A 41,799-nucleotide genomic window follows, 5' to 3' on the forward strand; every position below is an offset into this window, starting at 1 on the left:
CTTCTCGACCTGCTCGGTCTCGCCCTTGCGCATCAGGCCGTGGTCGACGTAGACGCAGGTGAGCTGCGAGCCGATGGCCTTCTGCACGAGGGCGGCGGCCACGGCCGAGTCGACGCCGCCGGACAGGCCGCAGATGGCGCGCTTGTCGCCGACCTGGGCGCGGATCGCGGCGACCTGCTCCTCGATGACGTTGCCCGTGGTCCAGTTGGGCTCGATGCCCGCGCCGCGGTAGAGGAAGTGCTCCAGGACCTGCTGGCCGTGGGTGGAGTGCAGCACCTCGGGGTGGTACTGGACGCCGTACAGCTTCTTCTCGTCGTTCTCGAAGGCGGCGACCGGCACCACGTCGGTGGAGGCGGTGACGGTGAAGCCCTCGGGGGCGGCGGAGCAGGCGTCGCCGTGCGACATCCACACCGACTGCTCGGCCGGGGTGCCCTCGAAGAGGGTGGAGCCGGCCTTGGAGACGGCGAGCGCGGTGCGGCCGTACTCGCGGGCGCCGTTGTCGTCGACGGTGCCGCCCAGGGTCTGGGCCATCAGCTGGAAGCCGTAGCACATGCCGAAGACGGGGACCCCGGCCTCGAAGAGCGCGCGGTCCAGGCGCGGGGCGCCCTCGGCGTAGACCGAGGAGGGCCCGCCGGAGAGGATGATCGCCTTCGGGTTCTTGGCCAGCATCTCGGCCACGGGCATCGTGGACGGGACGATCTCGCTGTAGACCCGGGCCTCGCGGACGCGGCGGGCGATGAGCTGTGCGTACTGTGCGCCGAAGTCGACGACGAGGACCACGTCCGGGGTGGCGCTGTCGGGGGCGGCGAGGGGTGCTGCTGGCACGGGCGGCGGCCTTCCGGCGGTGTCTGGGAAACCTGGGAAAAAGGGGACTGGCTCCTTCGATTCTAGCCGGGGCCGAACATCGTCCTCGTCTCACCATCCGGGCCCGGAGCCCGCGCGGTTTGGTGGCAAGCCCCAAGATGGAGCCATACTGGGGCCCATGCGCAAGTACACGACCTTCTTCTTTATCTATGGCACCCGGTCCGCCGGCTGCCGTGGTCGTGCCGCTTGAGCCACTGACAAGCGACTTCCCCAGGCGCCCCGGGCCGTGACGGCCCGGGGCGTTCTGTGTGTCCGGGCCTTGCCGCCAAGGGGCCACCACCCCATCGACAAGGAGCTCGAAGATGACCGTGACCGAGACGACCCCGACGATCGGCGCGCTCGCCACCCCCGAAAGCACCGGCGCGCGCACCGAGGAGGCCGCGGAGCTGATCGGCGGCGCGCGCAGGCGCGTCGACCTGCTCGACGCACAGATCATCGCCCTCATCCGGGAACGCGCCGCGATCTCGTCGGTGATCCAGGAGGCCCGCACGGCGTCGGGCGGCCGCCGGGTGCACCTGGCGCGCGAGATGGAGGTGCTCGGCCACTACAGCGGTGTGCTGGGCAGGCCAGGCACCGCGCTCGCGATGACGGTCCTGGAGGTGTGCAAGGGCCGCGCCTGAGAGCCTGTGTCCGCACCCGGGGAGGCGCGTCCGTGCCGTCGCGCACCGGCAGCCGCAACTGAGTTCGGTCGCCGTCTCACCCGTACGGCGCGTGACCGGCTCCCCGACGGCTTCGTTGGTCCCGTTGTCCGCGTCAGCCAGCCGCGGCCCACCTCAAGAAGAAACCACGCGTGGCTCCGCCGGGGCTTGTGACGTACCTCAAGTGCGTCGTGGGACCTCGCCCCGGTGCGCGTGACCGGACGGCAGGGGACAGCAGCCCGGTCACCCGAAAAGCGGTCGGCCCCGAGGACGCTCGGGGCCGACCGTCCGGCCCTCCCCACGGGCCTCCCGTCGAACCCCTCCCCCGCCCCCCCCTACCTCCCAGGTTCCTCCCCCGGTCCGCCCCCGTTCCGCCCCGGATACCCGTGCTCCCGCCGGGTCGGCGAAACGGTTGCGCGGGCAACCACGGATCCAGCACGATGCGAGGAGTACGTCCCGGGCCTCGCAGACCCCCGAACCAGCGGCGCTACCCCCCGGCGCCGCTCTTCGGCACCGGCGCTGCCCTGACGCTGGTGCTGACCGCCAAGGGCCCCGCAGGCCGCACGTCGCCGCGGGGCCCTTGTCCTGTCCGCAGGCCCGCACACCCGCCCGCACGCCCACACGCCCACGCCCGCACGCCCGCACGCCCGCACGCCCCGCAGAAGCATGTGACCGGCGTCACATAAATTTCCTGTGAGGAAAAGTGCAACCATCCCCGCTGGTCAGAGGTCTCCCAAGCGAACCAACGGCCACACCCGTATGTCCCCGCACGTCTCCGCACGTCCGTGACGCGGCAAGGCCCTTGAGGCGGTAACACCGCACACACGCCAGAGGGGCGCTGCTCTCGGAGGGGGGTGCAGCGCCCTTCTTGCCCCTCCGCGCCCTCCGCGCCCGGCCGCGCCACTCCGTACGCGCTACCGCTTCGGCGGCACCACCGGCATCCCCAGGAACGGCAGCCGCAGCGCGCCGAACGCGTCCGCCGGGACCGCCGGGGCCTTCGGCTCGACCGGTGCGAGCCGGACGTACGCCTCGCCGGACGCGGGCCGCTCGTCGGGCTCGCCCTTGTTCGGCCAGAACGACATCGCGCGCTCCGCCTGCGCCGTGATCGTCAGCGACGGGTTCACGCCGAGGTTCGCGGAGACGGCAGCGCCGTCCACGACCGAGACGCCCGGGTGGCCGTACATCCGGTGGTACGGGTCGATGACCCCGGTCTCCGCGCTGTCGCCGATCGCGCAGCCGCCCAGGAAGTGCGCGGTGAGCGGGGTGCCCATCAGCTCGCCCACGTTGGACCCCGCGAAGCCGTTGATCTCGGCGGCTATCTCGTTCGCGGCGCGGGTGGCGGCCTCGATCTGGGTGGGGTTGGGCGCGCCGTGCCCCTGCCGGGCCGTGAGCAGGCCCCTGCCGATGCCGCCCGGCTTGCGGTACGTGGTGAGGGAGTTGTCCAGGGACTGCATCACGAGCCCGATGATGGTCTTCTCCGACCAGCGCCGGTTGGAGAGCGAACGGGCGGCGAGCGTCGGGTGCTTGACCACGTTGGCCAGCCAGCCGCGCACCCGGTGGGCCCCGTAGGGCACCTGGAGGATGGACAGCGAGCCCATGGCGTTGGAGCCCTTGCCGTACCGCACCGGCTCGATGTGGGTGTCCTCGTCCGGGTGGATCGACGAGGTGATCGCGACGCCCCTGGTGAAGTCGGGTTTCGCGCCGTGCCGCCTGCGGTAGCGCCGGTCGCTGGTCTGGGAGCCCACCAGCGCCTCGGAGTTGGTGCGGGTCAGCTCGCCGAGCCGGGCGGACAGGCGCGGCAGCCGCCCCTCGTCCTTCATGCGGTGGAGCAGCGACTGGGTGCCGTACGTGCCGGCCGCGACGACCACCCGGCGGGCGCGCAGCACCCGCGGCGCGGCCTTGCGGCGGCGGTGGGTGGGGACGACGGAGACGGCGTACCCGGCGTCGCCCTCGTCGGTGATCGCGGTGACCGTCGTCATGGGGTGGACGACGGCGCCCGCCTTCTCCGCGAGGTACAGGTAGTTCTCGTTGAGGGTGTTCTTGGCGCCGTGGCGGCAGCCCGTCATGCACTCGCCGCACTCGGTGCAGGCCCTGCGCGCCGGGCCCGCGCCGCCGAAGTACGGGTCTTCGACGGGCCCGCCGGGCGCGGCCTTCGCCGTGCCGTCGGCGTCCGCGCCGTCGCCGAAGAAGACCCCGACGGGCGCCAGGTGGAAGCTGTCGCCGACGCCCATCGACCGCGCGGCGGCCTTCAGGTGCACGTCGGAGGGGGTCATGGTCGGGTTGAGGCGCACCCCCAGCATGCGCTTGGCCTGGTCGTAGTAGGGCGCCAGCTCGTCCTGCCAGTCCGTGATGGACGCCCACTGCCGGTCCTTGAAGAACGGCTCGGGCGGTACGTAGAGGGTGTTGGCGTAGTTGAGGGAGCCGCCGCCGACCCCGGCGCCCGCGAGGACCATCACGTTGCCGAGCAGGTGGACGCGCTGGATGCCGTAGAGGCCGAGGGCCGGGGCCCACAGGTAGCTCTTCAGGTCCCAGGAGGTCTTGGGGAGCGTGGCGCGCGTGAAGCGGCGGCCGGCCTCCAGGACCCCGACGCGGTACCCCTTCTCGGTCAGCCGCAGGGCCGAGACCGAGCCGCCGAAGCCCGAGCCGACGACGATGACGTCGTAGTCGTACGCGGAGTCGTCGGCCGAGGAGGCGTCGGGCGCGGGCTGTTTTTGGGCAGGGGGTACCTGGGGCATCGGCTCTCCTCGTTGAAGGACCTGACGGAACGGGCGGTCTCAGCGCAGGCCGAGCGCCTTCATCGCCTTCAGGCTGCGCGTCATGAACTCCGCGTACTTCTCGTCGCTCATCCCGAAGGACGGCGCGAGCGGCAGCAGCCGCTGGTGCGCGATCGTCTGGGCCTCGGTGTACTTGAGGATGCCCTCGGAGCCGTGCCGCCTGCTGAGCCCGGAGTCCTTCATGCCGCCCATGGGGGCGCGGACGCTGGCGTACGCGGGGCCGTACCCCTCGTTGATGTTGACCGTGCCGGTCCGCAGCCGGGCCGCGACCTCGTGGCCGCGCTTCGCGTCCTTGGTCCAGACGCTGGAGTTGAGGCCGTAGTCCGTGGCGTTGGCCTCCTCGATCACCGCGTCCTCGTCCCGGAAGCGGTAGACCGAGACGACGGGCCCGAAGGTCTCCTCACAGCTCACCGCCATCGGCTCCACGACGCCCTCCAGGATGGTGGGCTCGAAGAAGTAGGGGCCGATGTCGGTCCGCGGCACCCCGCCCGCGAGCACCGTCGCGCCCTTGGCGACGGCCTCGTCGACGTGCCGGGCGACCGTCTCCAGCTGGCGCGGGCCGACGAGCGAGCCCATGTCGGCGCCGTACGCGAGGGAGTTGCCGAGCCGCATCGCCCTGGTGCGCGCGGCGAAGCGGTCGAGGAAGTCGTCGGCGATCGACTCGTGGACGTACAGCCGCTCGATGGAGATGCAGAGCTGGCCCGCGGAGGCGAAGCAGGCGCGGACGGCGCCCGCCGCGGCCTTCTCGACGTCGGCGTCCTTCAGCACCAGCATGGCGTTCTTGCCGCCGAGTTCGAGGGAGACGCCGACCAGCCGCTCGCCCGCGCCCCGGGCGATCTCGCGGCCCGTGCGGGTGGAGCCGGTGAAGGAGACGTAGTCGGCGTGCCGCACGACCTCGGGGCCGACGACCGGGCCCTCGCCGAGCACGACCTGGAAGACCTCGGCCGGGAGGCCCGCCTCGATCAGCAGGTCGCGGCCCCACAGGGCGCTGAGCGCGGTCTCCGTGTCGGGCTTCATCACCAGCGCGTTGCCCGCCACGAGCGCGGGCAGGCAGTCGCCCACCGACAGCTCGAAGGGGTAGTTCCAGGGCGAGATCTGACCGACGACGCCGCGCGGCTGGCGCAGCTCGGTGACCTTCGTGAGGGTCGGTACGGCGCCCTGGTGGCGCTTGGGGCGCAGGTACCAGGCGCCCTTGCGGCCGTAGTGCCGGGCGGCCATGGCGACGGCCTGGACCTCCTCGTGGGCGTGCAGCCTGGCCTTGCCGGTCTCCAGCTGGATCAGGTCGAGTATCTCGGTCTGGCGCTGGAAGACCAGGTCGTGGAAGCGCAGCAGGACGGCGGCGCGCCGCTTGGCGGGGGTCGCGGCCCAGGCTCCCTGGGCGGCGCGGGCGCGCCGGAACGCCTCCGCGACGTCGTCGGGGGTGGACTCGGGCAGGTCGGCCAGCTTCTCACCGGTCAGCGGCGTGTGGTTGGCGGTGCGCCCCGAGCCGACCACGCCCCGGGTCAGGTGGGCGAGCACCTCCGGCGTGACGACGTCGGCGGCGGTCCGCGCGCCGCCGGGGGCGGGTGCCACGGGGTTGGTGCCGGGCGTGCTGGTGGTGACCTGCGTGTCCGTCATGGGGGTGAGGGTATTGGGCATTCCGCGCTTTGGGTACCCGCCGGTAATCCCTTTTCAGCGCCCCCTCGCCACCGCGCCAGTGATCGCTGGCACATAAGCCCTGATCAGGGGCTTCTTCATGGAACCTGGACCCGATCGAGCCCGGGTCCGAGAATTTCTCGATCCTTTCGAACAGCCGTGCGCCGCGCGGGTCGGCCGTCCGCGGCGGAGCGGGTCAGCCGTCCGCGGCAAAGGTCGTGCGGACCGCGTCGAAGTGGCGTCTCAACGCGCCGGGATCGCCGACCGGGCCCGAGACCCAGACGTCGTACATCAGCCCGTTCTCGTCCCAGCACAGGTCGAGCGTGCGCCGCGCACCGCCCGCCCCGCCTGCCCCGCCCGCACCGCCCGCACCGCCCGTGCTGTCGAACCCGTTCCAGGTGAACTCCCAGAGGGCGGCCTCGAACCCGTGGTGGAGGGCGGGCGAGACCTTGCCCGCGCGGTAGCCGGGATTGGTGTCGGGCCCGTTCGCGTCCGCGACGCGCATCGCGCCGAGCGGCCCCGACGAGACCGGGTTCCGCACGCGCACCCCGATCCGGAACTCCTTGTCGGGCGACACGTAGACGACGCGGCGGTCGTCCGTGGAGCGCTCGAAGCCCTCGGGGACGGCCAGCCGGAAGCCCCCCGGGTCCTCGACGGTCCGGTACCCGGCGGGGGCCGCGGGAGAGGACGCCCCGCCGCCCGGGGCGGCCGGGTCGGATGCCGTACGGGAGGGTACCGGCGTCGTCGGGGAGCCGGTCGTCACCGGCGCCGACGCCGTGGGCGAGCGGCCGCCGCCGCCCCCGTCGCCGTGCCCGTCGAGCACGAGCAGCGCCGTCACCGCCCCGGCCGCCGCCATCACCACCACCAGCGCCCCCGCGATCAGCACCTTGCGCGCCACGGGCCGCCGGACCGCGCCCGGCGCCGTCACCGTGCCCGACTCCAGGTAGGCCCGCAGCATCCGCTCCGCGTCCGCCGCCCCGAGCCTGCGCTCCGGGTCGCGCTCCAGCAGCCCCCGTACGACCGGCGCCAGCGGACCCGCCGACGCGGGCGGGCGGATGTCCGCGTTGACCACCGCATGAACGATTCCGCCGAGCGAGTCCCTGCGGAACGGCGAGACGCCCGCGAGCGCCGTCCAGAACAATGCCCCCAGCGACCACAGGTCGGACGCGGGCCCGGCGTCCGCGCCCGCCATCCGCTCGGGCGCGGTGTACTCGGGCGAGCCGACGAAGCTGCCCACCTCGGTGATCGTCGTCGAGTCCGCCACCTGCGCGGTCCCGAAGTCGGTGAGCACCACCCGGCCCGTACCCGCCTCCAGCAGGACGTTCGCGGGCTTCAGGTCGCGGTGCAGCACGCCGAGACGGTGCGCCGCGCGCAGCGCCCCGAGCAGCGCGAGCACGATCCCGGCGGTCTCGGCGGGGTCCAGCGGCCCCCGGTCGGCGATGCGGTCGGCCAGCGAGATGCCCTCGATCAGCTCCATCACTATGTACGGGACCTCGTCCACCACTACCACGTCGTGCACGACGATCACGTGCGGGTGCCTGATCTGCGCGACGGCCCGCGCCTCGCGGAGCAGGACCGGCTCCTGGGCGCCCTCGTCGATGTGGAGCTCCTTGACCGCGACCCGCCTGCCGAGCAGTTCGTCGTACGCCTCCCAGACCGTGCCCATTCCGCCCCGGCCGAGCCTCGGCCCGATCCGGTAGCGGCCCGCGATGAGTCGACTCTGCTCAGGCACCGCGTTCCCTCCGCTCCCCTTGAGGTCATCATGCCCCACGGGGGCAAGGGGAGGGCACGATGAGGCCATGGTTGAAAGTGGTGCCAACAGCCCTGCCCCAGAGGGCCGTTGGCGCACGTCACGGCACTTCGGCCGAACCGGGCACGGGGGTCGCTGGGCCCGGCACGCGGGTCAGCGGGCGGGCCGGTAGGAGGCCATCGCCTGCTGGTAGATCTCGGTCACCCGGTCGCGCTCGCTCTCCGGGCCGATCACCTGCACGATGTGGTACTTCCCGCCGATGATCGTGGCGGCGTTGCGCACGAACACGTCGCGGCCGTCCGCGTCGCGCCAGGTGAACTGCCCCTCGGCCATGCTCCGCCCGTTGGACGTCGTGGTGCGCAGTCCGTTCACGGTGGTCCAGGACGACTCGCGGAACGGCTGGAGCTCGGGCTCCTTGCTGCGCTGGTACACCATCGGGTCCGAGCCGTTGGCCTGGACCGTGTCCCTGCCGGGGACCACGAGCAGCGTGAACCCGCCGCCCGTGTACCTGACCTGCCGGTCGACGGTGCCGGGCCCGCGCCGGAACGTCTTGTCGACGCCGACCTCGAACCCGGCCTCGTCCTTGCGCAGCACGTAACCGGCGGCGAGGTTCGGCGCGTCGCCGGTGCGCGGCGCGGACGGCTTCGGCTCGGGCTTCGGCGTGGGGGCGGTGCTCCGCTGCGGGCCCGGCGTCGCGTCGGAGCCCGGAGTCGCGTCGGGGCCCGGCTGCGAAGGGCCCGTGCTCGGGGCGGGCCGCTGCCCCGGCCCGTCCTTCGCCGTGCCGTCGCCCGTCTCCGGCATGAAGAGCATCGCGTACGCGAAGGCCGCGCCGAGGCCCAGCAGGATCGCCACCAGCAGCAGCCGGCCCAGCGACTTGGGGCCCTTGCTCCGCGCGCCGATCCTCGGCTCCCTGGTCGTGCCGGTGCGGGGCGCGCGCGGCTCCCGCTCCGGCCGCTCCCTGCGGCGCTCCTTCTTCTGCCGGTGCCTGCCGTGCCCGCCCTGCCCCGGACGGCGCTTGCGGACCAGCTCGCCCCTGCGGCGCACGATCGGCAGCCGCGCGGCGGTGCTCTCGTCGACCGGCTCGTCCGGCGACGGCACGGACACGACCGAAACTCCCGCGTCCGGCTCGGGCGCCGAGCGCACGAGCGAGCGCAGCCAGCCGCGCAGCTCCTCGAAGTCCGGCCGCTCGTCGGGGTCCTGGCGCAGCAGGGACTCCACGACGGGGCGCAGCGGGCCGCACTCCTCGGCGTACGCCGGCGGTTCGGCGCACACCATCTGGACCAGTTCGGCGGCGTTCTCCTCGGGGTAGGGCGCATGGCCCTGTACGGCCCTGAAGAGCAGCGCGCCGAGCGCCCAGAGGTCCGTGGCGGGGCCGATGGGCGGGGCGAGCCGCCAGTTCTCGTGCACGGGGCCCGCCTGCTCGGGCGCCCAGCGCTCGGTGACCGCGCCGACCACGGCGATCCTGGTCTGCCGGGCGCGCTCGGCCGCGAGCCGGGTGGCGGGGCCGCGGTAGCGGGGGGCTTCGCCCGCGACGACCTCGTCCCAGCCCCCGGCGGCCCGGGTGGCGGGCACCGGGACCGGCTCGGGGGAGGGGGCGGGGAGGGGGACGGGAGCGGGGACCGGGAGGGCGGCGGAGGTTCCGCGCCCGTACGGCTGGTGCCGCCCCTGGTCCCGGTCCCGCCCCTGCTCCTGGTCCTGCTCCTGCCGGTACTGCTCCTGCTGCCGCTGCTGGTCGCGCTGCTGGCGCACGTACTCGGCGCGCTGAGCGTGCTGGGCGTACTGCTCGCGCTGCTGTTCGTTGCGCTGGCGCTGGGCCTCCGCGCGCAGTCCGTCCTCTGCGCTCGCGCGCGGGACCGCGCCGTGCCAGGGGTTGTCGCCGCCGCCCGAGGGGACGGGGCGCGCGCGCTCGGGCTCGTCCTGCCAGGTCCCGGCGAGCTGGACCCAGCCGCCGCTCGTGGCCTCGTCGTCGTCCTCCGCGTCGGTCTCGACGCTCTCGTCGAACCCGAAGGGCGCCGGGCCCGGGGCACGGCCGGGCGTCCACTCCGCGTCGGCCCCCTCGCCGAACGGCGAGCCGGGGCGCGGAAATCCGCCGCCCGCGCCGCCCCGGGCCGCGGCGCGGGCACCGGCCCGGTAGGCGGCTATGGCACCGGCACGCGCGGCCCGTGCGTCGTCGCCGGGCGGTGCGGGCGGTTCCGCGGGTCCGGAGGGGCCGGTTCCGGCGGGCTCGCCATACGCGCCGTCCTCAGCGGCCTCGCCGTACGCACCGTCCTCAGCCGCCTCGCCGTACGCGTCGTACTCGCCCTCGGCGGTCCCGTCGTACGCGTCGTACTCGCCGTCGGCCGTCTCGTCGTGCTCCTCGGCCCCGTAGCTCTCGTCACCGTGCCCGGCGGCACCGGATCCGCCTCCGCCCCCGTACGTCCCCGGCGGCAGCGCCCCCGCCGGGCCGCCCGCCCGCAGGCCGCGTACGGGCACTCCGTGGGTCGGCACGTCCAGTACGTCGGGCGCCCCGCTCTCCCCGGGCCCCACGGCCACGTCCAGCACGTCCGGAGCGTCCGACGCGCCCACCGCGTCCAGCACCTCCGTCTCGTCGTCCGCCCCGGGCCCGCCGAACGAGCCCACCACCCCGGGCTCACCCGGCGGTTCGACGGCGGGCACCGGCACGTACCCGCACAGCGCCTCCTCCGCCGCGCCCGCCGCGAGCCCCGTGAGGACCACGCGTCCGTCGTCGCAGACCAGCACCGTGCGCGCGGTGATGTTCCGGTGGGTCCAGCCGTGCGCGTGCAGCACGCGCAGCGCGGTGAGCACGTCGGAGGCGATCTCGGCGGCCCGGTACGGGTTGAGCGGCCGCTCGGCGAGCAGCGCCGCCAGCGGCCTGGCCGCGACCAGTTCACTCACTATCCACAGCGAGCCGTGCTCGGCGAAGACGTCGAAGACCTGGTCGAGCCGGTCGTGGTCGGGGATCTGCGCCGCCGCCTGGGCCGCCTCGATGGCCCGCCGTACGGCCGGGTCCGTGGCGCGCCGCATCGCGCGTCCCTGCGCGCGCCTGGGCACGGGGCCGGACGCGCCGTCCGCGTCCAACACCTCCGCGTCGACGACCTCGGGCAGCGGCACCTGGCGCACCAGCACCTCGTGCCCGCTGTAGGTGTCGAAGGCCCGCGTCTCGACCAGTTCGAACTCGTCCGACGGCGGCAACGGCAGGCGGTAGCGGTCGGCGAGCACCCTTCCCGCGTAGTCGTCCACGTCGTCGCCTCCCCACGAGCGCGCTGTCCCCCGGTCCCGGTGACCGAGTGGTCCCGGCGACCGAGCAAATCCCTCAATTCCGGTCGTTTACCGGCTGATTGCGGCTGCGTACGGTCTCCGCGCTCTCACGATACGTGGCCCCCTCAATCCTTGGGGCTGAACGTCTTGAACGCCGTCTCGCGCATCGTCGTGCACTGCGGCCCGTCCCACTCGCTCGACGGGCACGTGATCATGATCGCGTAGCCGTGCGTCGCGTCGGCCCTGAAGCCCCGGTTGAGCACCCGCATCGTCCGTCCGCGCTCGACGCGCTCGAAGCTCCAGTCGGCGACGGTCGGATAGCCGTTGTAGTCGACCTTGTCGATGCCCAGGTGCCGGTAGCCGTTGCTGAGGCTCTTCACCGTCGGCACGGCCATGGCCCACGCGGACACCGCGTCGTTCTTGGGGCTGTCGTTGAAGTCGACCTGGATGCGCGGGTACCCGCCGTCCCTGCTGTATATCCCGCCGGAACTGCGCCCGGCTATCTTCGTGCGGTGGAAGCCCTTGGGCATCGCCATCGTGAACTTGAAGTCCGCGTCGACGACCGGTCCGTAGCCGGCGGGCAGGGCGCTGTCCTTGCCCTTGCCCTTGTCCTTGCCCGACTTGTCGGAATCGCCGCCCGCGCCGGATGACGCGCCGTCCGAAGGGCCGCCCTTCCCGCCGCCCTCCTGGCCCTGGCCCTCTTCCTGGCCCTGTCCCTTGCCGTTGCCGTTCCCGCTGCCGGACTTGTCGCCGCCCTTGCCGCCTTCGCCGGTCCCGGCCGACGTGGAGGTGCCGTTCTTGCCCTCGCCGCTCTTGTCGTCCTTCCCGCCGCCCCAGACGACGAACGCCAGGATCGTGCCGAGCACGGCCGCCGCTGCCACGACCGCGACGACCAGCAGCGTCTGCCGGGGCACCCGCTGGAGCAGCGGCTTCTGCCGGGCCGTGACGACCGTGGGCGGCACGGCGGGCGGCGGGGGCGCGGCGGCAAAGGCCGAAGCGGCCGCCACCGGCGCGGCCTTGGCGCTCCGCACGGACTTCAGCGCGCCCCTGACCCCGTCGGGCTTGGCCGCCCCGCCCTTCGCGGCCCCGCCCGCTCCGCCCGTCGCGGGCGGAGCGGGCGCGAGCGGCGGCAGCGGTACGGCCCTGGTGGCGTCCATCGGGGGCTCGGGCTCGGCGGGCCCCGGCGCGTCCGGGGCGTCGATCACGTCCTGGAGCAGTGCCCGCGCGCCCGCGTCGTCGAGCCGCTGCGCCGGGTCCTTGGCGAGGAGCCCGTAGATGACCTCCTCCAACTGCCCCGCGTTCTTCGGCGGGTCGAGCGGTTCGGTCATCACGGCGGTCAGCGTCGCGATCGCCGAGCCCTTGTCGTACGGCGGCGTGCCCTCGACGCTCGCGTACAGCAGTCCGCCCAGCGACCACAGGTCGGCGGCGGGGCCCGGCTTGTGGCCCCGCGCGCGCTCCGGCGAGATGTACGAGGGGGCGCCGACGAGCATGCCGGTCGAGGTGATGGACGGGTCGCCCTCGACCTGGGCGATGCCGAAGTCGGTGAGGACGACGCGGCCGTCGTCGGAGATCAGCACGTTGGACGGCTTCACGTCGCGGTGCAGGATGCCCTGGCGGTGGGCGGCGCGCAGCACGTCGAGGATGGCGAGCCCGACCTCGGCGGCCCGTCGGGGCGTCAACAGCCCGTCCTCGCGCACCACCTCGGCCAGCGACTTGCCCTCGATCAGCTCCATGACGATCCAGGGGCGGTCGTCCTCGTCGACCACGTCGTAGACGGTCACGGCGCCGGTGTTGCGGATCCTGGCGATCGCCTTGGCCTCGCGCAGCGTGCGCGTGATGAGGCGGCGCTTCTCCTCCTCGTCGATCGCCGAGGGGAAGCGCAACTCCTTGACCGCGACGGTCCGCCCCAGCGTCTCGTCGACGGCGCGCCAGACCGTACCCATGCCGCCACGGCCCAGCACCTCTCCGAGCCGGTACCGCCCGGCGAGAAGGCGCCCATCGTTGGTCCCCGATGCGCCCCGCGACTGCTCCGCCTCCGACATGCGACCCCTCTGCGATCCCTGATCTTCGCCCGCGTTGGCTGCGTCCCACAGTGATGCGGTAACCCGCCCTGGCAGAGCGTCCATTGTCCCTCACGCCGGGACCGCGAACGGCCCCGGGGCCACCTTGCCAGGCGCTCGGGCGTTTGAGGAGCGGGGTCCCCCGCACCCCCGCACCTCGAACGCTCAGACGTATCCGGCACCCCATCGGTTTCAGCCGGGGTCCGTCCCCCTCCGGCCGCGCGGCCCTCAGAGCGGGACGATGTCCGGCGCGCCGAGCCGCGCGGCGTCGGCCGTCAGGTCGTCGGGCTGGCGCTGCGATTCGCGCTCCGCCTGCACCCGCTTCTCGTAGTGCTCCACCTCCTTCTCGATCTGCTCCTTGTCCCAGCCGAGGACGGGGGCCATCAACTCCGCGCACTCCCGGGCGCTGCGCGTGCCGCGGTCGAAGGTCTCGATGGAGATGCGGGTGCGCCGCGTCAGCACGTCGTCGAGGTGCCTGGCCCCTTCGTGGGACGCGGCGTAGACGATCTCGGCCCTGAGGTAGTCGTCGGCGGCCGCCAGCGGCTCGCCCAGCGCGGGATCGGCCGCGATCAGCTCCAGCACCTCCTCGACCAGCGCGCCGTACCGGTTCAACAGGTGCTCCACGCGCACCACATGCAGCCCCGTGCGCGCCGCCGTCCCGGCCCGCGCGTTCCACAGCGCCTCGTACCCCTCGGCGCCGACCAGCGGGACGTTCTCCGTGACGCAGGCGGCGACGCGCTGGTCGAGGCCGTGCACGGCCTCGTCCACGGCGTCCTTGGCCATCACGCGGTACGTCGTGTACTTGCCGCCGGCCACGACCACGAGGCCCGGCACCGGGTGGGCCACCGTGTGCTCCCTGGAGAGCTTGCTGGTGGCGTCCGACTCGCCCGCGAGCAGCGGCCGCAGGCCCGCGTACACGCCCTGCACGTCGTCGCGGGTGAGGGGCACCGCGAGCACCGAGTTGACGTGCTCCAGGAGGTAGTCGATGTCGGCGCTGGAGGCGGCGGGGTGGGCCTTGTCCAGGTCCCAGTCCGTGTCGGTGGTGCCCACGATCCAGTGCCGCCCCCAGGGGATCACGAACAGCACGGACTTCTCGGTGCGCAGGATCAGCCCGGTCGTGGAGTGGATGCGGTCCTTGGGGACCACCAGGTGGATGCCCTTGGAGGCGCGGACGTGGAACTGTCCGCGCTCGCCGATCAGCGCCTGCGTGTCGTCCGTCCACACGCCGGTGGCGTTGACCACCTGTCTGGCCCTGATCTCGTACTCGCCGCCCGCCTCGACGTCCTGCACGCGGGCGCCGACGACCCGCTCGCCCTCGCGCAGGAAGCCCACGACGCGCGCCCGGCTCGCGGCCTTCGCGCCGTAGCTCGCGGCCGTGCGCACCAGGGTCGCCACGAAACGCGCGTCGTCCATCTGCGCGTCGTAGTACTGCAACGCTCCCACCAGCGCGTCCTTGCGCAACGCGGGTGCGACCCGCAGGGCGTGGCGGCGCGTCAGGTGCCGGTGCACCGGCAGGCCGCGGCCGTGGCCGCGCGCCATGGACATCGCGTCGTAGAGCGCGACGCCCGAGCCCGCGTACCACCTCTCCCAGCCCTTGTGCTGGAGCGGGTACAGGAACGGCACCGGCTTCACCAGGTGCGGCGCGAGCCGCTCCAGCAGCAGTCCGCGCTCCTTCAGCGCCTCGCGCACCAGCGCGAAGTCGAGCATCTCCAGGTAGCGCAGCCCGCCGTGGATCAGCTTGCTCGACCTGCTCGACGTCCCCGACGCCCAGTCGCGCGCCTCGACCAGGCCGGTCGAGAGGCCGCGCGTGACCGCGTCGAGCGCGGTCCCCGCGCCGACCACGCCCGCCCCGACGACCAGCACGTCCAGCTCGCGCTCGGCCATCGCCGCGAGCGCCTCCGCGCGCTCCGTGGGTCCCAGTGTTGCCGTCCTCACCGCTGCCTCCCGTGGATCGGGGTGGTCGGGATCACATGCCCGCGGTTCCGATTCTGTCCGGGGCCACCGACATCGGCCACCGCCTACCCACGACCTGTGGACAACACCTGCCACCCCCGAAGCCTCAATTCCGGCATAACCGTCATATTTACAACTAGTCTGACATTGCGTTGTCCACAGCAGTTGCGCTCACCGCATCCACCGGTTAAGGGAAGGACGGCCACCCATGCCCGCAGACCTCGCCGTCATCGGACTCGGCCACCTCGGCCTCCCCCTCGCCCAGGCCGCCGTAGCCGCCGGCATCGAGACCATCGGGTACGACACCGACCCACGCCCACTGGCCGCCCTGGCCGCGGGCCACTCCCCCGTGGACGGCCCCCTCACCGCGGCCGACGTCCGCCGGATGCTCTCCGGCGGCTTCCGCCCCACCACCAACCCCGCCGACCTCGGGCGCGTGCGCACCGCCGTCATCTGCGCCCCCACCCCGCTCGGCCCCGACCGCGCCCAGGACCTCGGCGCCGTCGCCGAGTCCGCCCGCGCGCTCGCCGCCCGGCTGCGCCCGCACACCACCGTGCTGCTGGAGTCCGCCGCGCACCCCGGCACCACCGAGGACTTCCTGCGCCCCATCCTGGAGGCGGGCTCGGGACTGCGCGCGGGCCGCGACTTCCACCTCGCGTACTCCCCCAGCCGCCTCGACCCCGGCAGCCGCACCCACGCCTACGCCCACACCCCGCGCGTCATCGGCGGCCTCACCCCCGCCTGCACCGAGTCGGCCGCCGCCTTCTACGGCCGCCTCACCGACAAGGTCGTCCGCGCCAAGGGCCCCCGCGAGGCCGAGATGACCCAGCTCCTGGAGACCAACTTCAGGCACGTGAACATCGCCCTGGTCAACGAGATGGCCGTGCTCTGCCACGACCTGGGCGTCGACCTCTGGGACGTCATCCGCTGCGCCGAGACCAAGCCCTTCGGCTTCCAGGCGTTCCGCCCCGGACCCGGCGTCGGCGGCCACGGCGTCCCCATCGACCCCTCCTACCTCCCGCACGCCGGGCGCACCCCGGGCCACCCGCTGCGCATGGTCGGCCTCGCCCAGGAGATCAACGACCGCATGCCGCAGTACGTGATCCAGCGCTGCGCCACCCTCCTCAACGAGCACGGCAAGTCCGCCCGCGCGGCCCGCGTGCTCCTGCTCGGCGTCACGTACAAACCCGATCTCGCGGACCGCCGGAACTCCCCCGCGGCCGAGATCGCCCAGCGCCTCATGGACCTCGGCGCCTCGGTCAGCTACCACGACCCGTACGTCCCCGACTGGCGCGTGCGCGACGTCCCCGTCCCCCGCGCCGACTCCCTCTACGAGGCCGCCGCCCACGCCGACCTGACCGTCCTGCTCCAGCACCACCGCACGTACGACCTCCAAGGGCTGTCGGTGAAGGCCCAGCTCCTGCTGGACACCCGGGGCGCGACCCCGACGGGCGCCGCGCACCGGCTCTGAGAACAGCGTGCAACGACTCAGAAACGGACCGCTGCACCGTCACACCGGCCTGCTAGCCTGCGGCGTCACTTACCGCACATCCGTGCGCACGCGCTTCCAGGGGGACACCAGCATGAGCCAGCCCTACCCACCCCAGCCCGGAAACGGCCAGAACCCGTACGGGGCCCCCGGCCACGGCCAGCCCCAGGGCGGCTACGGCGCCCCGCAGGGCGGTTACGGCCAGCCCCAGGGCGGCTACCCGCCCCAGGGTGGATACGGCCCCGGCCCCGGCGGCTACGGTCCCGGCCCCTTCCCGCCCCAGCCGCAGGGCAACGTGGGCCTCGGGCTGCTCGCCGCCTTCGTGACGGCGCTCGTCGCCGGCGCGGTCTACGGCGGCATAGCCGGCGCCATCGACAAGGAGATCGGCTGGGCGGCCATCGGCGTCGGCTTCGTCACCGGCCTGGTGGCGGCCAAGGTCGGCGGCCGCAACGCGGCGCTCGGCGTCGTCAGCGCGCTGTTCTCGGCCGGCGCGGTCTACCTCGGCCAGCTGATCGCCATCGCGGTGATCATCTCCGACCGCTTCGGCGTCTCGTTCTCCAAGGTGTTCTTCGACCACTTCGACACGCTGCCGAAGGTGTGGAAGGAGGACGCCGACGCGATGACCTGGCTCTTCTTCGCCCTCGCCGCCGTCGCCGCGTTCTCCGGCTCCCGCAAGCTCAACCAGTAGCCCGCACACGCCGAAGGGCCGTACCGCGCTCGGCGCGGTACGGCCCTTCGGCGTGTGCGAGGGTCAGCGGCGGTGCTGCGAGTCCGCGACCGTCACCTCGACGCGCTGGAACTCCTTGAGCTCGCTGTAGCCCGTGGTGGCCATCGCGCGGCGCAGGGCGCCGAAGATGTTCATCGAGCCGTCGGGGGTGTGCGAGGGCCCGCACAGGACCTCCTCGGTGGTCCCGACGATGCCCAGGTCCACCAGCTTGCCGCGCGGCACGTCCTCGTGGACGGCCTCCATGCCCCAGTGGCGGCCCTTGCCGGGCGCGTCCGTGGCGCGCGCCAGCGGGGAGCCCATCATCACGGCGTCGGCGCCGCAGGCGACGGCCTTGGGCAGGTCGCCGGACCAGCCCACGCCGCCGTCCGCGATCACGTGCACGTACCGGCCGCCGGACTCGTCCATGTAGTCCCGGCGCGCGGCCGCGACGTCCGCGACGGCGGTCGCCATCGGGACCTGGATGCCCAGCACGTTGCGGGTGGTGTGCGCGGCGCCGCCGCCGAAGCCCACCAGCACGCCCGCCGCGCCCGTGCGCATCAGGTGCAGGGCCGCGGTGTACGTGGCGCAGCCGCCGACGATGACCGGCACGTCCAGCTCGTAGATGAACTGCTTCAGGTTCAGCGGCTCGGCGGCGCCCGACACGTGCTCGGCGGAGACGGTCGTGCCGCGGATCACGAAGATGTCCACGCCCGCGTCGACGACGGCCTTGGAGAACTGCGCGGTGCGCTGCGGGGAGAGCGCGGCGGCGGTGACCACGCCCGAGTCGCGCACCTCCTTGATGCGCTGCCCGATCAGCTCTTCCTTGATCGGGGCGGCGTAGATCTCCTGCAGACGGCGGGTGGCGCGCTCCTCGTCCATCCCGGTGATCTCGTCGAGCAGCGGCTGCGGGTCCTCGTAGCGGGTCCACAGTCCTTCGAGGTTGAGCACGCCGAGGCCGCCGAGCTCGCCGATGCGGATCGCGGTCGCCGGGGAGACCACCGAGTCCATCGGGGCCGCCAGGAAGGGCAGCTCGAACCGGTAGGCGTCGATCTGCCAGGCGATCGAGACCTCCTTCGGGTCCCGCGTACGGCGGCTCGGGACGACGGCGATGTCGTCGAACGCGTACGCCCTGCGGCCGCGCTTGCCGCGCCCGATCTCGATCTCAGTCACGATGTGTGGCCTTTCCCTCTATGTCTGCGCCTACCAGTATCGCCGACACACGCCGCAGGGGCGGCCCCGGGAATTCCGGGGCCGCCCCTGCTGCCGCGCGCGGACTACTTGCGGCTGTAGTTCGGTGCCTCGACCGTCATCTGGATGTCGTGCGGGTGGCTCTCCTTGAGGCCAGCCGAGGTGATCCGGACGAAGCGGCCGTTGGTCTGGAGCTCGGGGACCGTGCGCCCGCCGACGTAGAACATCGACTGGCGCAGGCCGCCGGTGAGCTGGTGGACGACCGCGGAGAGCGGGCCGCGGTAGGGCACCTGGCCCTCGATGCCCTCCGGGATGAGCTTGTCGTCCGTGCCGACGCCCTCCTGGAAGTACCGGTCCTTGGAGAAGGACTTGCGGTCGCCGCGGGACTGCATCGCGCCGAGCGAGCCCATGCCGCGGTACGACTTGAACTGCTTGCCGTTGATGAACAGCAGCTCGCCCGGCGACTCCTCGCAGCCCGCCAGGAGCGAGCCGAGCATCACCGTGTCGGCGCCCGCGACGAGCGCCTTGGCGATGTCGCCGGAGTACTGGAGGCCGCCGTCGCCGATGACCGGGACGCCCGCGGCCTTGGCGGCGAGGGACGCCTCGTAGATCGCGGTGACCTGCGGGACGCCGATGCCGGCGACGACGCGGGTGGTGCAGATGGAGCCGGGGCCCACGCCGACCTTGATGCCGTCGACGCCGGCGTCGATCAGGGCCTGGGCGCCGTCGCGGGTGGCGATGTTGCCGCCGATGACGTCCACGCCCGAGGAGTTCGACTTGATCTTGGCGACCATGTCGCCGACCAGCCGGGAGTGGCCGTGCGCGGTGTCGACGACGATGAAGTCGACGCCCGCCTCGATCAGCGCCTGGGCCCGCTCGAAGGAGTCGCCTGCGACGCCCACGGCCGCGCCGACCAGCAGCCGGCCGTCCTTGTCCTTCGCGGCGTTGGGGTACTTCTCCGCCTTGACGAAGTCCTTGACCGTGATGAGGCCCTTGAGGATGCCGCCCTCGTCGACCAGCGGCAGCTTCTCGATCTTGTGGCGGCGCAGCAACTCCATGGCGTCCACGCCGGAGATGCCGACCTTGCCGGTGACCAGCGGCATGGGGGTCATGACCTCGCGCACCCGGCGCGTGCGGTCCGACTCGAAGGCCATGTCGCGGTTGGTGACGATGCCCAGCAGTTTGCCCGCGGCGTCGGTGACCGGCACGCCGCTGATGCGGAACTTGGCGCACAGCTCGTCGGCGTCGGCCAGCGTGGCGTCCGGGCGGACGGTGATCGGGTCGGTCACCATGCCGGACTCGGAGCGCTTCACCAGGTCGACCTGGTTGGCCTGGTCGGCGATGGAGAGGTTGCGGTGGAGCACGCCCGCGCCGCCCTGGCGGGCCATGGCGATGGCCATCCGGGACTCGGTGACCTTGTCCATCGCCGCCGAGAGCAGCGGGATGTTCACCCGTACGTTCTTCGAGATGTACGAGGAGGTGTCGATCTGGTCGGGCGCCATGTCCGACGCGCCCGGCAGCAGCAGCACGTCGTCGTAGGTCAGCCCGAGTGTCGCGAATTTCTCGGGCACTCCGTCGACGTTTGTCATGACACCTTCCCCAAATGGTCTTGATCGGTGCGGATGTCCATGCTAACGGGCTCCGAGGGTGTCTCATTCCACGATGAAGATCACCATACGGTTTCGTACATTCGCACGAGTACATGCGTGTGTACGGAACGTACTGGCGCGCCGGGCCCGCACCGTCGCCGCCCGGCCCGCCCTCACTGCTCGGCCAGCGCCCTCAGCCGGCTCAGCGCGCGGTGCTGTGCGACCCGCACCGCGCCGGGAGACATGCCGAGCATCTGGCCGGTCTCTTCGGCGGTCAGTCCGACCGCGACCCGCAGCACCAGTAGTTCGCGCTGGTTCTCCGGGAGGTTGGCGAGCAGTTTCTTGGCCCATTCGGCGTCGCTGCTGAGCAGCGCGCGCTCCTCGGGGCCCAGTGAGTCGTCGGGGCGCTCCGGCATCTCGTCGGAGGGCACGGCGGTGGATCCGGGGTGCCGCATGGCGGCGCGCTGGAGGTCGGCGACCTTGTGTCCCGCGATGGCGAAGACGAACGCCTCGAAGGGGCGCCCGGTGTCCTTGTAGCGCGGCAGGGCCATGAGCACGGCGACGCAGACCTCCTGTGCGAGGTCCTCGACGAAGTGGCGGGCGTCACCCGGGAGGCGGTTCAGCCGGGTGCGGCAGTAGCGCAGGGCCAGGGGGTGGACGTGCGCGAGGAGGTCGTGGGTGGCCTGCTCGTCACCGTCGACGGCACGGTGCACGAGGGCACCGATGCCCCCGGGGGCAGCCACAGCCTCGTCGTCACGCATCGGTCCATGGTGCCCCGGCGCAGGCCGGTTCATGTCACCACGCCCACGGTTGTGCATCGAAGCGTTATGAGCGGGTGCCGCGCCGGAAGTCATGTCCTGCGCCCTCCCCTTCCGCTCGTCGTCCGAATCGTTCCCGAGGAACTCCACCCCTCAAGGATGCGGCATCGCGCGAGAAACCGTTGCCGCCACCGCGACACCGGCTGCGTCGCCCCGTCCGCCGCGGGGCGGACGGGGATGCGACAGGCCCTGGCGGACCGGGCCCTAGCGGACCAGGCCCCAGCGGAAACCGAGCGCGACGGCGTGCGCGCGGTCCGATGCGCCGAGCTTCTTGAAGAGCCTCCTGGCGTGCGTCTTCACGGTGTCCTCGGAGAGGAAGAGCTCGCGCCCGATCTCCGCGTTGGACCTGCCGTGGCTCATGCCTTCGAGGACCTGGATCTCGCGCGCGGTGAGCGTGGGCGCCGCGCCCATCTCGGCGGAGCGCAGCCGACGCGGGGCGAGCCGCCAGGTCGGGTCGGCGAGCGCCTGGGTGACCGTCGCCCGCAGTTCGGCGCGCGAGGCGTCCTTGTGCAGGTATCCGCGGGCACCGGCGGCGACGGCGAGCGCCACGCCGTCCAGGTCCTCCGCGACGGTCAGCATGATGATGCGGGCGCCGGGGTCGGCGGAGAGCAGTCGGCGGACCGTCTCCACACCGCCCAGGCCCGGCATCCGGACGTCCATCAGAATCAGGTCCGAGCGATCCGCGCCCCAGCGGCGGAGGACTTCCTCGCCGTTGGCCGCGGTGGTCACGCGCTCGACGCCGGGCACGGTCGCGACCGCACGGCGCAGCGCCTCTCGGGCGAGCGGGGAGTCGTCGCAGACGAGGACGGATGTCATGACTGACCTCCGCGGCTCTCGCAGCTGTTGCGCGTCACCTTGAGCCTCCAGGCTGGTTACGTATCGTCACCTGAGCGGTTGACGCCCTCGGACACCTGCCCGAGCGCTCTTTCTGCCAACCGCCTCCGCACTCTCAACGACGGTCACTCGAAAGAGTTACGGGTCGGACACCCACCTTCGGCACTCTACGTGAGGGGCTGCGCACGCAGGAGAGCGTCGCACCCGTACCGCCCCGGTTTAAACCTATGCCCTATTTGGCGGCTTTTCTTCCCTTTTCATGGTGTCTGTGGCTAGATTCGCAATGAGTCATATTTACATCTACTTACACAGCAGATGTACGGTCACTCTGGCACGAAGGGGCAAGCAATGGCAGATTTCTCCCGCCTTCCCGGACCCAACGCAGACCTGTGGGACTGGCAGCTCCTTGCCGCCTGCCGCGGCGTGGACAGCTCGCTCTTCTTCCACCCGGAGGGCGAGCGGGGTGCGGCACGGAGCGCGCGCGAGAACTCCGCGAAAGAGGTGTGCATGCGCTGCCCGGTCCGTGCCGAGTGCGCGGCGCACGCCCTCGCGGTGAGAGAGCCCTACGGAGTGTGGGGCGGACTGACCGAGGACGAGCGCGAGGAACTCATGGGCCGCGCGCGCAACCGACTCATCACGGCGACGGCGACGACCCCGAACGGGGCCGCGCGGGTCTCGGCGGGCCCGGCGCCCGCGGGCGCCGGACGCGCCTGACTCCGCCTCCGGCCACGATCGAAGAAACGTTCATGCGCCGTCTGGAGCACGGCGCGGCGGCGATGTCCGCACGCTGAGCCCGGCGCCGTACCGGCGCGCCCTCAGCGGGTCGCGGCCCTGGACAGCTCGTCCAGGGTCGCCGCCACCGCCGGGACCTGCGCCAGGTCAGGCAGCGTCAGCGCGACGATGCCGCGCACCACCGCCGGCTCCACGGCGACGGTGCTCACGCCCTTGGGGCGCATCGTCTCGATGGCCAGCTCGGGCAGCACGGCCACGCCCAGGCCCGCCCCGACCAGGCCCATCACGGCCGGGTAGTCGTCGGTGGCGAAGTCGATGCGCGGGGTGAACCCGGACTCCTCGCAGACCTCGACCAGTTGGCGGCGGCAGCGCGGGCAGCCCGCGATCCACGGCTCGTCGGCCAGCTCCGCGATGCCGACCGTCCCCGCCCCGGCCAGCCGGTGCCCCTCGGGGACCAGGCCGACCAGGCGGTCGTCCAGCAGCGGCCGCACCACGAGGTCCGCCCAGTCCTCCCGTTCCGCGCCCGTCGTCCCGTACCGGAAGGCGAGCGCGATGTCGCAGTCGCCCTCGCGCAGCATCTCGACCGAGCGCGGCGGCTCCGCGTCGACCAGGGACACGCGCGTGCCCGGGTGGGCGGCGCGCAGCGCGGCCAGCGCGGAGGGCACCAGCGTGGAGCTGCCGCTGGGGAACGACACCAGGCGCACCCGGCCCGCCCTGAGCCCCGCGATGGCCGCGACCTCCTCCTCGGCGGCGGTCAGCCCGGCGAGGATCCCCGCGGCGTGGCGCACCAGGGCCTCGCCCGCCTGGGTCAGCCGCATCTCGCGGCCCGTGCGGATCAGCAGGGGGGTGCCGGCCGACGTCTCCAGCGCCTTCATCTGCTGGCTGACGGCGGGCTGCGTACAGCCCAGTTCGCGCGCGGCGGCGGAGAAGGAGCCGGTGGCGGCGACGGCGCGCAGGACACGGAGGTGGCGGGCTTCGATCACCGTACGAGCATAAGCGAATCTTTGATCGACCGGGCGATATTGACGTGTGACTTTGGGGACGATCGGGTTAGCGTGCCGGTATGAAGCTTCTCAGTGTGAACGCGGGGCGACCCGCGGACGCGGATTTCACCGATGCTCCCGGCGGCCGGACCGCGATCGACAAGCGGCCCGTGGACGGGGCCGTACGGGTGACGGACCCCGGACCCGCCGGGGTGGGCGGCAGCGGGCTGGCCGGTGACGCCGTCTGCGACCTGCGGCACCACGGCGGGAGCGACCAGGCGGTGTACGCCTTCGCCCGCGAGGACCTGGACGTGTGGGAGGAGGAGCTGGGGCGGACGCTGGCCAACGGCGCCTTCGGCGAGAACCTCACCACCGTCGGCGTCGACGTGACCGGCGCGAAGCTGGGCGAGCGCTGGCGGGTCGGGGACTCCCTCGTCCTCGAAGTGACCAGCGGACGCATCCCCTGCCGGACGTTCCAGGGGCACATCGGGGAGAAGGGCTGGGTGAAGCGCTTCACCCAGCACGGCGTTTCGGGGGCGTACCTGCGCGTCGTCGAGCCGGGCGAGATCCGCGCCGGCGACCCGGTCGAGATCGTGCACCGGCCCGACCACGAGGTGACCGTCGCCGTCGCGTTCCGGGCCGCGACCGTCGAACGCGCCCTGCTGCCGCTGATGCTGACGATCGGTGAGGCGCCCCACCACAAGCTGATCGAGGACGCGAAGGCGTACGTGGCCAAGTACGGGCACTAACGTTCACGTATGACGACTGCACTGATCACGGGCTCCACGGCGGGAATCGGGGCGGCCTTCGCGCGCCGCCTGGCGAAGGACGGGCACGACCTGGTGCTGGTGGCCCGGGACACCGAGCGGCTGCGGGACCAGGCGACCGAACTCCACGACCGGCACGGCATCGAGGCCGAGGTGCTGACCGCCGACCTGTCGTCGGAGGACGGGATCGGTGCCGTCGAGGCGCGGCTCTCGGACCGCAAGAACCCCGTCGACCTGCTGGTCAACAACGCCGGGTTCGGCAACAAGGGCCGGTTCCTCGAAGTCTCCATGGCCGACGAGCTGACGATGCTGAAGGTGCACTGCGAGGCGGTGCTCAGGCTGACGAGCGCGGCGGCCTCCGTCATGGCGGAGCGCGGACGCGGCGGGGTCGTCAACGTCGCGTCCGTGGCCGCCTTCGTGCCGCGCGGCACCTACGGGGCGAGCAAGGCGTGGGTCGTGCAGTTCACCCAGGGCGCGGCCAAGGACCTGGCGGGCAGCGGGGTGCGGCTGATGGCGCTCTGCCCCGGATTCGTACGGACGGAGTTCCACCAGCGCGCCGGGATGGGCACCGACAACATCCCCGGCTGGATGTGGCTCGACGCCGACAAGCTGGTGGCCGCCGCGCTCACCGACCTGGCGCGGGGCAGGACGCTGTCGATCCCCGACCCCCGCTACAAGGCGCTGATGGGCGTCGTGAAGCTGGCCCCGCGCGGGCTGCTCGGCGGGGTCAGCTCGCGGGCGGGCCGCAAGTACGGCCCCAAGTGAGGCCGAACGTCCTGCTCGCGATGGGCTCCGGGGTCGCCGACCGGCTCTTCACCGACCGCCAGCTGGCTAGGCTCGCCGAGCTGTCGCGCACCGATCCGCGCCTGGTCGCCCACGACCTGACCGCGCCCACCCCGCCCGTCGCCGCGGCCCTCGCCGGGGCCGACGCCCTGCTCACCTGCTGGGGCGCGCCGCCGCTCACCGCCGACGTGCTCGCCGCCGCGCCCCGGCTGCGCGCCGTCGTGCACGCGGCGGGCTCGGTCAAGCAGCACGTCACGGACGCCTGTTGGGAGCGCGGCATCGCCGTGGCCTGCGCGGCGGGCGCCAACGCGCGGCCCGTCGCCGAGTACACGCTCGCCGCGATCCTCTTCGCCAACAAGCGCGTCCTGTCCTCCGCGCACCGCCACCGCGCCCTGCGCACCGCCCGCGACTGGCACGCCGAGTTCGAAGGGGCGGGCAACTACCGCCGTACGGTGGGCGTCGTCGGCGCCTCCCGCGTCGGGCGCCGGGTCATCGAGCTGCTGCGCCCCTTCGACCTGACGGCCCTGCTGTACGACCCCCACGTCACGGACGCCGAAGCCGCCGCGCTCGGCGTCGAGCGGGTGTCCCTGGACGAGCTCTGCGCGCGCGGCTCCGTGGTCTCGGTGCACGCGCCCGAGGTCCCGGAGACCCACCACATGATCGGCGCCCGGCAGTTGGCGCTGATGGCGGACGGCGCGACGCTGGTCAACACCGCGCGCGGCGCGCTGGTCGACGAGGCGGCGCTGCTGCCCGAGCTGGTCTCGGGCCGGCTGCACGCGGTCATCGACGTGACGGACCCGGAGCCGCCGGACCCCGCGTCGCCGCTGTACGACCTGCCGAACGTGCTGCTCACCCCGCACGTCGCGGGGTCGCTCGGCGGCGAGCTGCACCGCATGGCCGAGCACGCGCTGGACGAGCTGGAGCGCTTCGCGCACGGGCTGCCCTTCGCCGACCCGGTGCGGCCCCAGACGCTGGGGCACTCGGCGTAGCGGCGGGAACGCCGAGGCCCGGCGCCCCCTCGACGGGGACACCGGGCCTCGGTACCGAATCAGGCGATCAGTGCGAGTGACCGTGGCCGTGGCCGGCCTCGGCCTCGTCCTCTTCCTTCTTCTCGACGACCAGGGTCTCGGTCGTGAGCAGCAGGGAGGCGATCGACGCGGCGTTCTCCAGGGCGGAGCGCGTGACCTTGACCGGGTCGATGACGCCGGCCTTCACCAGGTCGCCGTACTCGCCGGTCGCGGCGTTGAAGCCCTGGCCCTTCTCCAGCTCCGCCACCTTCGAGGTGATGACGTAGCCCTCGAGGCCGGCGTTCTCGGCGATCCAGCGCAGCGGCTCGACGGCGGCGCGGCGGACCACGGCGACACCGGTGGCCTCGTCGCCGGTCTTGTCGAGGTTGCCCTCCAGGACCTTGACGGCGTGGACCAGCGCGGAGCCGCCACCGGAGACGATGCCCTCCTCGACCGCGGCGCGGGTCGCGGAGATGGCGTCCTCCAGACGGTGCTTCTTCTCCTTCAGCTCCACCTCGGTGGCGGCGCCGACCTTGATGACGCACACGCCGCCGGCCAGCTTCGCGAGGCGCTCCTGGAGCTTCTCGCGGTCCCAGTCGGAGTCCGTGGCGTCGATCTCGGCCTTGATCTGGTTGACGCGGCCGGCGACGTCCTCGGAGCTGCCGCCACCCTCGACGATGGTGGTGTCGTCCTTGGAGACGGTCACGCGGCGGGCGGTGCCCAGCACGTCCAGACCGGCCTGGTCGAGCTTGAGGCCGACCTCTTCGGCGATGACGGTGGCACCGGTGAGGGTGGCCATGTCCTGGAGCATCGCCTTGCGGCGGTCGCCGAAGCCGGGGGCCTTGACCGCGACGGCGTTGAACGTGCCGCGGATCTTGTTGACGACCAGGGTGGAGAGCGCCTCGCCCTCGACGTCCTCGGCGATGATCAGCAGCGGCTTGGAGCCACCGGCCTGGATGACCTTCTCCAGGAGGGGCAGCAGGTCCTGGATGGCGCCGATCTTGCCCTGGTGGATCAGGATGTACGGGTCGTCGAGGACGGCCTCCATGCGCTCCTGGTCGGTCACCATGTACGGCGAGAGGTAGCCCTTGTCGAAGGCCATGCCCTCGGTGAAGTCGAGCTCCAGGCCGAAGGTGTTGGACTCCTCGACGGTGATGACACCGTCCTTGCCGACCTTGTCCATGGCCTCGGCGATGAGCTCGCCGACCTGCTGGTCCTGGGCGGACAGCGCGGCGACGGCGGCGATGTCGGTCTTGTCCTCGATCGGGCGGGCGGTCGCGAGGAGGTCCTCGGACACGGCCTTGACCGCGGCGTCGATGCCCTTCTTCAGGGCGGCCGGGGAGGCGCCGGCGGCGACGTTGCGCAGGCCCTCGCGGACGAGCGCCTGGGCCAGGACGGTGGCGGTGGTGGTGCCGTCACCAGCGATGTCGTTGGTCTTGGTCGCCACCTCCTTCACCAGCTGGGCGCCGAGGTTCTCGTACGGGTCCTCGATCTCGACCTCGCGGGCGATCGTGACACCGTCGTTGGTGATGGTGGGGGCGCCGAACTTCTTGTCGATGACGACGTTGCGGCCCTTGGGGCCGATCGTCACCTTGACCGTGTCGGCAAGCTTGTTGACGCCGCGCTCAAGGGCGCGACGGGCGTCCTCGTCGAACTTCAGGATCTTCGCCATGGAGCTTTCTCAGTCCTCTCGAAAACGAACTGCGCCCCTGTCCGCCCGGCTGAATGGTTCGCAGGGGGCCAGGGGCGCAGATCAAAAAGCTGGGTGAAATTACTTCTCGATGATCGCGAGCACGTCGCGAGCCGAGAGGACGAGGTACTCGTCGCCGTTGTACTTCACCTCGGTGCCGCCGTACTTGCTGTAGAGCACGACATCGCCGACGGTCACGTCGAGCGGGAGGCGCTCGCCGTTCTCGAAGCGGCCCGGTCCCACGGCCAGGACGACGCCCTCCTGGGGCTTCTCCTTGGCGGTGTCCGGGATGACCAGGCCGGAGGCCGTGGTCTGCTCGGCGTCGAGCGGCTGGACCACGATGCGGTCCTCAAGCGGCTTGATGGCAACCTTGGAGCTGGCGGTCGACACGATCCGGTCTCCCCCTTCGGAGATCTCACGGGGTTAACTGTGCTGGGGTGGCGACCAGGTCGATCCGTCGTCGCGGGTGCCGGACCTGCCCGTCGCTGTGTTGGCACTCTCCAGTGGTGAGTGCCAGACCCGAGACTATGACCGCGATTAGCACTCGGTCAAGCGGAGTGCCAATCAACCACCCGTCACGGTGTCCCGGCGGGGCCTCGCGGCAGGCCCTTCCGGTACGGAGAACGCACCCGCGCACGGGCCGGTTCCACATCTGCCCCGCGAGACTCAGACGTAGTCCTCCAGACGCGCCACCGCGAAACCCTGCTCCTGGATGCGGCGCAGCATCCGGGTCGTCATCTCGGTGAGCGTCGTGCCCTTGAGCTCGGCCGGCCCCCTGAAGTGGGCCAGCACGATGTCGCCGGGGCGCAGCCGGGCGCCCTCGTCCGCGTACCGCATGTCGTGGATCTGCATCGAGGCCCGCCACAGCACCACCGCGTCGACGCCGCACGCGCGCGCCGCCCTGAGCGTGTCGCGGTCGTACGCGCCGTACGGCGGCCGGAACAGCCGGGGGCTCGTGCCGAAGCGGGCCTTCAGCCGGTCCTGCTGGCCGCAGATCTCGGCGCGCTGCCCCTCGTAGGAGAGCGTCCGCAGGTCGGGGTGGCTGACGGAGTGGTTCTGCACCGTCGCGCCCGCCGCGGACAGTCGGGCGAAGTGGTCGTAGCCGGACCTGGCCACGCTGTCCGTGAGGAACATGCTGATCGGGAGTTTCAGGTCCCCGACCATCCTGAGGAAGGCGGGATCGCGCTCCGCGCCGTCGTCGAAGGTGAGGAAGACGACCTTCTCGTCGGTCCGCACCCGGTCCAGTACGAAGGGCCCGGAGGGTTTGGCGCGCGGCGGCGCGGGGGGCGGGGCGAGCGGTTTCGCCAGCCCCCACGCGGCGTGCGCGGCGCGCCGGTCCGGTGCGCCCTGCGCCCCGGTCCCGGCCTTCCCCTCCGGGCTCACCGAGCCCTTCGGGCGGACGCTCTGCGCCGCCTTGCGGCCGATCCGTTCGATCGGGTCGACGGACTGCGCGCACCCCGAGAGGAGGAGCGCACCGGCTGCCAGCGTGCCGGCCAACAGCCGGTGCGCGCGGATCACAGATAGTCCTCCAGCTTCGCCACCGCGTAGCCCTTGTCGGTGATCGTCTTCATGACCCGGCGGATCATGTCGGGCATGGTGCCCTTCCAGTCCCCGCGGCCCCGGAAGTGCGTGAGGACGATGTCGCCGGGGTGCAGGTCCCGGTCCCACTCGCGCCACTCCATGTGGTCGGGGAACGCCTCGGCGGCCCACAGGGGCACGGCCTTCACGCCGCAGGACTGTGCGGCGCGCAGCGTGTCGGCGTTGTAGTTGCCGTAGGGCGGCCTGAAGAGGGTGGGGCGCTTGCCGTACCGCTTCTCGATGGTGTCCTGCTGTCCGCAGATCTCCCGGTGCTGCTGGGCGTAGGAGAGGGCGGGCATGTAGCGGTGGTTGAGGGTGTGGTTGTGGAGGGTGACGCCCCGGTCCTGCATCTTCTTGAAGTACGGGTAGTCCTCGCGGACCAGGTAGTCGCTGAGGAAGGCGCTGTACGGGATGGACAGCTCGGTCATCATCCGCAGCAGCTCGGGGTCCTTCTCGGCGCCGTCGTCGATCGTCAGGAAGACGACCTTGTCCTTGGTCGGGACGGTGGTGAAGACCGGCGGCAGGCCGGGGCCCGCGGAGAATCCCTCGCGCGTGGTGATGCTCGGCTTGACGGCGGGCGGCGGCGGGGCGGGCAGCGGGGTCTTGGCCAGGCCCCAGCGCCTGGCCGCGGCGACCCGCGCGGCCTGGGCGCGCGCCAGCTTCTCGGAGTAGGCGGCGAGGGCGCCCGCGGCGCCCTGCTCCGCCTGCTGTCCCGCGGCGGGCCCGGCGGGCCGCCGCTCGACGTCGCCGCCGGAGTCGCCCGACGCGCACCCGGCCGCGACGGTGGCGACGAGCAGGGCACAGAGCGCGGAGCGCAGGCCGCGGCCCCGTCCGGTGCGGGTCCGCACTGCCCCGGCGCGGCCCCGTACAGCGAGGCGCTTCGTCACAAACTGTTCCTTTTGTCGTACTAGCTGCATGGCGCCGCATCCTGTCAGCAGCAACCGCGACACCCCGGCCGACACCGCCGCCGGGCGCGGACCGTCCCCCGACTGGCTCACAATGGGTGGGGTGACCGCTCTCGACATCTTCCAGGCCCTGCTCACCGACGAGGGCCTGGAACTGCTCGCCTCGCTCCGCGACCACGACCCGTCCCAGGAGCTGGCCGTCGCCACCAGGCTCCGCCGCGAGCACTCCCCCGAGCTGGTCTCCGCGGCCATCGGACAGGCCAGGCTGCGGCAGCGGGCGGTCGCGAAGTTCGGCGCCGACGACGCGTACCGGATGTTCTTCACGCCGCACGGCGTCGAACAGTCCACCCGCGCCTCCGTCGGGGCCCACCGCGCGGCGCGCCTCAAGGAACAGGGCGTCACGAGCGTCGCCGACCTGTGCTGCGGCAACGGCGGCGACGCGATCGCGCTGGCCAGGGCCGGGATCTCGGTCCTCGCCGTGGACCGCGACCCGCTCACGGCCGAGGTGGCGCGCGCCAACGCGGCGGCGCTCGGCCTCGACGCCCTGATCGAGGTGCGCTGCGCGGACGTCACGGAGGTCGACCCCGAGCCGTACGACGCGGTGTTCGTGGACCCCGCGCGGCGCGGCGGGCGCGGCCGGATCTTCGACCCCGAGGCGTACTCACCGCCCCTTTCCTGGGCCGTGGAGACCGCTCTGGCGGCCCCGCGCGCCGCGCTGAAGATCGCGCCCGGCATCCCGCACGAGGCGGTGCCCGCGGAGGCCGAGGCGGAGTGGATCTCGGACGGCGGGGACGTCAAGGAGGCCGTGCTCTGGTTCGGCACGGCCCCGGGGCTGCGCCGCGCGACCCTGCTGCCGTCGGGCGCCGCGCTCACCGGGCGCGGACTGCCCGACCCGGAGGTCCGCGGAGTCGGGCGGTACCTGTACGAGCCCGACGGCGCCGTCATCCGGGCGCACCTGGTGGCGGAGGTCGCCGACGAACTGGACGGCGGGCTGGTCGACGAAACGATCGCGTACGTCACGGCGGACGAGCTGCGCCCCACTCCGTACGCCGCCGCCTACGAGATCACCGACGAGCTGCCGTTCAACATGAAGAAGCTCAAGGCCCTGCTGCGCGAGCGGGGCGTCGGCAACCTCACCGTGAAGAAGCGCGGCTCGGCGGTGGAGCCCGAGGAGGTCCGCCGCAAGGTCAAGCCGCAGGGCCCGGCGTCCGCGACGGTGATCCTCACGCGGGTCGCCGGAGCCCCGACGATGCTGATCGGCCGGCCGGTACGGGCCTGAGGCCCGGGGTCCCGAGGCCTGGGTCCCGGGTCCCGGGTCCCGGGTCCCGGGTCCCGGGTCCCGTCAGACGTAGTCCTCCAGGCGGGCCACCGTGAAGCCCTGTTCCTGGATGTGGCGCAGCATGTTCGCGGTCATCTCGGTCATCGAGGTGCCCTTCAGCTCGCCCGGTCCCCGGAAGTGCGCGAGCACGATGTCACCGGGGCGGAGCTTCTTGCCGGGCAGCTGGTACTGCATGTTCGTGATCTGCATGGACTCGCGCCACAGCACGATCGCCTCGATGCCGCACTGTGCGGCGGCCGCACGGGTGTCCTCGTTCCAGTTCCCGTAGGGCGGGCGGAGCAGGCGCGGGGCGGAGCCGTACTCCTTCTTCAGCTTCTCCTGCTGTCCGCAGATCTCCCGCTTCTGCGCGGCGGCGCCGAGGGTGCGGAGGTTGGGGTGGCCGACGGTGTGGTTCTGGACGCCGTTGCCGAGCTGGGCCAGCGGCTTGAAGTAGCCGTAGTCGCTGCGGATGTTGGCATCGGTCAGGAACATCGAGAAGGGGACCTTCAGCTCCCGCATCATCCCGACGAACTTCGGGTCCTTCTCGGCCCCGTCGTCGAAGGTGACGAAGACGACCTTCTCCTTGGTGGGTATCTCGCTGATCACCGGCACGGGCCCGCCCGGCGCCCGCTTCACCGGCTTCACCCGCGGCGGGGCGGGGGCGGGCGCGAAGGGCTTCAGGCCCCACTTGCGGTAGGCGGCGGCGTCCGCGTCTGCGTTCGCGGCCGCGTCCGCCTCGGGCGAGGCCTTCACGGGGACGCGGCGCTGCTCGTCCGCTCCGCGGGGCGCGGAGTCCGCCGGGCCGTCCGAGGGGCCGCCCACCGAGCAGCCGGATATGAGCAGGGCGCCGGCGAGCGCCACCACCGCGAGTTTCTTGCCCACCAGGGAACCTCATGTCTGAAAAGCGTCATCTGCTGCCCACTGCTTGATGGCAGATGCACCCTTCCGGTTCCCTCCGGCCGCGCCCGTCCTACCCCTCGCCCAGCGACTCGAACCGCCACCTGTGCACGGACCGGGCGATCAACCCGGCCTCCGGCTCCGGCAGTTCGGGCAGCTCGTCCTCGTACGCCGCGTCCCACCACGTGATGACCAGCACCCGGCCCTGCGGCGCCCGCAGCGTCTCCCGGCGCAGCGGCTCGCGCGCCAGCTCGCCGACCCGTGCGTGCGCCCACTCCAGGAGTTCCGCGCCGCGCCCCTCGGCGGCGCGGGCCTCCCACATCAGCGCGATGCTCACGAGTACAGGTTCTCCTTGCTGACCTCGTGCACGTGATCGTGATCATGACCGTGGGAGTGGCCGTGCCCGTGGGAGTGCCCCGGCACGTGCGGGTCCGTCACCGGCAGCGAGGAGTCGGCCGACAGGTCCCAGTCGGACGCGGGCCTGTTGCGCGCCACCATCTCCGCGCCCAGCGCCGCCACCATCGCGCCGTTGTCCGTGCACAGCTTCGGCCGCGGCACGCGCAGCCGGATCCCGGCCCGCTCGCACCGCTCCTGGGCCAGCGCCCGCAGCCGCGAGTTGGCGGCCACGCCGCCGCCGATCATCAGGTGGTCGACGCCCTCGTCCTTGCAGGCCCGCACGGCCTTGCGGGTCAGCACGTCCACGACGGCCTCCTGGAAGGACGCCGCCACGTCCCGCACCGGCACCTCCTCGCCCGCCGCGCGCTTGGCCTCGATCCAGCGGGCCACGGCCGTCTTGAGCCCGGAGAAGGAGAAGTCGTACGCGGGGTCCTTGGCGCCGCTCAGCCCGCGCGGGAAGGCGATCGCCTTCGGGTCGCCCTCCTTGGCGAGCCGGTCGATCACCGGACCGCCGGGGAAGCCCAGGTCGAGGACGCGCGCGATCTTGTCGAACGCCTCGCCCGCCGCGTCGTCGATGGTCGCGCCCAGCGGCCGCACGTCGGCGGTGATGTCCGGCGCGAGCAGCAGCGAGGAGTGCCCGCCGCTGACCAGCAGCGCCATGGTCGGCTCGGGCAGCGGCCCGTGCTCCAGCTGGTCGACGCAGATGTGCGAGGCGAGGTGGTTGACCCCGTACAGCGGCTTGTCCAGCGCGTACGCGTACGCCTTCGCGGCCGACACGCCGACCAGCAGCGCGCCCGCGAGCCCGGGGCCCGCCGTCACGGCGATGCCGTCCAGGTCGCGCGCCGAGACCCCGGCCTCCGCCAGCGCCCGCTCGATGGTGGGGACCATCGCCTCCAGGTGCGCCCGCGAGGCGATCTCGGGGACGACGCCGCCGAACCGCGCGTGCGTGTCGACGCTGGACGCGACGGCGTCCGCGAGCAGGGTCGTGCCGCGCACGATGCCGACGCCGGTCTCGTCGCAGGAGGTCTCGATGCCGAGGACAAGGGGTTCGTCAGCCATGGTTCTCAGTTCCCTTTACGTGGAGTCGCATCACGAGCGCGTCGACGTTGCCCGGCTGGTAGTAGCCGCGCCGGAAGCCGATGGGCTCGAAGCCGAAGCGCTCGTAGAGCTTCTGCGCGCGCGTGTTGTCGACCCGCACTTCGAGCAGCACCTCCTCGCACTCGAAGGAGGTGGCGTGCTTCAGCAGGTCGGTGAGGAGGGCCGCGCCCAGGCCCGTGCCCCACTGGTCGCGGGCGGCGGCGATGGTCTGCACGTCGCCCAGGCCGCCGGCCGCCGCGAGCCCGGCGTACCCGACGATCCGGCCGCCCGCGCCCGCCGCGGTCCCCGCGGGCTCCTCGGCGACGACGTAGCGCCTGGTCGCGCCGGGCCCGCGCGCGTGGGCCAGCTCGGACCAGAACATCCCGGAGGACCAGGCGTCCTCGGGGAACAGCTCGCGTTCGAGCTCCAGCACGGGCGCGATGTCCCACCAGCGCATCTCGCGCAGCACGACGGTCGCGGGGGCGGTGCCGGCCGCGGTGGTCGCTCCGCTCACTTCGGGGTGACCACCTTGTAGTTCTTGGGCACCTGCGCGTCGGGCCGCCGCAGGTACAGCGGTACGGGCGGCAGGAAGGCCCCGCTCTCCACCGAACCGCCCGCGGCCAGCTTCTCGGCGGCCAGCGCCGCGAGCGCGGCGGCCGACTGGTGCTCGGGGCCGCGCGCGTCCGGGAACGCCTCGGGGTAGAGCACGGCGCCCGCACCGACGACGGGCAGCCCCGCGACCCGCTCGGCGATCTCGGCGGGCCGGTCGACGGCGGGCTCGGTCACCCGCGTGCGGGCGTCGTCGTACCGCGCCCAGTAGACCTCCTTGCGGCGCGCGTCCGTCGCCACCACGAAGGGCCCGTCGAGCCCGGCGGCGTACGCGAGCCCGTCCAGCGAGCACAGCCCGTGCACGGGCACGCCCAGCGCGGAGCCGAAGGTCGCGGCCGTCACGAGGCCGACGCGCAGCCCGGTGTACGGCCCCGGGCCGACCCCGACCACCACGCCGGTGACCGCGTCGAGCTTCAGCCCGGCGGCGGAAAGGACGCGGTCGACGGCGGGCAGCAGCAGCTCCCCGTGGCGGCGGGCGTCGACCTGACTCTCCTGGGCGACGACGGACGTGCCGTCGTGGAGGGCGACGGTGACGGCGGGGGTGGCGGTATCAACGGCGAGCAAGAGCACGCGAACAGCCTACGGCGCCCGGGGGCGGGGCACGGCGTCCCTCCCGGGCGGGCCCCTGCTGCTACCGTCGACCGCGGATCTGTTCGCACCTACCGATACCAGGGGAGCGCAAGGTGGCACGGAGCAGCTCGGGATTCGTGGCCGGGCTCACCGCGGCGGCGCTCGCCGCGGTCGGATTCCTCGCCTACCAGGCGCAGGCGAGCGCCCCCGACACGCTGGGCGCCCCCAAGAACCCCCGCCCCGTCCCCTCGGCGACCAAGACCCCCAAGGGCAAGCCCGTCAAGGACCCGGCGGTGCCGGTGGAGTCGGGCACGGGCGTGCGGGTGGTGTACGCGCTGGCCGCGAAGCGGGTCTGGCTGGTGGGCGAGCGCCCCGGCGCCGTGCGGACGTTCCCGGTCGTCCCGAGCACGGTGAGCCCGGCGCCCGGCACGTACCGCGTGACGTCGCGCAACGGCCCTCCGGTGACGGGCTCGGACGGCATCCGGATCGAGCACGTGGTGCGGTTCGCGAACGTGGACGGCACGACGATCGGCTTCAGCGCGGCGGTGGACGGCTCGCTGCCCAGCCCGAAGCCGGGGAGCAGGACGGGCGGGGTGCGGATGGCGCGCGAGGACGGCGCGGACATGTGGCAGTTCGCCACGAGCGGCACGAAGATCGTGGTGGTCCCCTAGGGGCGACGCCCCTCCCGGGGCAGGTGGAGCCCCTGCGGGCCGCCGACGGGCCGACGCGCGTACGGGGCCTGCCCGCCGCGGGCGGAACGGCGGCCCGGTTTCCCCCTTACGGGCGACCCGTGGTCGCCCTACGCGGCGTCGCGGCGCTCCACCCGCGCCTCCGCCTCGCGGGAGGCCTCCGCTTCCGCCGCCGCACGCTCGCGCGGCGGGGTCGACACGGCCGTCGCGGCCGCGCACGACGCCAGTAGATCGCGCATCGACAGGACCTGTCGCGGTTCGCGGTGGGGCGTCGGCATGGCGGCCTCCTCACGGCTCCGGTTCACGGCGTGGTTAGGTAGACCTAACCAACTCCGGTACCCATGTGACCACGCCCACGCCGCCCCGCGCAACACCTTGCCGACGTCTTGTCGGAATCTGCCGTCCGCATCTGCCGTCCGCCACGGAACCCGGACCCGGCACGGCCCCTCAGCCGAGCGCCACCCCGGCCCACCGCTCCCCCGTCCCGATCAGCGTGACGGTCCTGCGGTCGTCGTCCGTGTCCCCGACCACCCGGTCGATCAGCACGTGCAGCCGGTCCTCCGACAGCTCCTCGACCTTCCCGTCGCCCCACTCCACGACCACCACGGAATCGGGCAGCGAGACGTCCAGGTCCAGGTCCTCCATCTCGTCGAGCCCGCCGCCCAGGCGGTACGCGTCGACGTGGACGAGCGCGGGCCCCCCGTTCAGCGGGGGGTGGACGCGGGCGATCACGAAGGTCGGGGACGTCACCGCGCCCCGTACCCCCAGGCCCTCGCCGAGCCCCCGGGTGAGCGTCGTCTTCCCGGCGCCCAGCTCACCGGTGAGCATCACGAGGTCGCCCGCGCGCAGGAGCCCGGCGAGCCGCAGCCCCAGCTCGTGCATCGCCCCGGGCGACTCGACGGAAATCCGAACGGTGTTCTCGGCGCTCTCGGCGCCCTCGGTGTTCTCAGCGCTCTCGGCGCTCTCGGCGCTCTCGGCGCTCTCAGCCACCGGGCTGTGCGGTACTGCTTCCATACGGGCCAACGTTAGCCGCTGCCGCCACGACCCCCGTGCGCGCCAGCAGCCCCGCCAGCCGTTCCGTCACGACCTCCGGGTGCTCCAGCATCACCAGGTGCCCGGCGTCCTCGACGATCACCAGCTCCGCGTCGGGCAGCGCCGCCGCGACCGCCTCGCTGTGCGAACTGGGCGTGATCAGGTCCTTGTCGCCCGCGAGGATCAGCACCGGCAGGTCGGCGAAGCGGGCGAGCGCCGCGACCTTGTCGTGCGCGGTGAACGCCGGGTAGAACTCCGCGACCACGTCGATCGGCGTGCCCTCGATCAGCCGCTCCGCGAACCGCGCGACCCCGGGATCGACGTCCTTCGACCCGAAGGAGTACCGCTTGACGAGCCCCGCGAAGAGGTCGGCCGTCGCCCGCCGCCCCCGCTCCACCAGCTCCGTCTGCGAGCCCAGCGCCCGTAGCACGCCGGGCAGCACCCGCCGCACGGCGTTGACGCCCGCGACCGGCAGCCCGTAGCTGACCTCGGCGAGCTTGCCGCTGGACGTCCCCACGAAGGCGACGGCCACGACCCGATCCCGCACCAGCTCGGGGAACTGCTCGGCGAGCGCCATCACCGTCATGCCGCCCATCGAGTGCCCCACCAGCACCAGCGGCCCCTCGGGCGCCGCCGCGTCGATCACCGCCTTCAGGTCCCGCCCCAGCAGCTCGATGTCGACGGGGGCGCCGTCGCGCTGCGCCCGGCCCCGCTCGGAGCGGCCGTGGCTGCGCTGGTCCCAGTGCACAGTCCGCACGACGCCCCGCAGCGCGGCCCGCTGGAAGTGCCAGGAGTCCTGGCTCAGGCAGTAGCCGTGGCTGAAGACCACGGTGACCGGCGCCGGGCCCGTGCGCCCGAAGAGCCGCTTCTTGCGCGCGCCCGCGGCCTTCGGCTCGGGCCCGTCGACCTCGCCGGCCTCGTCGACTTCGTAATACAGCTCGGTGCCGTCCTGTGCGACGGCCCGCCCCGGGGTGCCGCGCAGCGAGCCGAAGGGGCCCGCGGAGTCGAGCGCGAGACGGGCCTTCTTGCGCATCCCGCGCCCGACCGTCAGCCGCTCGACGGCCACGCCCGCCGCCGCGCCCGCCGCGAGGACGCCTATCGCGGCACCGGCGAAACCCGCCCTGCGCCAGTTGCCCGCGGCGACGGCCCGCGCCGCCGCGTCCCCCGTGCTGGTCTCGCTCACAGTGCCGCTCCTAGCGCTGTCCGGTTGCCCCGCGGGACCCGTCCGACGCGCCGGACCCGCCCGGCACATCAGTCCCATCCGTATCCGTACTACCCACCACGGCGTCCCCGGCGTCATCCAGATAGACGCGTTCCACCCGCGACCCGATGCGGGTGACGATCTCGTACGCGATGGTGTCGGCCGCCACCGCCCAGTCCTCGGCGGTGGGCTCGCCCCGGTCGCCGGGGCCGAACAGCACCGCTTCCGCGCCCTCCTCCACGGTGTCCCCGCCCAGGTCCACCACGAACTGGTCCATCGCGATCCGCCCGGCGGCCCGCCGCCACGCCCCGCCCACCAGCACGGGCCCGCGGCCCGACGCGTGCCGGGGGATGCCGTCCGCGTACCCGGCGGGCACCAGCGCGAGCGTCGTCTCGCCCGGCGTCACGTAGTGGTGCCCGTAGCTGACCCCGTGGCCGCCCGGCACCTGCTTGACCAGCGCGACCGACGCGACGAGCCGCATCACGGGCCGCAGCCCGAAATCGGCGGGCCTCCCCACCTCGGGGCCGGGCGAGACGCCGTACATCGCGATGCCGGTCCGCACGAGGTCGAAGTGGGCCTCGGGCAGCGTCAGCGTCGCCGGGGAGTTGGCGATGTGCCGCACCTCGGGCCGCACCCCGGCCTTCTCTGCGTACGCCAGGGCCTCCTCGAAGGCCGTCAGCTGCGCCCGGATCGACGGGTGGCCCGGCTCGTCGGCGCACGCGAAGTGCGACCACAGGCCCGTCACCCGCACCAGCCCGTCGGCCTCGGCGGCGAGCGCGGCCTCCACCAGCGCGGGCCACTCGGCGGGCGGACAGCCGTTCCTGCCGAGCCCCGTGTCCGCCTTGAGCTGCACCCGGGCCGGGCGGCCCGCGGCGCGCGCGGCCGCGGTGGCCTCGCGCAGCGCCCACAGCCCGCTCACCGACACGTCGACCTCGGCCTCGATCGCCTCGCGCCAGGGCCCGCCCGGGGTCCACAGCCAGCACATCATCCGCCCCTCGACCCCGGCGGCGCGCAGCGCGAGCGCCTCCTGCGGGGTGGCGGTCCCCACCCAGGCGGCGCCCGCCCGCTGGGCGGCCAGGGCGCAGCGCAGGGCGCCGTGCCCGTAGGCGTCCGCCTTGACGACGGCCATCAGCTGGGCGCCCCGCGCACGGGCACGCAGCGCCCGTACGTTGGCGCGCAGCGCGGCGAGGTCGATTTCGGCGCGGGCTCGGAAGGCGGTGGCGGGTGCTGTGGTGCTCATCCGCCCCAGTCTCTCAGAGGCGCGGCAGGGCCCCCTGCGGCCGTCGGGCACCGGCCGTCAGGTCCCGGGGCGCCGCCCCCACACGTACACCCGGTCGCCCTTCTTCAGCACGCCCCACAGCCGCTTGGCGTCCCGGTGCGTGAGGTTGACGCAGCCGCGGCTGCCCGGCGGCGACGAGATGTCGCCGCGGATCGCGTGGAACGCCTGCCCGCCGCTGAAGAACTGGCTGTACGGCATGGGCGTGCGGTACAGCGACGACCAGTGGTTCTTGTGCTTCCAGTAGACGCGGTGCCAGCCCGTCCGGGTGCGGAAGCCCGCGCGTCCGCTGCGGACGGACACCGGCCCGTACACGACCTTCTCGCCCTGCTGCACCCACATCAGCTGCCGGGGCAGGTCGACGCACGCCACCTTGTGCGCGCGCACCGGGCACTTCCCGGCGGCGTTCGGGGTGCGGTGCGCGGAGATCCACCGCATGCGGGCCCAGGTGACGGGACCCGCGAAGCCGATGTCGGGGCGGATGCCCTGCTCGCGCTGGAAGGCGCGGACGGCGGCGCAGTCGGCGGGCGACTGCACGCCGTCCGCCTCCAGCTTCAGCCAGCGCTCGACCTGCCGCTGGTGGGGGCCGGTCCGCCGGGTGCAGGGCGCGGCACCGCCGCGCACGACCTCGCTGGCCGGTACGTACTCCACGAACGTCCCGTCGCTCCCGGGCGGCGGCGCGGCGGGCTCGACGGCGTCCTCCCCGGGAGGGGGCGTGTGGACGAGCGGGGCGAGGACCTGGTCGAGGGTGTCGACGGGGGCTTCGTGCGCCGAAGGCTCCAGGGCCAGCCCGGGGACCAGCGCCTCGGGGGCGGGCATGGGCCTCAGGGCGGGGGCGGGGGCGGAGGCAGGGGCGGGGAGGGGGACGGGGTCCGCGGCGGAGTCCGTGCTGCCCAGGGGGAGGGCGAGGAGGAGCGAGAGGGCGAGGGTCAGGAGGGGGCCCCTACGCGGTTTCGTTCGTGTGATCACCTGTCCAACCAATCCCGGGGGTCGCCCCGGCGGTCGGCAACGCGCCGGGCGGTTCCCTCTCCCGGAGGCGGGGGCCCTGTGCTGAACGGGCTCGTCCGGGCGGCCCCCGCGTACGGGGTGGCGACGGCGCCCCGCCTTGGGGAGGGTGGGGGGCATGCGAACTGCTTACTCCGTGGAGCGCGTACGGGCCGCCGAGGCCGCCCTCATCGCCGCCCTCCCCGACGGCACCCTCATGCAGCGCGCCGCCGCCGGGCTCGCCGCCTCGTGCGCCGCGCTGCTGCCCCGCGTGTACGGCGCGCGCGTCGTCCTGCTCGTGGGCAGCGGGGACAACGGCGGCGACGCCCTGTACGCGGGCGCCCGCCTGGCGAGGCGCGGCGCCGGAGTGCGCGCCGTGCTCGTCGGCGGACGCGCCCACGCCGCGGGCCTCGCCGCACTGCGCCGCGCCGGAGGGCGCGTCGCCGACGACCCGTACGCCGCGATCGCCGAAGCGGACCTGGTCGTCGACGGGATCGTCGGCATCGGCGGCCGCGGCGGACTGCGCCCCGAGGCCGTCCCCCTCGCGCGCGCCGCCCGCGGCTCGGACGCGGTGGTGGTCGCCGTCGACCTGCCCAGCGGGGTCGACGCGGACAGCGGGGAGGTCCACGGGGAGTGCCTGGCCGCCGACGCGACGGTGACCTTCGGGGCGTACAAGCCGGGACTGCTGATCGAACCCGGCGCCTCGCGCACCGGCGCCGTACGGCTGGTCGACATCGGGCTCGACCTGGGCGCGCCCGACGTGGAGGCCCTCCAGCACGCGGACGTGGCCGGACTGCTGCCGGTACCGGGGGCGGGCGACGACAAGTACCGGCGGGGCGTCGTGGGGATCGTCGCCGGGTCCGCGCGGTACCCGGGGGCTGCGGTGCTCGCCGTGGCGGGGGCGCTGCGCGGGGGCGCGGGGGCGGTGCGGTACGTGGGTGCCGTGGGCGACGCGGTGCTGGCCCGGTTCCCCGAGGCAGTGGTGCACGCGGGGCCGCCGGAGGCGGCGGGGCGGGTGCAGGCGTGGGTCGTGGGCCCTGGGCTCGGGGACGATCCCGGCACCGCGGAGGTGCTCGCGTCGGACGTGCCGGTGCTCGTCGACGCGGACGGGCTGCGCGGGCTGGACCCGGACGCGGTCCGCGGGCGCACCGCCCCCACCCTGCTGACCCCGCACGCGGGAGAGGCCGCGGCACTGCTCGGCTGCCGCCGGGACGAGGTGGAGTCGGCACAGCTCGCCTCGGCACGCGAACTCGCGGAGCGGTACGGGGCGACGGTGCTGCTCAAGGGGGCGACGACGCTGGTCGCGGCGGACGGGCCCGTACGGGTCAACCCGACCGGGACGGCCTGGCTGGCCACGGCGGGCAGCGGCGACGTACTGGCCGGCCTGGCCGGAGCGCTGCTCGCGGCGGGCCTCGGGACACGGGACGCGGCCTCGACGGCGGCCTACCTGCACGGCCTCGCGGGCCGAACGGCGGCACAGGGCGGCCCGGTATCGGCCATGGACGTGGCGGAAGCGGTCCCGGAGGCGTGGCGAGGGGTACGCGGGGTCTAGGGGGGGCGGGGTTCCGCCTGCGGCGAGCCTGCTCGGGGGTGGGTGGGTACGTGCGGCGTGTGCCCCACCCTCGCGGCGTTGCCCCCCCCCCCCCAAGGGGGGGGGGGGCCGCCCCCCCCGGGCCCCCCCCCCGCCCCGGGGGGGGGGGCCCGCCCCCCCGGCCCCCCCCCCGGGCGGGGTCGCCCGGAACCCCCCGC

The 41,799-nt window shown here is 73.4% G+C and carries 36 protein-coding genes (1 of these 36 running past the window's edge); 10 read left to right on the forward strand and 26 right to left on the reverse strand.

The annotated features are described in order from the left end of the window. Window positions 1-825 carry the 5' portion of a glutamine-hydrolyzing GMP synthase gene (gene guaA / locus ACIBNE_RS21870; RefSeq protein WP_399273941.1) on the reverse strand. The gene continues 765 nt to the left of window position 1, outside the view, so 825 of the gene's 1,590 nt are visible here — the first part of the coding sequence; the start codon lies at window positions 823-825; the stop codon falls past the left edge of the window. A 341-nt stretch (window positions 826-1,166) separates the two neighbouring features. On the opposite strand from guaA, the gene ACIBNE_RS21875 reads away from it, so the two are divergent. Continuing rightward, entirely contained in the window at window positions 1,167-1,484 is a 318-nt protein-coding gene (locus ACIBNE_RS21875) for a chorismate mutase (RefSeq protein ID WP_399273942.1), read from the forward strand. 932 nt (window positions 1,485-2,416) lie between these two features. On the opposite strand, the gene ACIBNE_RS21880 is transcribed toward ACIBNE_RS21875, so the two are convergent. The 6 genes from ACIBNE_RS21880 to ACIBNE_RS21905 all read right to left on the reverse strand — a co-directional run bounded on the left by ACIBNE_RS21880 (window position 2,417) and on the right by ACIBNE_RS21905 (window position 14,914). Continuing rightward, on the reverse strand, window positions 2,417-4,237 hold the full coding sequence (locus ACIBNE_RS21880; protein ID WP_399273944.1) for a GMC family oxidoreductase N-terminal domain-containing protein: 1,821 nt from the start codon (window positions 4,235-4,237) through the stop codon (window positions 2,417-2,419). Between the two features lie 39 nt (window positions 4,238-4,276). After that, window positions 4,277-5,893 carry a succinic semialdehyde dehydrogenase gene (locus ACIBNE_RS21885; RefSeq protein ID WP_399273946.1) on the reverse strand — a complete coding sequence of 539 codons (1,617 nt, stop codon included), beginning with the start codon at window positions 5,891-5,893 and terminating at the stop codon, window positions 4,277-4,279. A 214-nt stretch (window positions 5,894-6,107) separates the two neighbouring features. Beyond that, complete coding sequence (locus ACIBNE_RS21890) at window positions 6,108-7,712, reverse strand: serine/threonine-protein kinase (protein ID WP_399273948.1); 1,605 nt, start codon at window positions 7,710-7,712, stop codon at window positions 6,108-6,110. 102 nt (window positions 7,713-7,814) lie between these two features. Continuing rightward, window positions 7,815-10,901 carry a protein kinase gene (locus tag ACIBNE_RS21895; RefSeq protein WP_399273950.1) on the reverse strand — a complete coding sequence of 1,029 codons (3,087 nt, stop codon included), beginning with the start codon at window positions 10,899-10,901 and terminating at the stop codon, window positions 7,815-7,817. Window positions 10,902-11,044: 143 nt separating this feature from the next. Beyond that, complete coding sequence (locus ACIBNE_RS21900) at window positions 11,045-12,961, reverse strand: serine/threonine-protein kinase (protein ID WP_399273952.1); 1,917 nt, start codon at window positions 12,959-12,961, stop codon at window positions 11,045-11,047. A 246-nt stretch (window positions 12,962-13,207) separates the two neighbouring features. Next, on the reverse strand, window positions 13,208-14,914 hold the full coding sequence (locus ACIBNE_RS21905) for a glycerol-3-phosphate dehydrogenase/oxidase (RefSeq protein ID WP_399273954.1): 1,707 nt from the start codon (window positions 14,912-14,914) through the stop codon (window positions 13,208-13,210). Window positions 14,915-15,140: 226 nt separating this feature from the next. Between ACIBNE_RS21905 and ACIBNE_RS21910 the strand changes: the two genes are divergently transcribed. Together ACIBNE_RS21910 and ACIBNE_RS21915 are read left to right on the forward strand one after the other, a co-directional pair. Further along, window positions 15,141-16,403, forward strand: coding sequence for a nucleotide sugar dehydrogenase (locus tag ACIBNE_RS21910; RefSeq protein WP_399273955.1), 1,263 nt, complete (start codon window positions 15,141-15,143; stop codon window positions 16,401-16,403). Window positions 16,404-16,515: 112 nt separating this feature from the next. Continuing rightward, entirely contained in the window at window positions 16,516-17,109 is a 594-nt protein-coding gene (locus ACIBNE_RS21915; protein WP_399273956.1) for a hypothetical protein, read from the forward strand. Window positions 17,110-17,172: 63 nt separating this feature from the next. Here the strand turns inward: ACIBNE_RS21915 and ACIBNE_RS21920 are convergent, their stop codons facing one another. The 4 genes from ACIBNE_RS21920 to ACIBNE_RS21935 form a co-directional block, all read right to left on the reverse strand. Then, a complete protein-coding gene (locus ACIBNE_RS21920; RefSeq protein ID WP_399273957.1) occupies window positions 17,173-18,297 on the reverse strand; it encodes a GuaB3 family IMP dehydrogenase-related protein in 1,125 nt (374 codons plus the stop codon). A gap of 104 nt (window positions 18,298-18,401) precedes the next feature. Further along, complete coding sequence (gene guaB / locus ACIBNE_RS21925; protein WP_399273959.1) at window positions 18,402-19,904, reverse strand: IMP dehydrogenase; 1,503 nt, start codon at window positions 19,902-19,904, stop codon at window positions 18,402-18,404. Between the two features lie 173 nt (window positions 19,905-20,077). Beyond that, window positions 20,078-20,665: a sigma-70 family RNA polymerase sigma factor gene (locus ACIBNE_RS21930; RefSeq protein ID WP_399273961.1), complete on the reverse strand. Its 588-nt coding sequence runs from the start codon at window positions 20,663-20,665 to the stop codon at window positions 20,078-20,080. Window positions 20,666-20,926: 261 nt separating this feature from the next. Next, on the reverse strand, window positions 20,927-21,538 hold the full coding sequence (locus ACIBNE_RS21935) for a response regulator transcription factor (protein ID WP_003948568.1): 612 nt from the start codon (window positions 21,536-21,538) through the stop codon (window positions 20,927-20,929). Window positions 21,539-21,904: 366 nt separating this feature from the next. On the opposite strand from ACIBNE_RS21935, the gene ACIBNE_RS21940 reads away from it, so the two are divergent. Continuing rightward, window positions 21,905-22,270 carry a WhiB family transcriptional regulator gene (locus ACIBNE_RS21940; RefSeq protein WP_399273963.1) on the forward strand — a complete coding sequence of 122 codons (366 nt, stop codon included), beginning with the start codon at window positions 21,905-21,907 and terminating at the stop codon, window positions 22,268-22,270. 101 nt (window positions 22,271-22,371) lie between these two features. On the opposite strand, the gene ACIBNE_RS21945 is transcribed toward ACIBNE_RS21940, so the two are convergent. After that, the gene (locus ACIBNE_RS21945; RefSeq protein ID WP_399273964.1) at window positions 22,372-23,271 is read right to left on the reverse strand and encodes a LysR family transcriptional regulator; all 900 of its coding nucleotides are present in this window, start codon (window positions 23,269-23,271) and stop codon (window positions 22,372-22,374) included. 80 nt (window positions 23,272-23,351) lie between these two features. Between ACIBNE_RS21945 and ACIBNE_RS21950 the strand changes: the two genes are divergently transcribed. From ACIBNE_RS21950 to ACIBNE_RS21960, 3 genes are read left to right on the forward strand one after another with little or no spacing between them, the layout of a single operon-like run. Beyond that, on the forward strand, window positions 23,352-24,020 hold the full coding sequence (locus ACIBNE_RS21950; RefSeq protein ID WP_399273965.1) for an MOSC domain-containing protein: 669 nt from the start codon (window positions 23,352-23,354) through the stop codon (window positions 24,018-24,020). A 9-nt stretch (window positions 24,021-24,029) separates the two neighbouring features. Beyond that, window positions 24,030-24,803, forward strand: coding sequence for an SDR family NAD(P)-dependent oxidoreductase (locus tag ACIBNE_RS21955; RefSeq protein ID WP_399273967.1), 774 nt, complete (start codon window positions 24,030-24,032; stop codon window positions 24,801-24,803). 20 nt (window positions 24,804-24,823) lie between these two features. Next, complete coding sequence (locus ACIBNE_RS21960; protein WP_399274268.1) at window positions 24,824-25,810, forward strand: hydroxyacid dehydrogenase; 987 nt, start codon at window positions 24,824-24,826, stop codon at window positions 25,808-25,810. A gap of 67 nt (window positions 25,811-25,877) precedes the next feature. Here ACIBNE_RS21960 and groL read toward each other — a convergent pair whose 3' ends face one another. The 4 genes from groL to ACIBNE_RS21980 form a co-directional block, all read right to left on the reverse strand. Beyond that, window positions 25,878-27,500: a chaperonin GroEL gene (groL, locus tag ACIBNE_RS21965; protein WP_399273969.1), complete on the reverse strand. Its 1,623-nt coding sequence runs from the start codon at window positions 27,498-27,500 to the stop codon at window positions 25,878-25,880. 99 nt (window positions 27,501-27,599) lie between these two features. Next, window positions 27,600-27,908, reverse strand: a complete 309-nt coding sequence (gene groES, locus ACIBNE_RS21970) for a co-chaperone GroES (RefSeq protein ID WP_399273971.1) — start codon at window positions 27,906-27,908, stop codon at window positions 27,600-27,602. A 276-nt stretch (window positions 27,909-28,184) separates the two neighbouring features. Continuing rightward, window positions 28,185-29,036: a polysaccharide deacetylase family protein gene (locus ACIBNE_RS21975; protein WP_399273973.1), complete on the reverse strand. Its 852-nt coding sequence runs from the start codon at window positions 29,034-29,036 to the stop codon at window positions 28,185-28,187. Further along, window positions 29,033-30,013, reverse strand: a complete 981-nt coding sequence (locus ACIBNE_RS21980) for a polysaccharide deacetylase family protein (RefSeq protein WP_399273975.1) — start codon at window positions 30,011-30,013, stop codon at window positions 29,033-29,035. The genes ACIBNE_RS21975 and ACIBNE_RS21980 overlap by 4 nt, the downstream gene beginning before the upstream one ends. Window positions 30,014-30,095: 82 nt before the next feature. On the opposite strand from ACIBNE_RS21980, the gene ACIBNE_RS21985 reads away from it, so the two are divergent. Further along, window positions 30,096-31,280 carry a methyltransferase domain-containing protein gene (locus ACIBNE_RS21985; protein ID WP_399274270.1) on the forward strand — a complete coding sequence of 395 codons (1,185 nt, stop codon included), beginning with the start codon at window positions 30,096-30,098 and terminating at the stop codon, window positions 31,278-31,280. 63 nt (window positions 31,281-31,343) lie between these two features. On the opposite strand, the gene ACIBNE_RS21990 is transcribed toward ACIBNE_RS21985, so the two are convergent. From ACIBNE_RS21990 to tsaB, 5 genes are all read right to left on the reverse strand, one after another. After that, the gene (locus ACIBNE_RS21990; protein WP_399273977.1) at window positions 31,344-32,201 is read right to left on the reverse strand and encodes a polysaccharide deacetylase family protein; all 858 of its coding nucleotides are present in this window, start codon (window positions 32,199-32,201) and stop codon (window positions 31,344-31,346) included. A gap of 88 nt (window positions 32,202-32,289) precedes the next feature. Beyond that, window positions 32,290-32,538, reverse strand: a complete 249-nt coding sequence (locus ACIBNE_RS21995; RefSeq protein WP_399274272.1) for a hypothetical protein — start codon at window positions 32,536-32,538, stop codon at window positions 32,290-32,292. 11 nt (window positions 32,539-32,549) lie between these two features. Continuing rightward, entirely contained in the window at window positions 32,550-33,671 is a 1,122-nt protein-coding gene (gene tsaD / locus ACIBNE_RS22000) for a tRNA (adenosine(37)-N6)-threonylcarbamoyltransferase complex transferase subunit TsaD (RefSeq protein WP_399273979.1), read from the reverse strand. Further along, a complete protein-coding gene (gene rimI, locus ACIBNE_RS22005) occupies window positions 33,664-34,146 on the reverse strand; it encodes a ribosomal protein S18-alanine N-acetyltransferase (RefSeq protein WP_399274274.1) in 483 nt (160 codons plus the stop codon). Before rimI ends, tsaD begins: the two co-directional genes overlap by 8 nt. Before the next feature lie 53 nt (window positions 34,147-34,199). Next, window positions 34,200-34,868, reverse strand: coding sequence for a tRNA (adenosine(37)-N6)-threonylcarbamoyltransferase complex dimerization subunit type 1 TsaB (tsaB, locus tag ACIBNE_RS22010; protein ID WP_399273981.1), 669 nt, complete (start codon window positions 34,866-34,868; stop codon window positions 34,200-34,202). Window positions 34,869-34,981: 113 nt separating this feature from the next. On the opposite strand from tsaB, the gene ACIBNE_RS22015 reads away from it, so the two are divergent. Beyond that, a complete protein-coding gene (locus ACIBNE_RS22015; protein WP_399273983.1) occupies window positions 34,982-35,539 on the forward strand; it encodes a L,D-transpeptidase in 558 nt (185 codons plus the stop codon). A gap of 128 nt (window positions 35,540-35,667) precedes the next feature. Here the strand turns inward: ACIBNE_RS22015 and ACIBNE_RS22020 are convergent, their stop codons facing one another. The 5 genes from ACIBNE_RS22020 to ACIBNE_RS22040 form a co-directional block, all read right to left on the reverse strand. Next, window positions 35,668-35,835, reverse strand: a complete 168-nt coding sequence (locus tag ACIBNE_RS22020; protein WP_399273985.1) for a hypothetical protein — start codon at window positions 35,833-35,835, stop codon at window positions 35,668-35,670. Between the two features lie 169 nt (window positions 35,836-36,004). After that, window positions 36,005-36,571, reverse strand: coding sequence for a tRNA (adenosine(37)-N6)-threonylcarbamoyltransferase complex ATPase subunit type 1 TsaE (gene tsaE, locus ACIBNE_RS22025; RefSeq protein WP_399273987.1), 567 nt, complete (start codon window positions 36,569-36,571; stop codon window positions 36,005-36,007). Further along, window positions 36,540-37,772 carry an alpha/beta fold hydrolase gene (locus ACIBNE_RS22030; RefSeq protein ID WP_399273989.1) on the reverse strand — a complete coding sequence of 411 codons (1,233 nt, stop codon included), beginning with the start codon at window positions 37,770-37,772 and terminating at the stop codon, window positions 36,540-36,542. Before ACIBNE_RS22030 ends, tsaE begins: the two co-directional genes overlap by 32 nt. A gap of 10 nt (window positions 37,773-37,782) precedes the next feature. Then, window positions 37,783-39,030, reverse strand: coding sequence for an alanine racemase (alr, locus tag ACIBNE_RS22035; protein WP_399273990.1), 1,248 nt, complete (start codon window positions 39,028-39,030; stop codon window positions 37,783-37,785). Window positions 39,031-39,087: 57 nt separating this feature from the next. Further along, window positions 39,088-40,035, reverse strand: a complete 948-nt coding sequence (locus ACIBNE_RS22040) for a L,D-transpeptidase family protein (protein WP_399273992.1) — start codon at window positions 40,033-40,035, stop codon at window positions 39,088-39,090. Between the two features lie 154 nt (window positions 40,036-40,189). On the opposite strand from ACIBNE_RS22040, the gene ACIBNE_RS22045 reads away from it, so the two are divergent. Continuing rightward, a complete protein-coding gene (locus ACIBNE_RS22045) occupies window positions 40,190-41,602 on the forward strand; it encodes an NAD(P)H-hydrate dehydratase (protein ID WP_399273994.1) in 1,413 nt (470 codons plus the stop codon). Window positions 41,603-41,799: the final 197 nt, after the last annotated feature.

Source organism: Streptomyces sp. NPDC050504, assembly GCF_044458065.1.
Classification (GTDB): Bacteria; Actinomycetota; Actinomycetes; order Streptomycetales; family Streptomycetaceae; genus Streptomyces.

Coding starts and splice junctions, on each gene's coding strand:
- ACIBNE_RS21960 (WP_399274268.1), top strand. CDS start 24,824: ATGGGCTCCGGGGTCGCCGACCGGCTCTTCACCGACCGCCAGCTGGCT.
- rimI (WP_399274274.1), bottom strand. CDS start 34,146: ATGCGCTGGTGGGACATCGCGCCCGTGCTGGAGCTCGAACGCGAGCTG.
- ACIBNE_RS21910 (WP_399273955.1), top strand. CDS start 15,141: ATGCCCGCAGACCTCGCCGTCATCGGACTCGGCCACCTCGGCCTCCCC.
- ACIBNE_RS21985 (WP_399274270.1), top strand. CDS start 30,096: ATGGGTGGGGTGACCGCTCTCGACATCTTCCAGGCCCTGCTCACCGAC.
- ACIBNE_RS21880 (WP_399273944.1), bottom strand. CDS start 4,237: ATGCCCCAGGTACCCCCTGCCCAAAAACAGCCCGCGCCCGACGCCTCC.
- ACIBNE_RS21995 (WP_399274272.1), bottom strand. CDS start 32,538: ATGTGGGAGGCCCGCGCCGCCGAGGGGCGCGGCGCGGAACTCCTGGAG.
- groL (WP_399273969.1), bottom strand. CDS start 27,500: ATGGCGAAGATCCTGAAGTTCGACGAGGACGCCCGTCGCGCCCTTGAG.
- tsaD (WP_399273979.1), bottom strand. CDS start 33,671: ATGGCTGACGAACCCCTTGTCCTCGGCATCGAGACCTCCTGCGACGAG.
- ACIBNE_RS22045 (WP_399273994.1), top strand. CDS start 40,190: ATGCGAACTGCTTACTCCGTGGAGCGCGTACGGGCCGCCGAGGCCGCC.
- alr (WP_399273990.1), bottom strand. CDS start 39,030: ATGAGCACCACAGCACCCGCCACCGCCTTCCGAGCCCGCGCCGAAATC.
- ACIBNE_RS22020 (WP_399273985.1), bottom strand. CDS start 35,835: ATGCCGACGCCCCACCGCGAACCGCGACAGGTCCTGTCGATGCGCGAT.
- tsaE (WP_399273987.1), bottom strand. CDS start 36,571: ATGGAAGCAGTACCGCACAGCCCGGTGGCTGAGAGCGCCGAGAGCGCC.
- ACIBNE_RS21935 (WP_003948568.1), bottom strand. CDS start 21,538: ATGACATCCGTCCTCGTCTGCGACGACTCCCCGCTCGCCCGAGAGGCG.
- ACIBNE_RS21890 (WP_399273948.1), bottom strand. CDS start 7,712: ATGGCCTCATCGTGCCCTCCCCTTGCCCCCGTGGGGCATGATGACCTC.
- ACIBNE_RS21980 (WP_399273975.1), bottom strand. CDS start 30,013: ATGCAGCTAGTACGACAAAAGGAACAGTTTGTGACGAAGCGCCTCGCT.
- ACIBNE_RS21875 (WP_399273942.1), top strand. CDS start 1,167: ATGACCGTGACCGAGACGACCCCGACGATCGGCGCGCTCGCCACCCCC.
- guaB (WP_399273959.1), bottom strand. CDS start 19,904: ATGACAAACGTCGACGGAGTGCCCGAGAAATTCGCGACACTCGGGCTG.
- ACIBNE_RS21950 (WP_399273965.1), top strand. CDS start 23,352: ATGAAGCTTCTCAGTGTGAACGCGGGGCGACCCGCGGACGCGGATTTC.
- ACIBNE_RS21900 (WP_399273952.1), bottom strand. CDS start 12,961: ATGTCGGAGGCGGAGCAGTCGCGGGGCGCATCGGGGACCAACGATGGG.
- ACIBNE_RS21955 (WP_399273967.1), top strand. CDS start 24,030: ATGACGACTGCACTGATCACGGGCTCCACGGCGGGAATCGGGGCGGCC.
- ACIBNE_RS21940 (WP_399273963.1), top strand. CDS start 21,905: ATGGCAGATTTCTCCCGCCTTCCCGGACCCAACGCAGACCTGTGGGAC.
- ACIBNE_RS21930 (WP_399273961.1), bottom strand. CDS start 20,665: ATGCGTGACGACGAGGCTGTGGCTGCCCCCGGGGGCATCGGTGCCCTC.
- ACIBNE_RS21915 (WP_399273956.1), top strand. CDS start 16,516: ATGAGCCAGCCCTACCCACCCCAGCCCGGAAACGGCCAGAACCCGTAC.
- ACIBNE_RS21885 (WP_399273946.1), bottom strand. CDS start 5,893: ATGACGGACACGCAGGTCACCACCAGCACGCCCGGCACCAACCCCGTG.